The following is a 57,671-nucleotide window of genomic DNA, read 5'->3' on the forward strand; positions in this document are numbered from 1 at the left end:
TGTCCTGAAGTGAGCATGCTATCGTATAGGAGCTGCACGCCCGTGACGCTGAAATATTGTGCCAGGGCGGCGTCAAGTGGCTGCGCGGGTATGTCGAAAGGAACAGGCGTTTCAGAGGCCTCGGACTGAGCATGAGCATTCGTCCCGAACGAAGTCATGAGTACGACAAGGCAAAATGAGAGCGCGGCAGTCAGGCTCTGAAAGAAATGAGGTAGCGACATTCGGACGGAGAATAGGACATGCCCGGCCTGTTGGGGAGCCAATTGTCCGGTGTGATTGTATCGAACGACACCGCCTGATTGCATCCAACCTTCCTCCTCGCCGTGCAGATTCTGGCCTGACATTCAAGCTCGGCCACTAGAAATCGATATGCTTCCTAGTCCTCTGCGAGAGATTCCGATGGTGGAACTCATTAAACATCATTGATGACGCCAAGGTCATGTCATCGCTGTGACTTTGCGAAATGATAATTTCACTAATGGCTGTCGCATTACCTGCACAGAACAGTGAATCTCTTATGCTCAATACGCGATTCACTGCCGAGTAAGTACGATATTGTTTCATTTTTATGACGAACCGACATGAAGGTGAAGAAAAAAACTTTGTCGAATTCTTTGCCAGATTCACGTGCTCAACGTGTCCATTTTTCAGGAGCTCCATGGGGGTAGTTGAGATGTTAGCCGGCGGTGCGCTTCAGCGCCAGTTTGATAATGCGTGCGCTGCCCTCGATGCGTCGTGGGTTGAGCACTTTGTCATGGAGGGCGGTTCGGTCATGGCGATGGGCCCGGTCGGGGATTGCGCATCTTCGGCGGACCTCGAAGACTGGTTACAGCAGTTCGCGTCCGAAATGGGATTTGGCGGCGCTCGTTACCTCCATATCGGTCATCGTCCGCAAGGCGGAGGGATCATCGAGCGTCCACCACTTCGCTTTCTCTCCACACTGGACAAGGGGCAGGAGCCTTGGCGTGCCGGAGATCCCGCGCTGTCGCAGGTTGCCCAGGCTTCTCTTCCCTTCGCCTGGGTCGCAAAGGACGATCTCTCCCTGCCCGATGTCCAGCGCGCCTGGCTCAGCATCGAGCGACTGCGGGGCGTGGATGCGGGTGTCGTGATCCCCGTCCAGGACTATGTATCTGGCCCAGCGTATATCAGTCTCTTCAGCCAAACGATTTCCAGGGCGATCGCGGTGATCGAACAGCGGCGACACCAGATGGTCACGCTGGCGATTGAGTTTCACATTCGTGCCAAGCAGTTGATGACGTCACGGACGAGGCCGTCAGGGTTGCTTTCGGATCGCGAGATCAGCTGCCTGCGCCATGCTGCCACCGGCGCGACGCTTGTCGAGGGCGCAAGCAGCCTCGGAATATCGAAACGAACAATTGAGCTTCACTTGGCCCGCGTGACGCAAAAGCTCGGCGCGGCCAACCGGATCAACGCGGTCGCGATCGCCATCGGTGCCGGCTTGATCGATGTTTGAGAGGTGCATGATAGTTTCTTCCCCGATGCAAGGGGGGCCGCGCGCGAATATCTCGCCGTGCCTCGTTTTGGCCTCTGCTTTGGCCGCAGTGCTGCAGCCCGCCTGCGCCTTCGCGCAAAGCGATCAGAGTGCCGCCCAGCCCGCCACCGCGGATGCGGAGCCCGTGAGGGCTTCGGGAAGCTTTTTGATCGCCGCGATCGACGTCGTGGGGGCGACGAAGCTTTCCAACGCCGACATCGAGCGGATCATCTACCCGTTCCTGGGGCCGAACCGCTCCGAGGCAGATGTCATGGCCGCACAAAAGGCGCTTCAAGCAGCCTACGCCGCGAAAGGCTTTGAAGCGGTCGAGGTCGAAATTCCGATTCAGCCCAGCGAGCGCTTCGCTCAAGGGATCGTCCAACTCGCTGTTCACGAGGTTCCGCTCGGAGAAGTGCGGGTTGTCGATGCAAAGCATCATTCGGAAAAGAGTGTCCGCGAGGATGTCCCGTCGCTGGTCGCGGGGCAACCGATCGATATCGCTGCCCTGCAGCGCGATGTCTCTGAGGCGAACCGCTTTCCCGATCGGACGATTACGCCGCGTTTCCGGGCCGGCGCGCAACCTGGTACTGTTGATGTCGAACTGAAGGTTGATGACAAAGCCCCATTCCATGGCAGCGTCGAACTCAACAACGACAACAGTCCCAATACCGAGCCTTTGCGTGCCAGCGCTACTGCGCGCTACTCCAATCTTTGGGGGCAAGGACATACGCTATCCGTCACAGGCTCGATCGCGCCCCAGGATCCGGACCAGAGTGCGGTCATCTCGGCATCCTACAACGCGCCCCTGATCGGCACGCCCTGGGGCCTTCTGCTCTACGGCTACCGGTCGAACAGCAACGTCGCAGCACTTGGCGGGACCAATGTGCTTGGTAACGGCTATCAGATCGGCTTTCGGGCGACCTATCGTCTGCCTAGCGCAAACACCTTTCAGCAGATCAGTTTCGGACCGGACTTCAAATCGTTCAAGGAACGGTTGAGCCTGGAAGGCACCGATCTTCAGCCAACCCAGATACGCTATGTACCGCTCGTCGCTGAATATACGCTGAGTGGCGGAAACGTGAGCGAAACCTATGGGCTGACGCTCGGCGTTACTGGTGGCCTCCGGGTGATCAAGCGCAATGTTTGCTTTGAATCGCCCTATTCGGAAGGCTTCATTCCAGAAGGTGTGCCGACCTGCTCTCTGGGCAACGGACAGACCGGCATTCCGCAAGATCAGTTCACCGGCCGCGCCGTCGATGCCAGTGAAAACTTCGTTCATCTTAATCTGGACCTGAACTACACTCGTATGTTGCGCCGCGACTGGCAGGTTGGGCTGCGGTTCGCCGGCCAGCTTGCCGACTCCAGTCTCGTCACGAATGAGCAATTTTCGCTTGGCGGTATGTCCAACATTCGGGGCTACTATGTCTCCGAGGCGGTCGGTGACGACGGTTTCGTTTCGTCGATCGAAGTGCGCACTCCGAATTTTGGGACATCGCTTGCCAGCTTTGTCGACGAAGTGCGCGTCTTTGCCTTTGGCGATGCGGGCTATGCCCGTGTGCGCGCACCGTCCTCGGGGCAAACCGACGAGTTCCGGCTGTTCAGTGTCGGCGGCGGCTTGCGGTTTGATCTGCTCAAGCTGTTCACCGGTGAAGCACTGATCGGCATTCCGCTGCGTGCCGGTCCGACGACCGACAAGGGTGATCCGCGATACAGCTTCACCATCAGAGGGGAATTCTGATGGTGATGCACGGTTACATGGCGACGCCGCATTCGGCCGTTTCGGTGTTCAGTGTTGGTCGGAGCCCGCCTCACCGGGTCGTCTTCCGGCGATCGCCCTTCTCCGACCAGTCGGGGCGATCGTGGCCATCGATCGGGCCAGGACTTCCCCACGGGCAGCTTGGACGCTCCCCCAACTCCCAGCGCCAGGGATCCCCGGAAGGCAGGTTGGAGCAATCCGGCCAAGGCGAACGAAATCGACATGAGGGGAGGGCGGCGAACCGTCGCCCTCCATCGGCAATGGGCGCCATGAGCGCCTGCGGATTCAACGCCCAAGCGAGGGCAGTCAAGTGACAGGAAGCAGGGGCGGCAACATGGGTCGACTGAAACTAAAATGGCTTATCCCGGTGGTTGCGATGACCGCCTTCTCGACGCCAGCAATGGCGTGGTGGGAGGCGGATTACAGCTACCGCACGAAGATCAATCTCAACGTCGACGCCGCCGGGATAACGGGTGAGGTGGCGCGTGCGCCGGTGCTTGTGCGGCTGCACTCGGGCAATTTCAGCTTCAAGGACGTCAAGCCTGACGGTTCTGACCTGCGGTTCGTGGCGGGCGACGATCGCACACCCTTGAAGTTCCACATCGAGAAGTGGTCGCCAGCGGACGAGCAGGCGCTGGTCTGGGTCGACGTGCAGGGTCTTCAGCCGGGTGCGGCATCGGCGATCTACGCTTATTATGGCAATGAAAAAGCGGCGGCCGCGCAGGATGTGGCGGGCACCTATGGGGCGGATTACCGCCTTGTCTATCACTTCAACGACGAAGGCGCCGCCAAAGACGCCACGTCGAACGGCAATAACGCCACAGGAACAGCGAGCCGCAACGGCGCTGGTCTGATCGGGTCGAGCCTGCTGCTCGACGGCACGACGCCGGTGGGCCTGCCTGCTGGCGCGTTTGCCAATGGCCCGCTGTCGATCAGCTTCTGGGTGAAGCCGGGTGGCAACGGCACGGTGTTCAGCCTGCCGGGCAGCGTCAGCCTGATCGCCGAAGGTGGTCAACTATATATCGATCAGGGCGGTAATCGTTCGTCGGGTGGAGATCTCGCCGCTGACAGCTGGGCGAACGTTGCGCTGGTCAATGACGGAACGAAGAGCGTGCTCTACATCAACGGTCAGCCTGCCGGTGAAGTGACCGGTGCGCTGGCCGCCGCCACGGGCGCTGCCGTTCTCGGCCAGGGCTTTGCCGGTGAAATCGACGAACTGCGCGTCGCAGGTGCTGCGCTGCCGCAGTCGGCGTTCCAGCTAGCGGCCGCCAGCGAGGGGCAGTCGTCCAAGCTGGTCACGACAGACACGCCCCAGCAGGTCGAGACCGGCGGCGGACATGGCCATTTCGGCATATTGTTCGGCGCGCTGACATTCGACGCCTGGGTGGTGATCATCATCTGCGCGTTCATGCTGCTGGTGGCCATCGCGATCATGATCAGCAAGGGTCTGCTGATCGGCAAGGTCCGCTCGGCGAATGAAGCGTTCCTCGAAGCCTACCAACGTTATGTGAACGAGAATGGGCGCGGGCCTCGCAATCCTCACGACGGATTGCCAGCGTTCGATCCCGGATCGGCGGCGGCGGACTCCACCTTGGGGCGTCTGTATCAGATCGGTCGTCGGGAGCTGACCGAGCGCCTGAAGGAAGGCAAGGCGACCGGCTCGCGGTTCGCGATCCGCAGCCAGTCGATCGCGGCGATCCGCTCCGCGCTGGATGCTGGCCGCGTGCGCGAGGGGCAGAAGCTCAACGCGCGCCTCGTGCTCCTGACCATCGCCATCTCGGGCGGCCCGTTCATCGGCCTGCTCGGCACGGTGCTCGGCGTGATGATCACCTTCGCCTCGGTGGCCGCCGCTGGTGAAGTGAACATCAACGCGATCGCGCCGGGTATCGCGGCGGCGCTCCTCGCCACGGTTGCGGGCCTGGCGGTCGCGATCCCGGCGCTGTTCGGCTACAACTATCTGCTCAGCCGCATCGAGGAGATCACCGCCGACCACGACATCTTCGTGGACGAGCTGGAGAAGCGTATCGCCGAGACATGGCAGGATGTGCCTTCGGCTCCCACCCCAGTTCCCGCGCACGCGGCCTGACCCTAGGGCAAAGGAGACTGAGCCATGGGAATGCAGGTCGGGGGTCCGAAGAAGCCCTACAATGAGATCAACATCACGCCGTTCGTGGACGTGGTGCTGGTGCTTCTCATCATCTTCATCCTGATGACGACGGCGGCGGTGCAGGGGATCAAGGTGGACTTGCCGTCCGCCTCCTCGGCCAAGACGCTGGAGGCGCAGAAGAGCCGGGTGATCGCGGTCAGCAACGATGGGACTGTGTCGATCGACGCCATCCCGGTGTCAATGAGCGAACTCGAAGCGCAGCTGCGTTCCTCGATCGCGACGACACCGGACCTCGCGGTGATCCTGCGCGGTGATCGCGCTGTCCAGTACGACAAGGTCATGCAGGTGCTCGACCTGTGTTCCAAGGTCGGTGTGCCGAGCCTTGGCATGGCCTCCACGCGTCCGCCTGGCGGCGGGGCTTGAGAGGGAGCGATGTTGACCATCGACCCTTCAGCCAGCCTCAGGGCAGTGGAAAAGGTCGGGTGTGTTTCCCGACGTCTCCCTTATGGCCTGCTGGCGTCAACTCGGGCGGCGTATTGCGCACCCGATGAACGTCAGTGCGTGCTCATGCGAGGAGCACACTGATGGCAGCCGCATCGTTGATGCTACCGGAAGGTCCTGACGGGCAGCGTCGCAAGAAATCGCCGATTACCTTCGGACGAATACTTGCGGTGGTGGCCGTTGGGCTCGTCCTTGCGATAGGCTATAATTTCCTGGGCACGCAAACGGTCAGTGATCGACCCAATGAAATGAAGACGACGCAGGTCATCCTGCCGCCGCCTCCACCACCGCCCCCGCCCCCTGAAACGAAGCCTGTGGAGCAGCCACCTGAGCCGACGATCGCACCGCCGATCGAGCAGCCGGTCGATACGCCGCCGCCGCCGGATCAGGCCAACAGCGACCCCACTCCCGGGGACAACGCGCTGACGGCGCGTGAAGGCGCCGGGCCGAGTAACTATGGCCTTGGGGTGGGCGATGGCGGCGGCGTTCGCATCGGCGGGCGACCTGGCGGCGGTGGAGGCTCAGGCGGCGGCATGTCCGTCGGCATGTACACCAGCTACCTCAAGTCCACCTTGCAGGAGCGTGTTCAGGACGATCCGCGGCTCAGTCGGCTCGTTTTCTCGGCCGATTACACCCTGACGGTTACACGCGATGGTCGCATCACCGGCGTAACCTTCAGAGATGCGAGGGGTGGAAGCGATGCGGACATGCGGAAGCTGACGGCGCTTCTGCAGGAGGTTCGCGGGCTGGATCCACCGCCAACGACCATGGTCTTTCCACAACTTGTCACAGTTCGAGGGCGCAAAAGCTCTCTCTGATTATCGAAGCCCGCGCGGGCAAAGGGGATTTGGAATGTCACAGCGATTGAAGTTTCTGCGAACAGGGCGATTGATGCTTACCACATCGCTGTGCGCAGCGGTGTTGTCTGCGGCGCCGGCGTTCGCGCAGGAAGCTCAAGGCCAGGCCGCGCAGCCTGACAGCGCCGTGGCGACCATGGTAAAACTCCTCGTAGACGAAGGTATCGTCACGCCGGAAAAAGGCGCAGCGTTGATGCGGCGTGCGGAAGCCGAGGCGGCCCAGCGTGCGGTGAACGCGCCGCCGCCACAGTCTGCCGAGCTGGCGCCGCCCCCTGCCGGAGCGGTCCGTGTACCCTATGTCCCTGAAACGGTGCGTGCGCAAATCAAGGACGAGTTGCGCCAGGAGGTCCTGGCTCAGGCGCGAACCGAACGCTGGGCTGCGCCCGACAAGGCTGCGCCGGACTGGGTCGACAACATCCGTATCCATGGCGACTTTCGTTTTCGCTCGGCATCGGACTTCTATTCCAAGGACAATGCCATCGGCCACTATGCCGACGTAGCAGCCTGGAATGAAACCGGTCCCTATGACCTTTCCGGCATATCCCGGCAGGCCTTCCCGTCGCTCAATACGACGCGCGACAAGATCAACAACATGCAGATCCGCGCGCGTATCGGCATCGAGGCGACAGTGGCAAACCGCTTCCAGCTCGGTTTCCAGCTCGCCACCGGTGATGACGCTGGGCCGATCTCGACAAATTCAGGGCTGACTGGCGGATTCCGCAAACGCGATCTGTGGATCCAGAACGCTTATGTGAAGGGCGAAGTCTATCCCGGTCTGACAGCGATGCTGGGCCGGTTCGACAATCCTTTCCGTACCACCGATCTCATGTTCGATCCCGATCTGGCGCTGGACGGCGTTTATGGCGAGGCGAACATCACGAAACTACTAGGAAATGAGGATTTCCGCTTCGCGGTCCGTGGCGGCGCGTTCCCGCTCCAGTTCGAGCCGGGCAATTTCCCGTCCACATCGACGGCCAAGCGCAACTGGCGTGATCGCTACATGTTCTCGCTGCAGGCTGAAGCCGGCAAGGAATTCGCTGGCGGAATTGATGTGAACCTCTCCGCTGCTTTCCACAATTTCACCTACATGCGCGGTCATGTCTCGACACCCTGTGACATCTTCTCGACCGTCAATGTCGAATGTTCGACCGATATCTTGCGGCCGCTCTGGGCCAGCAAGGGCAACACGCTCATGTATCTGCGTGACATCGACTACACCTATGCCGATCCCGGCGACGAGCGTGAGCCCCAATATCTGGGCTTGAAGTATGCGTATCGCGTGCTTGATATCAACGGCTCGGTCACGGTCCCGATCAGCGAGCGCGTAAAGGCGCGGCTGACCGGCAGCTATCTTTATAACTTCGGATTTGATCCGGAGAACAACTGCCTTCGCGGCAACGTCGGCGCACCGATCACCAACGTCGAGATCACCGACCCGACCAACGTCAACCAGGGCGTCTGCGACGCAACCAATCCGGCGAAATTCGTAGGCGGCAATCAGGGCTACGGCGTTTACTTCTCCATCGGCGACCCGGCGCTTTACAGCGTCAATCCCCGCCGGGCAAAGCGTGGCTCGTGGGCGATCAATGCCGCGTACAAATATCTTGAAAGTGACGCCGTCCCCGACGCGTTCACGGACTCCGATTTCCGGCTCGGGGGCACCAACGTCAAGGGTTACGTGATTGGCGGGGCTTATGCACCGTTTGACGGCGTGACGCTCGGCGCGCGCTGGTTCTCGGCGAACGAAATCGTCGATGCGCCATTGAGGATCGACGTGCTGCACGTCGATCTGGGCTTCGCCTTCTGAGGTCGCGATGATGATGCCTTTTCCCTCCCTTCCTGAACAGGCCGGACGGTTAGCGAGGCGTCCAGCTTCAATCCTCATGAATGTGTGGCGGCAGGCTCCTTTTCCAGGCTGCCCTGCACACGTTCCCAATCAATTTATCTTTGCCAGAGCCGAGATTTTGTCGGCTGGAGCCTTGTCATGATCGCATCTTCGTCCCTGCGTCCGGCCTTTGGTCGCCGTTTTCTCTTCCTGGGTGCGAGCCTGGCGGCAATTGCGACCGCACTGCCCGTGGAGGTTCAGGCGCAGACGCTGGGTGCTGCCGTTGGCAGGCAGACGCAGGTTGGCACGCCGCGACCGCAGACCACGGTTCCGGTGCGTTCGGGAACAATGCAGGGCGCGCTTCAGCGACAGCAGACGACGCAAGGTCGGGTCGACGAAATCCGCGCCTATATCACCTCAATCCGGGAAGCGGCGAACCGCGGACCGGTGGTCGACGGGCTCGACCGCAATGGCCTCGATCCGACCGATACCATCCGTGAGGCGATAGCTGCAACGCGCGCCGGCAACACGCAGCGCGCGAGCGAACTGCTGGTCAGCGCCGGTGCGCAGTACGACATCACGGGCCTCAAGACCTGGCAGGGCGCAGGGTTGCCCTCGCAGACCACGGGCGCCGATGGCCGCGTCACCGTCACGATCGACCAGACCCAGGAGCGCGCTCTGCTGTCGTGGAACCGGTTTGATATCGGCGCCAACACGACGCTTCAGTTCAACCAGAAGAGCAACGGCACCGCGCAGCCCGGCTGGGTCGCGGTGAACCGCGTCACCAACGCCACCGATCCGTCGCTGATCCTTGGCAACATGAAGGCTGACGGCACCGTGGTCGTGCTCAACCGCGCCGGGATCATCTTCGGCAAGGACAGCCAGGTCAACACCCACTCGCTTCTCGCTTCCACCCTCGAACTGGGGAACGCAGCGCGCTTTGTCGAGGGGAGCAACACAAACCTTCGCGCTGCAACTATTGCAGAACGTAACCTAACGTTTCTGGAAGATGGCCTTTTCACAGCGCCGGACGGAACCGCATTCGCCAGAACCGGTAACGATGTCTCACTCCTTGTGTCATCGGATTTGGATTCGGCTTCCGGCGGCTCTGCAGGCCCTGCAAGCTTTGTAGACCTTCCTGAGGGAGATATTGTCGTTGATGCCGGTGCCCGCATCGGGTCCGGCCAGGGTGGATACCTTTTGCTCGCTGCCCCGTCGATCCAAACAGCAGGCACGCTCAGTTCTCTCGATGGCCAGGTCAGTCTTCAGGCGGGGCGAGCAGTCAGCTTTATGGAAAGCTCCGGGGCGGCGACTAGCCCAGACCCCAATGTGCGGGGCTATTTGTTCAACAGTTTCGTGTACGATGGCTCGTCAAATATTCTTACGGATCGCCCTTCAACTCCGAGTGACGGGCACATTCAGGTATCGGGATTGATCGAATCCCGCCGCGGCTATCTTTCTCTCAGCACCAGCGCGTTCGGGTCCATTGATCTCTCGGGCCTGCTGTCCACGACCACAAGCGTTTCGCGCAACGGGAAAATCACGCTCTTTGGCGGCGACATCACGCTGCATGGAAATGCCAATCCCGCACTCGCCAGCGGGATTGCAATGTTCGCTGACACCAATGGTGAAACGATACCGATCGGGACGCCGAATGAACCTGCGGGCTTTAAGAGGTCGCAACTCGAGATTGGCGCTCAAATCAGCGCTCCTGGGGTACCGTTTGGAGGGTTGGTGCCGGCCAACGTCTCGATTGGCCAGAATGCTGTCATCTACGCTCCAGGAGCAGATGTTTCGGTTGGTCGCACCACGACGAATCTCGTGCCTGCTCTCGGTCGCGGCAGCGTGCTGATCGCACCAAATGCCATCATCGATGTAAGCGGCTTGAAGGACGTCAAGCTGGACGCTTCGAGGAATTCGATTGAGATCACTCCGGTAAAACGCAATGAGCTGCGCGACACACCTAACTACCGCGAAGTCGAAGTCGACGGCAACTTCTCGCTCAATGGCAAAACGATCTTCATCGACCCTCGCCTCTCGGGCGTACGCGAGGATGGCGTCGCCTGGGTCGGGTCGCCGCTGATCGAAGCCGCCAGTATCGCAGGCCAGCTCCCGGCTACAGCCCAGGAACTGATGACGAAGGGTGGCTCGATTTCATTGCAGGGCGAGCGTGTCGACGTTGCCAATGGCGCCACGGTCGACATCTCGGGGGGGTGGGTAAGCTATTCCGCCGGCGCACTGAAGACCAGCAAGCTCGTGACCTCGGACGGACGCATCGTCGACATCTCGCGGGCGAACGCGAACGACGTCTATGTCGATGTGATCACCAGCACCACCGAGGTACGTCAGCCCCGCTCGGGGATGCTGCGCAACTGGATGATGGGTGTCGGCCAGGGGCAGAAGTTCGACGCCGCCTATGACGAGGGCCGCGACGCCGGCGCGCTGACGATCAGCGCCGCTGCAGTTACGATCGATGGTGCGGTCCATGCCAACGCTTTCGCCGGTGCACGCCAGATAGCCAAGGGTGACTGGCCCAGCGTTGCGCCTTCGGGCTTGGGTCGCGGGTTGCAGGCGTCGACATATGAGCTCCCGGCAGGCGGGGCGCTCAGTGTCCAGACACTCGGCGATGTTCTAGTCTATCATGGCATACGTGGGACGGGAGCAGCCAACCCTGCGGAGCTTCTGCTTTCGGACAGCATGCTCAACCTTGCTGGTCTCGCGCAACTCGACATCGTCGCGGCGGGGACGGTGACCTTTGCGGATCTTGGCGCGCCGACACTGCAATCGTCTGATGCGTTGTCGATTACGGGCCAATCCCATCTCATGCTTGCTCCAGGTGGGGTTCTGTCCGTACTGGCGGGCCGCACGATCCGGTTCGACGGGACGGTGGAAGTCCCCTCTGGCTTGATTTCAGCACGTACCGTCAACGGGTTCGAACCGAGCGAGGAAGATTTTCCGATCGTTTTTGGCGGGGCGGGTTCTATTCATCGCTCGGATGATGATGTCACCACGCTTTACGCCACCGACCCCGGGACGCTGACTCCTTTCGATATCATCGTCACCGGCAAGCTCTCAACCGCCGGACAATGGGTGAATGACTATGCCTCTCAAACGGGGCTGTTTGGAGGAGCCTGGCGCGATGGCGGCAGCATCTCGCTGCAATCTGCCCGTAATGTCATCGCTGCGGTCGGCGACAGTCTGGAGACGGCAACTCAGGCTGTAGACCTTTCGGGCAGCATTCGCGTGAATGGAACACTCGACGTTAGCTCGGGCGGCTATGTCACGCCGACCGGCAGCCTGATCCTCGACGGCAAGGGCGGCGATATCTCGCTGCTCAACGAAACGGTGTACGCATCGTCGAAGCTGACCAATACGGACCCGAGTGCAGCTATTGGCTTGCCTGCCGACGATCCTCTTTATGGGGCCAACCAATCGGTCGAATTTACGCCGCGCCCATCAGCCGGCTCCGGACTTTCAGCGACATTGCCCCATCTGGTCGCAGATCCCCGTTCAACAGTCGATATCTCGCAAGCGTCGATTCTGGGGTTCGGCTTTGCCGGTGGCGGGACGTTCAAGCTGGTCGCGCCCGATGTGAGCTTCGGCTCGGACAATCGCGCCGGAAGCACGCACATCGGCCTCGACTTCTTCCAGCGCACTGGGTTCGGAACGCTCGACGTATCGAGCTACCGCTCGCGCATCGTCGACGATCTGTTCGCCAATGATAGGGTAGCGAGGTCCGCTTTCCTCGAGACCACCCGCTTTGTGGTCCAGAAAGGTGAGACGTTCGACCTCACCCAATGGATGTTGCCGACCTTTTTGACGGCTGATCAGAGCAGGGCGCTGCGTGGGCTCGAAACCGGGTCTGATCTGCTGACCCAATCGTTCCTGGCGCCGACCACTAACATCGCCCTGTGGGACCGCAAGGCCGCGCATCTGGTGCTCGGGGGGCTGACCGAACTCGACGTGATGGCCGGTGGTTCGATCATCGGTGCGCCTGAAGCGTCGATCACTATCGGCAAGCTCTACAATGCCGGCAATATCACTCTGCACGGCGGGTCGATCCGCCAACGCAACGATCTTTCTGACAGTCTGATCGTCGGCGGCTTTGGTGTTCGCGATACCGATCTTGGCGGGAACGGTCTTGCCGATGCTTTCGGCGGCAATGTGGACAGCCAGGGACGCTTTCTGGAAAGCGCGGTTAGCGCAGCTGATCCGGGACTGACCAATGGGCAACTGGTGTCTGAGGTCGGTGAAGACCGGATCGTTCATTTTCTGGGCGTGTTGGACGCCGAACAGGGTATCGTGCTTGATCGTGGCAGCGTCACCGATCTTTCCGGCGTGGCGCTTTTCGACCCCCGCGCGGTCACGGTTGGAGGAAGGATACTTCGCAGCGGCCGTGTGGTTGATGGCGGCACGATCGCGCTTGAGGCCGTTCGTCTGATCAACCGCGTTCCGGGCAGCGGAAGCGCATCTTCCGGGCGCACTCTCGTGCGCGACGACCAGGCCCGTCTCGACATCAGCGGGGCCGCTGCGACATTCGAGATCAGCAATGGCAGAGGCGGCTTCAGTCCTTGGCTCGAATGGAGCAGGGGCGGGTCCATTTCTGCGCTTGGCGGTGGATCACTCGGCTCTACCGCAATCGACGCCCGCGGCGGCGATATCCGTGCCGAGGGTGGGACGCTGGAATGGCTACGACCGACCGTGGGAACAGGTTCGGCCGACCAAGCCGATTATCTTCCTGTCGGTTTGATCCAGGGTAGCGGTTTCGACACGTTGATAGCGCGTGGCTCGCTCACGCTTGATGGCGATTTCGATCTTTCACTGCGCAAAGCTCTGATGGTGACGTCGCAGGATCGCACCCAGTCCGCGAACATCGGAAGCGAGGCAGTCAGTCTGGGGGTAACGGCGGGTTCGAATGTGCGACTGGCTTCGGCGTACATCAGGCTTGCAAGTACCTATTCCGTCTCGACGGCAGGCATGGGCGGCGACGCCGCCAGTTCGCTCGTTCTTCAAGGCGGTCTGCAGGGGATCGATGTCGTTGGCGGGATTGCAGTCGGCCAGATCGGATCTTTCGAACTACGCACGCCGGGCGACGTCCGCTTTACCGGCGTGTATCACCCGTCCACCGGGCTGATTACAAACTATTCGGGCCAGTTCAGCGTTGTGGGCGACCTTACGATCGATGCGCGACGCACCTATGCGACAACCGGCACAGGCAATCTTCAGGCTCTGCTCGAGAATGCAAGCGGCACCATAAAGTCGCCCTACGATATCGCCGTCATCGGTGACCACAGCATTCGGTTCGGGAATCGTTATCTCGACCCGGCAGCGCCGTTGCCACTCACAGCCGGGACGCACCTTCGGGTGCTGGCGCCTCGAATTGTTCAAGATGGATTTCTGGCGGCGCCACTTGGTCAATTGACGCTCGGCAGCACCTCGACGGTTTTGCTCGAGGGGGGGGATCTGCGACAGGTCGCACCAACCGAGACGCTCACTTTCGGCCGTGGAAGCGTAACGTCGGTATCTGGCGCCGGTTTGACCGTACCCTACGGCACTACGACCGATGGTGTGGAGTATTATTTCCCGACCGTCGCGACTCCGTTGACCAAGCTCCCGGTTGGCGAGTTGGTGCTGTCAGCGGGTTCAATCGTGCAGGCGGAGGGTGCGCTAATCGACGGCCGGGGCGGCGGCGACGTCTACGCCTATGAGTTCCAGTCCGGCATCGGTGGTTCGCGCGACGTGCTCGACCGCTTCAACCGCGATGCGTTCAGCTCGAACCACTATGATCCGGTGACCGGCACCGGCTACCAGTTCCCGGATCAGCGGCAGGTCTATGCGTTGGTGCCGGTGGCCGAGGCGGGCAAGATCGCCCCTTACGATCCGATCTACTCGGCCGATTATGGCGACCTCTACGGCGCGCAGGCGGGCCGCTCGGTCCATCTCGATGGCGGTAGCGGCATCGCCGCGGGCGAGTATCTGCTGGTGCCGGCCAAATACGCGATGGCGATCCCCGGCGCGCTGCGCCTGGTCGAGAACACGGGATCGGCCGCGCCGCTGCCTGGATCCAGCACCAGGCTGCTCGACGGGTCGGTCGTGCTCGGCGGGACGTTCGCCTATGCCGGAACCGATATCGCGGAATCGACCCGTCACTCGTTCACCGTGCAGACGAAAGACGTCTTCACCAAATACTCGACGATCAAGACCACACCGGGCTCGGACTATCTGACGGGTCTTAACCCGGATGCGCGTCCGCGCCTGCCGCTCGACGCGGCTCGTGTGGTGCTGGCGCCGCTCAATGAGCTGAAGGTAGCAGGCGTGTTCGACCTGACTGCGGGCGAAGGCGGCCGGGCCGGGCAGATCGACATCCTCGGGAGCAACATCCTGATCGCCGCGGCCGACACCGAAGCGGCCGAGGGGACGCTGCTGATCTCGGATACGACGCTGGCGAAGCTCAACGCGCCCAGCCTGCTGATCGGGGGTCGCCGGACCGACAATGCGGATGGTACGACGACGATCAACGCCAGTGCGATCAGCATCACCGTGGCGGGTGGCGCCAGCCTGCAGGCGAGCGAACTGCTGCTGGCGGTCGGCGGTGACGGCTCGGCCCTGACGATCGAAGACGGCGCGACCCTCGCGGCGATCGGCGATCCCGGCATCCTCACCGATGCCGACTACAAGGCTTCCGGCGCCGGCTCGATCCTGCGCCTTGCCAACGGCCCGGAGCGTCTCGTGGCCCGCACCGGCGCGGGAAGCTCGACCCTGGAGATCGGAGCGGCCTCGCTCACCGGCGAAGCGCTGGCGCTCGACACCAGCGGCAGCTTCGTCGTCGCCGACGGGGCGAACCTGAACGCGAAGTACGCGGCGATCTCCGGCGCGGATATCCGCTTCGCCGCCAGCGGCGAAGCCACGGTCGGCGAGAGCGGTGTCGTAGGCGCGGCGCTGGCCACCAAGCTCGGCGCGGCCGAGCGGCTGACCGTGCGCTCGCCGGGATCGATCCGCTTTGCGGAAGGATCGTACCAGTTCAACGACCTCGTGCTCGACACCGCCAGCCTCGCGGCCGACGCGCAGGCGGCCGCCGGATCTGCGATCTCCATCCGGGCCGGGAATGTGCGCCTCGCCAACGGCGGCAATACCGCCGACGGCTGCGCCAGCAGCGCGCTGTGCGGCAGCGCAGGCAGTCTGACCCTCGATGCGACCACGATCAGCCTCGGCAACAATAGTGTTCGCGCGGCGGGCTTCACCGATGGAGTGACGCTGGCCGCCAGCGACGGTCTCTATGTCGAAGGCAAGGGCAGCCTCGATACCGGCGGCGCCGGGCTCACGCTCAACACGCCGTTCATCGCCGAGCGCTCGGCCAAGGCGGACCCTCGCAACCAGACGGTGCGGCCTGATTACACGTTCCTCACCACGGGAGCCGTATCGATCTCCTCGACCGGCGCGAACCCCGAAGCCAAGATCGAGGGCAATGCGGCCCCTGGCGCACGCATCGCGTTCGGCACGATCGACGATCGCGTGCAGTCGGTCTCGATCAGCGGCACCACCATCCGCGCCACGGCAGGTATCATCGATGTGCAGTCGGCAGGCGATGTGAGCCTGGCGGGTGCAACGCTCAGCGTCCCCGGCTTTGAGAAGGTGTTCGGCGACGAGGTCGATCCGGTCACCGTCGCTGCCGGCGGCGGCACGCTCAACCTGTTCAGTGCCAATGGCAACATCACCACCGATGTGGCCTCCGCGCTGATCACCGACACCGGCAAGGGCAATGCCGGCGGTCTCAACTTGCTGGCCGGCAACGGCGCGGTGACCCTGCTTGCCGCACTCAACCCCGGCCTCGCGGTCGATCCCGACGCTGAGGGAACAGATCTGGATGCGGCGCCCATCCTGCGCAGCGGATCCTTCACGCTCGACAGTGGCACCGGCGCCTTCGACTTCGGCGGCTTCGTCGAGACCTACGGCACGCAGTTCGGCGGCGACGTCTGGGTCCGCACCGGGGCCGGCAATCTGACTCTGGCCGAGGGGCAGAGCCTCAAGGCCCAGAACGTTACCCTCACCGTCGACGGCGGCAGCATCGGCATTGCCGGCACACTCGACACCTCGGGCGTCGACGTCACCGGCATGTCGGCCGATGCCGCACGCAATGCGCGGGTCAATGGCGGCGATATCGCGCTCTGGGGGCAGAACGGGGTCACCCTCGCGTCGACCGCGAAGCTCGATACCCACACCACCGGCTATGCCGATACCGACAGCCGACCCGCCCAGGCCGGCGATGTCACGATCGGCATTGGCAGCGACTCGGCCAGCCTCACCATCGCCAGCGGCGCCGCCATTGATGTCAGCGCGCGCCGGACACAGGCAGCACTGGCAGCAGGAGAAAGCGGTGGCCGACTGATCCCGAAAACCGTGACCGACACGGTGACCGGAAATGCGGTGATCGTCTATGAATATGCTTCCCCCGATCAGGGTGGTGACGTCGTCTTCCGTGCTCCCGTCATCGGCGCGAACCGCAACAAGGTCGCGCTGTCGCAGCACGGGACCATTGTCGGCGCGGACAGCGTCCAGTTCGAGGCGTTCCAGCGCTACGATCTCGACGCCATGGCCGACAGCGGCCTCTACTCGGGCATCAGCCGCGACACCGAGGGCGCGATCCGCCTCGACTTCGGGGCCAGCGGCGCCAACCCGTTCACCACCGACATGGCGCTTGCCGACGGCACATCCTCGCTGGTCCGGTTCATCCAGGACTTCGACGTCTCGACGGTCGATGGCTCGAGCCTCGATGGCATGCGCCTGCGTCCTGGTGTGGAGCTGGCCTCGACAGGCGCGATCGAGACGGTCAGCCAGTGGAACCTCGCCGCCGCCACCTTCTCGCCGGAGCAGCTTCAAGCCGCGGTCGATGCCGGGGTGTTGGAGCTGATCCCCGAGATCTCCGGCGGTACGCCGCGCTACAAGGTGGTTCCCGGCAAGGAAGGCCAGTTGCTCGACCAGCACGCGACTTTCCTCTACCGTACCGATGGCGGCTCCGCGCGCGGTGAAGCGCCCGTGGTCACCCTGCGCGCCGGCAATGATCTCACCATCAACCGCTCGATCTCCGACGGGTTCTTCACGTTCCGCGATCAGTCAGATCCCAACTATATCGATCAGCAGCTCGGCGGCGGTGATCGGACCTACCAGCCGGCGATCCAGTTCGGCTGCGGCAATAGTAGCTCGACCGGCGTATGCGGTGAGATCGCAGACTATGTGGTCGGCGGGACCCGGCCGACCACAAACAATCGTATCAATATCTCACTCAATCTCGCAGCGCAAAAAGGCAACACATCAGGCGGTGGCGGGGGAGCGCCGATGACGCTCGCCGGCAATGCAGCCGACTCTGGCGGCGAAGACCGGAATTCGCTGGCTTTCGCTGAACTGTTCCCGCTGCTCGACGGCGATGTCGCGATGCACTCTTCGGACCTGCGCCTTGTTGCGGGGACCGGAAGCACCCTGTCCGCAAATCCTCTCGTAACTGATCGTGCAAGTGCCGCCGACCTGAGGATACGAGGTGAATACAGCTATGATGTCTCCGCAACAGCTGGAGCCATAGGCTATGGCGGAGCCTTGCAGTTCCGCCTTCAACGTCCAACCGGATTCGACGCGATTTCGGTGGATATCGGCGATCTGCTCTCGGGTTCTGATATCGACGGCGGTCTCGGAGCGCTCGATCCGAACGCTTATACGTTCCTGAACTGGGGAACCGGAAGCAGCGGACTCGCTGCCGATACACGGGCAGCTGCTCGCGAATATTTCGCAGGAAAAGGCTACAGCTTCATTGGCAGCGCGACAAATCCAAGCGGGATCGATGCTCCGTTGAGCGCAATTGTCGGCTTCCTTCAGCATTTTGAGAGCCGCTATGTCGCAGGCGTAGCCAGTGGCGCCTATGCGTCGGATCGGTCCGCGCCTCCCCTCCTCACATACGATCAGCCGAAGGCCTTTGTTCGCACGGTCGTACGCAGCGGGGACGGTCGAATTTCCGCAGGGGCCGCGCGCGACATCGATCTTCGCACAACAACCGAAACCGTCTACCGCGACGACGGAGGGATCGAATTCAGTGCTCCGAACTATGGTAACCTGCAGGAAGTGCTGCAAGTCGGCGGAAGCGCACTCTATACGGCTGGCGTTCGGGTTGCTCCCACCACTATTTCAGCCCGGATCGTCGGCGGCGACACCGTTTCGATCCTTCCGGACAGCGTCTATTTCACAAGCGCTGTAGAGGATCCCGATTTTACGGTGTCGCCCAAGTCTTTGAGCAGCATCGGGCCGGTCCTTGCCCACGGTGGCGGACACGTCGAGGCCAGTGCCGGCCGGGATATTCTCGCGCGCCGTGACGTGTGGAGCGAATACTTCCTCCGCAGGGGCGGTCAGCTCACGGGACGACAAAGCTCGCGCAATGAGAATTTAATGGGGAGCCCAACTCAGCCTTGGCGTGTGGGAACGATCGGTTGGGACACTGAAATAGGCATTGCACCGCAGTATTTCACGAGCGGGATCGGCGCGCTTGGCGGCGGCGATGTGTCGATTTCTGCTGGGCGGGATATTCGGGAACTCATTCTCGCGCTCGATACGAGCATATCGACTGCCGAGACTTCGGCCGGCGCTGCAATGCTGACTTTTGGAAGCGGTGATCTCACCGTTGTGGCAGGGCGCAATATCGGTGCTGGCCGGTATGATATCGCAACGGGTCGAGCAATAGTCCATGCCGGACAAGACATCACAGCGTTCGGAATTGAGCCGCAAGCCGGGAGCGTGACATCGCCCCAGCATCTCCGCATTCGGCTTACGGACGCTGTCGTCGATGTGTCAGCAGGAGGATCGGCTACCATTGCGAGTGTATCCGCTCTTGGTGCCGGTAGAGACATGGCGTCGTGGGGAGTGAACGGCTTCTTCTCTGCAAGCGGCGCGTTCGGTCTCAGTGCCAACGAAGATGTCGCTACGGAGCCAACTGGTAATTTAGTCTACCCCGATCAGGGAACTTCGCGTAGCCGCCATAATCTCGACTTCGGACAAAGCGCACCGGACGTCGAGTTCCGCTATACACAGATACTGCCGCCATCTGTCTCGATGATCTCACTATCCGGAAGCGTGAAGCTGGCGGAAGGGGTCCCTCATCTCTTGTTCCCATCGTCGTTGGGGCAATTGCGTGTCTACAGCGCCGGGAGCATCCGCAATCTGGCAATCGGTATGAGCGATGCCGATCCGTCGTTGATGGGCGGCGCTTGGTCGGATCAGCGGATTCAGCGCGTGAAGTTCGAACTACCCTGGGTCAATGCGCTGACCAGCAACGCCGCATTGCGTCTTCAGCACAATCGGCGGATCACTCACCTCGGCGACCCAGAGCCCGTCCGCATCCACAGCGGCGGCGATATTGATACTTCAGCGCTTTTCCTGCCCAAGCAGGCCCGCGTCACTGCTGGCGGCGATATCATCGATATGTATTTCATCGGTCAGAATATCGACGCCAAGGATATCACACGGATCAGAGCCGGTGGCGATATCAAGGGCACGATCCTGGGGAACAGCGGCACGCTACCCTATGTGAGATCGAACAATTTCGTTCTGGGTGGACCTGGCTCGCTTATGGTCGAAGCGGGGGGGGACATCGGGCCTTTCGTCACTTCGGCAAACATCGATCAGATAGAATTCAATTCCAATGGCAGTTCCGCCGGCACGATCGTCGTCTCTTATGCTGGTGGCATCCGTACGGTAGGCAACGACCTTAACCCATGGCTGGGCCGTGACGGCGCAGACCTCAGCGTGCGTTTCGGGATGGCGGGAGGGGCGGACTATGCCGCGCTCCGCGAAACCTATCTCAATCCGGCAAACTTCGCGAAGCTCGACGGGGACCTATTCGAGCAGATGACCGACACTCTCGGAAACCAACGTCCCGACCGCACCAAGCCGGTTTACGCGCCGCTGCTCGCCGCGTGGCTGCGTGACAACGAACCTGAAGCCTTTGCCGCCATATTCGCCGGTGAAAGCGTCGCGGACAGCGCGAGTGGACAGACGGCCCTTGCAAACGCAGCTTATGGCAAGACTGGCGAATTGTATGCGGCCTTCGCGAAGATCGAACTGCTCCGCCAGCAGGATTTCCTGATCGACCGACTCTATTTCAATGAACTCGCCGCTCCAGCGGACCCCAACGGGGCATCCTATCTTCAGTACGTGCGCGGCTATCGGGCCGTTAACACGCTCTTCTCACCAGAGCGCGGCTACACGGATAATCTTGCTCCTTACACGCTCGACCCATCGACTGTGAACGAAGATCATCCGCTCGGCGAGCCGGTTCGAAACATCGTAAATGGTCAGCCGCAAGCGGCTGAGCGGATCGTAACGGGTAATGCCGATCTTCGCCTCGCGACGATCCAGACAGCTCGGAGAGGAGACATCTCCATCCTGGCCCCGGGCGGCGATATGATCGCAGGTTCGGTGGTGCGCACCTTCGAGCAGGTGGCACGACGCTTCACGGCGTTCACGGGTTACAACCCCGCCGGGCTCCAGTCATTGCCAACCGGCAATTTTGCACGGCCGGAGTCGGCCCGGATCGCTTCCATTCCGGCTGGCTTCGAAGGTGTCCTGACGCTCGAGGGCGGTAAAATTTTTAGCTTTACTGATGGCGACTTCATCCTGAACCAGAGCCGCGTTTTCAGCCTTGCGAATGGCGACATCACCATGTGGTCATCCAATGGCGATCTAGCCGCGGGTCAGGGACCGAAGAGTGCTTCGAGTTTCCCGCCCGTGACGGTCCGCTTCGATGAGAACGGGTTCACAGAGGTCGACAGCGCAGGGAGCGTATCCGGTGCAGGAATCGGCTCGTTCAAGCGCACTCCAAATGATCCACCGTCAAATGTTGTTCTGATTGCGCCAGTTGGTGAAGTGGATGCGGGCGATGCCGGCGTGCGCGCATCAGGCAATATCATCGTTGCGGCGGCACGCGTCGCCAATGCCGATAATTTCAAAGCATCCGGCGATATTACCGGCGTGCCCACGACTACGGCTACGATGGCGGTGGCAACGCCGCAGGACGCGGCCTCGTCGGTCGCAGCACAAGCCGCTCAGGCCGCCCAAACCAACAGGCAGGGCGATCAGCGCTCGCTGATTACGGTCGATGTGCTCGGACCGGTGAGTGATGGGCGCTGCGATCCCAATACCCCCGGCGACCCGGATTGCCGGTAGCATTCATTTTTAAAATTTTGGTCGCAAAACTTGCGGCTATAATAGTGGAAAGGCAGGAACAATGGCTACTAACATAGAGGACTTGTCAGGAATGATTGGGTTGGCCTTCCGGGCGAACTGGGAGGCGGCCTATATCAATCCAGATCAACTTGCCGTGAATGGTGACGGTTCCTACACAATCGGAAATTTTGTCGTAGACGATTATTCTGCCAATCCAGGAGGATGGGCAGAGTTCACGCTAGACATCCAGAACGCAAGCGATGGCGGTCTGGAGATTTACATTCCTGAGTTTGACATGACCGTGATGGCGGATGTCCTGGCCTACTCCCAGGAAACGCTTTTGATATATTTGCCGGACCTTGATGAGCATCGGTTACTGCTGACCGACAACTGGCGGAATGATCCAGACTACAATTTGACCAGTACCAACGTGGTCGGCGGGGGCGGAATCACGCAATACATGGGGGGGATCACGATTTCGGAAACCCACCCCGACGCGCCGTTTGAGCTTCCGGTCGTGTGTTTCGCAGAAGGCACGATGATCGCGACCGTTAATGGACAGTGCTGCATCGAAACGCTTGAGGCGGGTGATCTCGTGGTTACCGCATCTGGTGCCCGGCGGCCGGTGAAGTGGATCGGAACGATGCTGGTGCGCCCGTCGCGCCGTGCCAATCCATCGGACGCTCAGCCTGTGCGGATTCGCGCTGGCGCCTTTGGTGAAGGATTGCCGAAGCGTGATCTGCGACTTTCGCCGGGCCATGCGGTGTATGTCGATGGAGTGTTGGTGCCCGCTGGCCTTCTCGTGAACGGCGCAACCATCGTTCAGGAAGAAGTGGAGCAGATCCGATACTTCCACATCGAACTCGATAGCCATGATGTGCTGCTGGCCGAAGGGCTCCCTTGCGAGGCCTATCTGGATGACGGCAACCGTGGAAGCTTCGTCAATGCTGGCCGAAACGTGGAGTTATTCGGTCGCCTCGATCCGAAATCCTGGGACGACGCCTGTGCACCGATCGTGGCGGCGGGGCCGCAACTCGCTGCCGTGCAGCTGAAACTGGCGGAACGCATTGGGGAAATGGGTTGGGTAAAATCCGAGGATGCCGAACTGCGCCTTCTGGCTGACGGTGTCGAATTCGCGCCGACGGCCATCCAGGGTAATCGGTTCCGCTTCAGCGCGCCGGCCGCTGCTTCGCTCAAGTTGACATCGAATAGCGCGGTGCTTGGGCATGTCATGCCCGGTGTGGCCGACACACGCCGCCTGGGTGTCGCCGTCACTGAAGTGAACATCAACGGACAAGCTCTTTCGCTCGACGATGTAGCGTTCGGAGTAGGGTTCTATACCGTTGAATACCATGATGCCGTGTCGTGGCGCTGGACCAACGGAGAAGGTGAACTTCTCGTGTCGCTCGCTGCGCCCGCCGAGGTCGAGATAGTGGTGACTATGGTCGCGCCGAACTGGAAGCCTCCGGTGCCAGTGCCAGCATTGGTTGCGGCCTAGCATCGGCTTTCAGATCACTGCTCAACAGCAATAATCCCCCGCTTTGCTCTTCCGCGATGCGCGGGGATTATTATTTCAATCTACTATTGTACAATGGTTAGGACAGGTCGCTTCCGCCTACGTCAGAGGCGCAGGGTCGTGTCCTGCGGCGTGGTGAGCTGAAAAGTATCCATCCGGAGAGTGCCGCCTTGCTCAGGCGCAGGCAGCGATAGAGGACGTCCTTACAGCCGCACCTAAGGACGTCCGTACCGACTATGGCGCAGATGACGATATTGACGGGCCGGAGCGTCGGCGCCGGTGGAGCGATGAGCAACGCGAGCGCATCCTGGCGGAGGCGTTTCGGTCTGGTGCGAGGGTCTGTGACGTGGCGCGGCGCCACGACGTTGCGCGCGGCCTGATCTATCAGTGGCGTCGCGCTGCGCTCCGCCAAGCGGAGCCGGTGTTCGTGCCGGCGGTGGTCGTAAACGAGCCGACCGCGCAAGCATCCGACCCTGCCGTAGCGGCCGAGTTCGATCTGCCCGACGGCGGTCGCCTGAGGATCTTCGCCTCAGCGTCACCGGCGCTAGCGGCAGCGGCGTTGAAGGCGCTGCGGTGATCCCGCCGAATGCCAGGGTGTGGATCGCGATGGGCCACACCGACATGAGAAAAGGCATGCAGGGGCTGGCGCTCATGGTGCAGCAGCAGCTCCACCGTGATCCACACGGCGGCGACCTGTTCGTCTTCCGCGGTCGGATCGGCTCGCTAGTGAAGATCATCTGGCACGACGGCCTGGGCATGTCGCTCTATGCCAAACGGCTGGAGAACGGCCGGTTCGTCTGGCCTTTGGCGAAGGACGGCGTCGTTTCACTGACAGCCTCGCAGCTGGCCTGTCTGCTCGAGGGTATCGACTGGCGCAATCCGCAGTACAGCTGGCGTCCTGCCAGCGCCGGATAGGCCATTATCGCCTTGCGTGAAGCGGCCGAGGGTGATTCACTCTCCTTCGTGGCAGCGGTCGTTTCGCCTTTTCCGGACGACGTCGAAGCGCTGAAGGCGCTGCTCACTGCTGCGCTTCAACGGGCCGACGAGGCCGAGGCCCGTGCTGGTGAGGCTGAGGCCCACGCTGCCAATGCGCTGGCGCGCGAGAGCGCCATAGAGGCGGTGATCGCGCACCTGAAGCTACAGATCGCCAAGCTCCGGCGGGAGCAGTACGGCCCGAGCGCCGAGCGCAGCCGTCGCCTGCTCGAGCAGATGGAGCTCCAGCTCGTAGATCTCGAGGCCGACGCCCGCGAGGACGATCTCGCCGCCGGGATCGCCGCCGCCAACACGACCAGCGTCGCCCCGTTCGAGCGCAGACGGCCGGTCAGGAAGCCGTTCCCCGAGCATCTGCCCCGCGAGCGCGTCGTCATCCCGGCGCCATGCGCGTGCCCCGCCTGCGGCGGCTCGCGCCTGTCGAAGCTTGGCGAAGACGTGACCGAGACCCTCGAGGTGGTCCCGCGGTCGTGGAAGGTCATTCAGACGGTGCGCGAGAAGGTCTCGTGCCGCGACTGCCAGACCATCAGCCAGCCGCCCGCGCCGTTCCATGTCGTGCCGCGTGGGTGGGCGGGGCCGAGCTTCCTTGCGATGCTGCTGTTCGAGAAATACGGGCAGCACCAGCCGCTCAACCGCCAGGCCGAGCGGTTCGCCCGTGAAGGCGTGCCGCTCAGCGTCTCGACCCTCGCCGACCAGGTCGGCGCCGCAGCGTTCGCGCTGATGCCGCTCTACAAGCGCATCGAAACGCACGTTCTTGCTGCCGAGCGCCTTCACGGCGACGACACCACCGTGCCGGTCATGGCCAAAGGGAAGACCGACATCGCTCGGCTGTGGGTCTATGTCCGCGATGACGCCCCATTTGCGGGCGCCGACCCGCCGGCGGTGCTCTTCCACTATTCGCGCGACCGGCGCGGCGAGCACCCTCAGGCGCACCTCGCCAACTGGGCAGGCATCTTCCAGGCCGACGCCTATGGCGGCTACGGCGAGCTGTACCGCGACGGTCGCAACGCGGGTCTCGTGCTCGAGGCCGGCTGCTTCGCGCACGCCCGGCGTAAGTTCTTCGAGCTCGCCGACGTCGCGGGCGCCGCGCGCAAGAAGAGTCGCGGCGAGCGGACCGGCATGATCTACCCCATCGCGCTCGAGGCGGTGAAGCGCCTGGACGCGCTGTTCGACATCGAGCGCGCTATCAACGGCAGGTCCGCTGCCGACCGGCTCGCCGTGCGTCAGGAACTGAGCGCGCCGCTGATGACCGAATTGCACGCCTGGCTCACCGACCAGCGCGCCAAGCTGTCGCGCAACCACGACCTCACGAAGGCCTGCCTCTACATGCTCCGCCGCTGGGAAGCGTTCACCCGCTTCCTTGACGACGGCCGGGTCTGCATCTCGAACAACGCTGCCGAGCGGGCGCTTCGATGCGTGCCGCTCGGCCGCAAGGCCTGGCTGTTCTGCGGCTCGGACCGGGGCGGCCAACGCGCCGCCATCCTCTACACCCTCATCCAGACCGCGCGCCTCAACGACGTCGACCCGCAAGCCTGGCTCGCAGACGTACTCGCCCGCATTGCCGACCACCCCGCAACTCGGCTCGACGAGTTGCTGCCGTGGCATTGGCTCCCCAGTACATCCGCTATCGCTGCCTGACAGGCTACGCCGCGGCCCTCACCGGATGGCTACGCTGAAAACGACGAGCCGCGCATTTCGGCGTCAATCCGGGCCGCTCATGCTCTTGGGGATCGCCGAGAGCATGGTGAAGGGATTGTCACTGACCGGTGTCATGGTTTCACAGGTCATGTAGAGGATGGCGCCAATGAGGCGATCGATGGAGTTTGTGCTGTGTAGTTTGGCGTGATGCTCGCGGGGGAATGTCATGTAGGCCCGCATATCGGGTTCCGTTTTTTCCATCAGATTTGCCAGTTTGGGCAGTTTGGGTCGCACCTGATTGGCCCCGGCACGTCATTGCTGACTGGCAGCCTCGGGTGTTGCCTGGGCGAAGGCGGTGGCGATGAAGGCGGAGACAGCGCTGCTACGTGGCACAGAGCAGTTTGGAGGCAGCTGCCTTGATGCCTTCGTGCGCGTCGGAGATGACCAGCTTGACGCCGCGCAGCCCTCGGCGCGTCAGCTTGCGCAGGAACGCGGTCCAGAATGGCTTTGCTTCCGAGGGGGCGATGCCCATATTCCCAACACTTGTGCCGACCGTCGCTGTTGGCGCCCACGGCAACGATCACCGCCACCCTCGTCGAGCTCTTCACACAGCCGACTGACCTAGCTCTTGGAGATGCCATACATACCAAGCGCTTTGACCAGATCGTCCATCGAGCGGGTAGAAATGCCCTTGATGTAGGCCTCTTGGATTACCGCCTTCAGCGCCCGCTCGGCCATCCGACGGGGTTCAAGGGAACCAGGAAAGTAGTTGCCGTTGCGCAGCTTTGGGATCCGCAGTTCTACAGTGCCGGCCCGCGTCTGCCAGTCGCGCGCGCGGTGTCCGTTGCGCTGAAAAGACGGTGGGGAGACTTCTCGCCGTAGCCAGCCGCCGGCCGGTTGCCGACTTCCATCTCAAACAGCCGCTCGGCGGCAAACGAGAGCGAAAAGAAGGCGACCCCGGATTTCTCCGGGGCCGCCAGTACTATGTAGGTATGTGACAGGTTTTAGGCGCCGATCGCCGACCCACCACTACCGCAAACCGTGGTGTTCGAAACGGTAGTGCCACGCGAAGTGCTGTTCTGCATCCAGAGATTCAGTGCGCCGAGACCGCCTGAAGTATTCTGGAAGAAGGTCTCGCGGATAGCACGCTGCCAGTTGTCAGGCACCACACCGATATTCGAATTCGAAACGATGCTGGTCGACGCACCACCGAACATGTCCGTCGGAAGAGCGGCACCGGTACTCCTTGTGCCGTAAAGATCGAAATTGTCCATGACGAACTCGACCATCGAACGACGGTTGCCGGCCTGGTAGCACTGGTGACCCAGGAACTGAGTGGTGCCGGTGATCGCATAACCGTTGTTCGGATCGGCCAAAGTCGCGACCGGGTTGTAGAGCACATCGTACCAAGCGATCGGATTGTTCCGTCGCGCCTGGATGTCCGCGCCGCCTGCCGGATTGCGGACCAGACGGGTATCGGTGGTGTTGTAGCTGCCGTCAGCATTCGACTGCGGCGGAAGGATCGTGGTGCCGAAGGCCGCTTGGGCATTGCCGGCGCTCGGCATGTGGTAAGAGTTCGGCGCAACCGACGGTTTCTGCTGCAGAGCAGCAGCGAAGAGAGCCGGATTGGCGGAAGCCGAGCCAGCCACGAAGTCCGATGCGATGTAGCCAATCTTGCCGTTCACCTTGAAGCCCGTGCCAATATCGGCAGCAGCAAGGATGGCGTCACGGATGGCACTACTTCCATCCCCGAGCAGGTAGCGGCCGGTACCATTAGCACCCGCAGCCGGATTCGACGGCAAACCGCCGGACACGGACAAGATCGTGCCGGTCGCGCGATCGAAATACTGATTTCCGATCATGGGCGCCGTGCCCGAGAGAGCTGCGGAAGACCCGAGCGAATACGGTGTGTCGGCCCGTACGCCGCTGAAGTCAGGCGCCCCGGCGACGCGAGCATAAGGCAGCGCCTCGGCATTTGTCGTATAGTTGTTCGTGCCGAACGCACCGCACTGCTGCGAAAGAGCGCGGGTGAAGATGTCCGTGGTGCCCGAACGATCGAGACGGCCAACCAGGCGAACCGGGACGCCCTGGCTTGCCCACCGGCCCGGATTGTCGATTTCATCCTGGGCGTCCCGCAGAGACGTTCCGCCGTTTGCGGCGGTGAAGAGCGGGTCGTTCCAGTTCACGACGGCGCCGTTGAACACCTTGCAGTAGAGTTCTCGCGAGAGGCGAAGACCACCGGCATTGACGCCATTGATCATCTGCGGGCTGGTAACGTTGAACCGATAGTTCGTCGCACCCTGCGTCGCGTAGATCGGATTGTAGACGATCGCGACGGGCAGAACATATTTCGGGAACTGGATTGGCGCACCGCCAACGGTGACCGCGCCAGTGCTCGTATTCTTGTAGGCCTGGATATCCGACGGGCTGGCGCCACCTTCGGAGAAAGCGAACTGCACGTGCGTCCATAGGGGATTGCCGCTGATGTTCACGAAGGGGTTGTGCACACCAGCCGTGCCCGTGCCCGTGCCGGCGTTGAAGAACTGGTTGGTATTCGAGCGCCACGCTTGACGACCGAAGCCCGAACCCGTTGCGACATATTTGCCTTCGAAGTTCGGCTGAACTTCCGTGGTGGCGCAGTTGAACGAGCCGATGGTCGGCTCAGCAATCGTCGTAAACGAGCCGTTCGGGTTCGGGGAAGAGACGCCGAGCTGATTGCTGCCGCCGATGCAGTTCAGTTCCTGCACGAGAACATTCTGGACGGCGCTGGCACCAGCACCATGAAGCGCGCCATCGCTGTTCGACGGAGCTGGGATGGTCTGTGCCGAAGCACCTGAGGCGAGCGCCATGCTGGCGACTGTCGCCAGGAAGAGCGCGGAATTGATACGCTTCATTGAATTTCTCCAAATTGAGGTTTGAAAACAAAAAACGTCCATTCTTCAGCGCGCAGATCATCGTTCACCAACCCGAAGATCGGCGCGCCTGATCCTTGCAAATTCCCGGTCACGCAAAGTCCCGACCGCCAAATCGCAAGAAGTGGCGCGGACCCTCGTTCTATACGCAGCGCCAGCAGGCTTCGTCGCAAGGACTTCAACCTACCCGCCATTACCCGAATATTCGGGCGACTCATCCGAAAGTAATATTCGGATTAACATAGTTGCCGGATCACGACTCGATCATTTTCCGACAATCACATGCTATCGAGTCTAAATGACATTTTTGTTATAGTGAGGTTTTGATTGTGCTTGGCTTGGATATTTATTCTGTCCATTATGGTTGGACATTATTGATATAGTAAAATCCGCAATCGTGATGGTGCAACTATACTGTAGCAATACGCGGATATAACTTGTATCCAATTAGTTCCTTTGGAACTTTCCCTTGCCCTTCACTAGGGGCCGCAACAGGAGGCGCGGGTAGCGATAGCATGATCCGAGCGGCAAATATTGCACGATCCTGGCATAAAGTTCGGGGTGCTGAGGAGGTGGGCGAGGGTGGCTCAGGCCCCTTGAATCCTTCGGGATTCGAGGAAATGTTGCGCGCGCGGGCCTTGCTCTCGGACGACGCTCTGCAACGCGCGCTTCTGGTTCAGGCCGAGACCGGAGAGCGACTGGATGCTGTCGTCACCCGCCTCGGGCTTCTGTCGGAAGATCGAGTCGCAACCGAGATGGGCGCTTATACCGGGCTGCCGGTGGTCGATGGCTCTGCCTTCCCGTCCCAGGCGATCGAGGGACCGGATCTGCCCTCTGATTTCCTACGCGAGAATCGCGCTGTGCCAATTGCGGCGGAAGCGACTTTCGTGCGCGTCGCGGTCAGCGATCCGTTCGATTCCTTCGTCGAACAAGCCTTCGGTTTCACCTTCGGGCGTCATGTCGAGCGCGTCATCGCCCGGTCAAGCGATCTCGATGCTGCGATAGAACGCCTCTATCATGGGGCAGGTCCCGTCGCCGAAGACGCTGATGGGGAGATCGACAGCGACGATCTTGAACGGCTCAAGGACCTCGTTAGCGACGCACCTGTGATCCGCGCCGTCAATAGACTGATTGCGCGTGCGTCCGACGAGCGCGCATCCGACATTCATATAGAGCCCAGCGATGACGGCCTGGCAGTCCGGTTCCGAGTCGATGGCATGTTGCGCGAGGCTGCAAAGCTGCCGCTCGCGATGCGTGCGCCCCTGGTGTCACGTATCAAGGTGATGGCGGGGCTGAACATCGCCGAGCGGCGCCTGCCCCAGGACGGCCGTCTGCGCATTTCTGTGCGCGGCCATGAAATCGACCTTCGCGTCGCAACCTCACCCTCCATCCATGGCGAGAGCGTGGTCATGCGTATCCTTGATCGGTCACGCCTGGCCCTCGATTTTACCACGCTGGGCTTCGATCCCGAACTGACAAGCCGGATGCGTGAAGCGATCGCCCGCCCGCACGGCATCGTGTTGGTGACCGGTCCAACCGGCAGCGGAAAGACCACGACCCTTTATGCCGCGCTTTCCGAGCTGAACGCGCCCCACCGCAAACTCCTCACTGTCGAAGATCCGATCGAATATCGTCTCCCGGGCGTGATCCAGACGCAGGTCAACCCCGCGATCAGTTTCACCTTCAGCACCGCGCTGCGCTCGTTCCTGCGCCAGGATCCGGACGTGATGATGGTGGGCGAGATTCGCGACGCCGAGACAGCTCAGATCGCTGTCCAGGCCGCGCTTACCGGCCATATGATTCTTTCCACCCTCCACACCAATACGGCCGCGGGCGCTATATCGCGTCTTCTCGATATGGGCGTGGAGCCCTTCCTTCTCGGATCGGTTTTATCTGGTATTCTGGCCCAACGCCTCGTGCGGCGCCTCTGTCCGGATTGCCGTCGACCCTACGTTCCGGACGACGACATCCCCGAAATCCTTGTCCCCATGCTTCATACGGTTGGGCCGAGGCAGTTCTATCACGCTGAAGGATGCAACCGGTGCGGGGGCAGCGGCTACTCCGGCCGTGTCGCCGTTCTCGAATTTCTGCGCGTCGACGATGCGGTGTCCAAGCTTATCCTGCATAGCGCTGATACCCCTGAAATCCAGGCGGCAGGCGAGGCCGGAGGAATGCGCAGCCTTTTTGCCGATGGCGTTGCCAAGGCGGCTATCGGCCTCACGACGATTGAAGAAGTGCTTCGCGTAAGCAGCGGGGAGGGGGGATGACCACTTTCCGCTACCGCGCCGTCAAGGATGACGGTTCGAGCCTCACAGGTGAACTTGAGGCCGGTGATCGCCGCGATGCCGTCGCGGCTCTACGCCGCAATGGCGCACGGCCACTCGACTTGGTCGCGATGCCGGCAGAGCGCGGAAGGAAGAGGTCGAAGGCGGGCGGGAAGGGGCGTGAGGCAGCGGCAATCACCGTCGGGGAGCTTGCGGTTTTGCTCGAAGCGGGGTTGCAGCTCGACCGTGCGCTCGCTCTCGCGGTGGAGAATGTCGAGGACAAGGCAGTCGCCGCCCACCTCGCCGATATCCTGCGTGAAGTGCGCGAAGGCGCGCCTCTGTCACGCGCTATGGCCCTGAAGCCCGACCTGTTCTCTCCCACAGCTGTCGCGATGGCGGAAGCCGGCGAAGCGAATGGCCGTCTCGGCGAAGCCTTGACCCGGCTTGCCGGCGCACTCGAGCAGGAGGCTGAATTGCGCCGCCTGGTTGTATCGTCGATGATCTATCCGATCGCGCTCATCGTCATTGCCGTCGGCGTCGTTCTGCTGATGCTCCTCTTCGTCGTGCCGCAATTCGAGCGCATGTTCACCAGCACGGCCCAGAAGCTACCGACCGCGACGCTGGTTGTCATGACAGCCAGCCAGATCGTCCGGCAATACGGCCTTGTCATGCTCTTGGCCCTAGGGGGGGCGATCATCGCTGGCGCCTTCGCGCTGCGTCAGCCAGCAGTCCGGCTCGCTCGCGACCGGATCGCGCTTCGTATGCCGCAACTGGGCGAACTCATCCGCCGTATCGAAACCGCCCGGTTCGCTCGCACGCTCGGTGCGCTCATCGAGGGAGAGGTGGGACTCCCTGCGGCGCTGGCGCTTTCCCAGCGAACCCTGTCCAATCAGGTGTTGGCCAGCGCGATCGGCAAGGTCGCCGATGGCGTCAAGGAGGGTGGGGGCCTCACCGCACCATTGGCGGCTTCCGGTGTGCTCCCCAGGCTGGCGATCGGCTTCCTGCGGACCGGCGAAGAAACGTCGCAACTCGGCATGATGCTGACGCGCCTTGCCGACGTACTCGATCGCGATGTTCGAACCCGCCTCGAACGCCTGATCGGCATCCTCACCCCCGCCATTACGGTCCTGCTGGGCGTAACCGTCGCGGCGATCATCGCATCCATCATGTCGGCGATCCTCGGCTTCAACGACCTGGCGCTGTCTTCATGAAGGGAGAAAGCAGAATGAGAAAGAGACCCGGAAAAGACACCGGACAGGAAGCCGGCTTTACGCTCCTGGAGCTCCTTGTCGTGCTGGCGATCCTTGGATTGCTAGCTGCGATCGTCGGCCCGCAGGTGATCAAATATCTCGACAGTTCCAAGTCGAAGACAGCCCAGGTCCAGGCGAAGAATGTCGTTGCCGCGCTCAACCTCTTCAAGCTCGATGCCTCGCGCTATCCCACGGAACACGAGGGCCTGGAAGCCCTGGTAAAGGCCCCGCAGAACCTGCCGAGCTGGAATGGGCCATATCTTCCCGAACAGTCTGCGATCATCGACCCCTGGGGGCGGCCCTATCTGATGCGGATCCCCGGCGAGCATGGTGAGGTTGACGTCTACAGCCATGGATCGGACGGGAAGGCTGGCGGGACGGGGGAGGCCAGGGATGTGGGGAGCTGGTGAGCATTCCTCGATCCATTCCCACGCGGAAGCCGGTTTCACGCTGATCGAGGCGCTGGTCATTTTGGCGGTACTCGGCCTCGCTGCTGGAATCTCGTTCCCTGCCGTTGGCGCAGCCCTACGCTACCAGGCATTCATGGATGGTGCGACGCGCTTCGAGGCGTCGTTACGCAGCGCCCGGATGCAAGCATTGCGCCGGGGCATCATTGTTCGATTTGAGGTGTCTTCCGACCAGCGCGGCTTTGGCATCGGCGAGGCAAGGGACCTCCTCCCGGACCGGCTACGCGCCATTCCGCGGGCCGGCGGGATCACCTTCTATCCGGATGGCACCGCCACGGCCGGCGAAGTGGCGGTCGAAGACGGTGTGAGGGCACGGCGCTGGCGTGTTCGCCCGACAACCGGCCTGATCGAGCGCATATCATGAGCGGCAGGGCTGCAGAGGCAGGCTTCAGCCTGATCGAGGTATTGGTGGCACTCGCCGTCATCGCCGGCATGTCCTCGATGTTGTTCGACTCGATCTCGACTCATGCCCAGGCTGCGAGCCGAACCGCACAAAAGCGCGAGGCGGTTCTGCTCGCGCGTTCGCTGCTTGCCCAGGCCAGTATCGCCCCCGGACCCGGCGAACTGGCAGCTACCGGTCATTGGCGCGATCTCTCATGGCGTTTCACGCGACATGGCGTCGGAGGCGGCGCCCGCGATACCGCAGTAGCCCTCCAAAGGGTTCGGATCGATGTCCTGGATCGCGGGACAGGGCGCAGACTCGTTCGCGTCGAGACGCTGCGGTTGGATCAGTGACCGATGGCGGCAAGGGACCATATCCACGCAAACTGCGCCGCAAAGGAAGATGGCTTCACACTTGTCGAACTGCTGGTCAGCCTCGCGCTGATGGGACTGGCGGCCGTTCTCCTCGCGCAGGGGTTGGCTAGCGCCGGGATCATTGCCCAGCGCAGCCGGGCGGTGAACAACAACTTCGAGGAAATCGTCGCGGTGCAAAATGTGCTGCGAACCTCGATCGAACGATTGCGCCCGATTACCCGCACAGATTCCGCGATTCCGATCGTGGAAATGCGCGGAACCACCGGTGTGTTGACCTTCGTGGGTCCATCTTTCGACCGCGAAGGCGCGGATGCGCTGCAGCGCTATCGCCTGACGCGCACTGCAAATGGCGATCTCGTTCTCTATACGGCCCACAGCCGAAAAATGGGAATTGATCGCAGTGGAACGGAGCTCGTTGGCTGGACTCCCAACAGGCTCCTCTCGGGCGTGCGTGATCTTTCGATCAGCTATTTTGGCCCGCCCGAGCCTGGCGCGCAGCGGGTCTGGCAGGACAGATGGTGGGACCGTTCGACGACCCCCGAGCTTATCCGCGTCCGGCTTGTTTTCGGAGAAAGGGACCAACGGGTCTGGCCGGACCTCGTCATACGGCCTCGATCAACCAGCTACGGCCCCTGCCGGATCGATGCCCTTACCGGAAAATGCGGAGAAGAGCGATGAGCGCGAAGCGCATTCTTGACGCCGATATGACGACGATCGGTAGCTGGCTCTCGCAGGGGCTGCGCTGGTGGGTCAGCGAACTGGAACAATTGCTACCCACGCGTTTGCGTCAACGCCGTGTCGACAGTCTGGCCCGGTTCGCTTTTGCGGAGGGAGGTCTGACACTGTTTCCGAACGGAAAGAAGGTCAATCGGGAGAGAGAGCCTCAGCCGGGCGAACGGATCGCCGTCGTCGTGCAACCCGACCGGTGCCTCACTCGGACGATCGAGCGTCCTGCCTTGAGCGACCGGGATTTACAGCGAATGGTAGCATTCGAGGGCGAGAGCCTGCTGCCTTTCCCGAACGGCGCCATCATGGTCGCCGCACGGCGGCTTGGCCCGGCCGCAGATCCCGCACGAGTGCGTGTAGAGGTTGCCGGGCTTCCGGCCGATACGGCCCGCGCGATCGCGGATGCCGTCGCCGAAACAAAGGCGGTCGCCATGCGCGTCCAGCTTGAGGACAACGGTACTGTGGCGCCGATCGATTTTGCACCCGCCATGCGTGACGCGAACCTGATTGCACGGCCCCGCAGTGCCACGCCGATAGTCTGGGCGGCAGTCGGCTGTTTTGTCTTGCTCAACATCGCCTTGTTCATCTGGAAGGACGTGCAGGCGGTGGAGCGGCTTGAGCAGGTTGTGCAGGAACAGCAGCCGGCCGTCACCGTCGCACAGACCATCATCAAAAGAACCGAACAGGACCGCACGTTGGTTGCGCGATCCCTCGGGAAGCGCCGGCACCATGATGCGCTTGGCGGGCTCGCGGCGACCAGCGAGGCTCTGCCGGAAGGAGCCTGGCTTCAACGCTTCGTCTGGGACGGCGCTACGATGAAGATCACCGGCTACAAGCCGCCCCGCACGGATGTCGCGAGCGGTTTGCGCCAGTCCGGCGCCTTTACGGATGTTCGCGCCCTCAACGACGAAATCCAGGCCGAGGTTCCGGCAGGCGAGCCGTTCGATATTGGCGCGCGGATCAATCGCCGATGATGCGCCCGGTCTCTCCTCGCGAGCGCCGTCTCGTCGCGTTGCTCATTCTGGTGGGGCTCATCGCGCTTGTCTGGTTTCTGATCGTGGCGCCCATCGCTGCCGGCTTTTCCGCCCGGGCCGAGAAGCGCAACGAGTTGAACCTTCTCTACCTGCACAATCAGCGCACGATCGCGGCCGTTCCGCGGTTGCGGCGCCAGGCCGAGGAGGCTCGGCGGCGGATCGATACCTATGTGATTGCCGCGCCCAATATCGAGCAGGGGCGGGAAGCCTTGAAGCAGCGCCTGCAGCGCGTCGTCGAGCGAAGCGGCGGCGAAGTTCGCGCACTTGGCGATGCCGAGGGCGACGCGGGATGGGCCCGGGCAAGCATCAGTGCGCGGATGACGCTGCCCCAGCTCGTCGCGACCCTCGACCAGCTGCAGAACACGCCACCGTGGCTCGTTGTCGAAACTCTTTCGGTCGAGGCGAACGACGCCCTCGTCACCGGCCAATCCTCCATCATGGATGTTCAAATTGAAGCTGCGATTCCCTTCCGCGCTGCCGCCGCTCGATAAGACGGCGAGCCTGCCTCTGGTGCTCTGCGCGCTGCTGGCGGGCGCTGTTGCTATCCAGTTGGCGGGTGGCGGTGACGTAGAGCTGCCGCCCCCCGGTCCAGTCGGCCGTGGGGCGCAATCAGCCTTACCCGCTGGCGAGCCTGAACGCGCAGAGGGCGGCGCGATCATTCTTGCCCGATCGATGTTCGCTCCCGCGGGCGGTCCCGCCGCAAGCGGGGCAGGGCAGGTTGGCGATCGCAAGATCGTTGGATCTGTCCGCGTCGGCCGCGCCATTTATGCCGTCGTGCAAGGGGCTGACGGACGCGCTGTCAGCGTGCCCCTCGGAGGACGCATCGGTGACTGGAGGCTGATGGCGGTTCGTACGAACGAGATTCTCCTCACGCAAGGCGAAGAGAAGATCATTGTCCCATTCGGTGCAGGGGCCCCCCTTCCTGCAAACGGGGCGACGACGGGGAGTCCAAGATGAAGATCAAGCCGAATTTGCTGTCAGGTATTGCCCTGATAGCCCTCACTCTGACCGGATGTGCAGCCCAGCAACAGCCACTGCCGATCCAGATGCCTCAGCCGCCCGCAATCGTCGCGGAAGCGGAGCGGGCGGAGCCACAAGTGCGTTCGACCCTCGTTGAAGGGGAAGGGACGATTCCACGCCCCGGTGCCGGAGCGACGCCGCGCCCGGTTCGTGGCGGCAATGTCAGCCTCAATCTCCCTCAGGCGGACGTCCGCGCCGTGGCATCGTCTGTCCAGCAAGTGACGGGTATTCCGGTCAGCGTCGATCCCGGTGTGAATGCACAGGTCTCGCTCGTGACGCCGGGATCGGTCGCGCGCTCAGAAATCATCGGTCTGTTCGAGACGGCACTTCGCTCCGCGCAACTCGCCCTTGTTCCCATCGGCAATGGGTTTGTTGTTCGGCCCGAGGCATCCGCCCGTGTGCCCGTAGCGCCCGATGCCCTCGGATTTGGGACCGAAGTCATCACGCTCCAGTTCATCAACGCGGAAGAAGTGCGCAAAGTGCTCGATAGCGCGATTCCAGGTGTGGTGTCGGATATCGACCCTGCCGGCAATCGGGTCACGATCGCGGGCACGACCGGCCAGCGCAGCAGCGCGCGTGACATGCTCAAGCAATTCGATGTGAACTGGCTCCGAAATATGAGCTTCGGACTCTATATTCCGGAACGCACCGACGCCCGACTGATCGTTCCCGAACTCGACAAGCTCATCAATGCCGAGAACGCGCCGACACGCGGGCTTGTTCGCCTCATCACCATGGAGCGGTTGAACGGCATCCTCGCGGTCAGTGCGCAAGGCCAATATCTCGAAGACGTCCGCCGCTGGGTCGAAATCCTGGATCGCGAAGGCGAGAATGCCGAGAAACGCATCTTCGTCTATCATGTCCAGAATGGCCGTGCTCGCGATCTCGCGCGCACCCTCAACCAGGCATATGGCAACAGCAGCGGAGAAAGCGACGATCTGTCCGAGCCATTTGGTGGAACCGATGACGGACGAGCGCGCTCCTCGGGCAGTTCGTCCTCGCAGACGCCTCGCGCCGCTGGCGCCGAGGGTTCGTCCGGCAATCGGAGCGGATCCCGCGACGGCGCATCGGACGCGGATCGCCAGGCATCGTCGTCGAACGGCAGCGGCGGGAAAATCACAGCCGACGAGATCAACAATGCGATCGTCGTGCATGGGACGCCGCGCGAATATGCGATAATCGAAGATGCCTTGCGCAAGCTCGACATCGCGCCGCTGCAGGTCATGATCGAAGCGGCGATCACCGAGGTCTCCTTGACCGACACCTTGCGCTACGGTGTGCAGTGGAACTGGCTGACCGGCGACAGCAACTTCCGCGTCACCGATGGCGCGGAGATGCCCACCGGTCCCACCCAGTCCGGCTTCAGCTACTATCTTGCCGGAACCAGCATAAACGCCGCGCTCAACGCACTCGAGCAACGCACCAATGTTCGGGTCGTGTCAGCGCCCAAGCTTGTCACGCTCAACAACCAGACGGCGGCGCTTCAGGTTGGCGATCAGGTTCCCGTCTCTTCGGGCAATGCTGTCAGCGTCACCAATCCGGACGCGCCCATCGTCAACGCAATCGAGTACCGCGATACCGGGGTCATCCTGCGCGTAACGCCTCGGGTCAACGGGAGCGGCACGGTGCTTCTCGACGTCTCGCAGGAGGTGAGCGACGTCAATGTCAGCAGTGCGGTGGCGAGTGCCGGTGCCGCAATCGCGACACCGACGATCTCCACTCGGCGGATATCGACCACCGTCGCGGTGCAAGACGGGCAGGTCATCGCACTCGGTGGCCTCTTTCGGGATTCGCAGACATCGGGCAAAAACGGCATTCCGATCCTTTCGCGGATTCCTGTCATAGGTGGTCTGTTCGGCAGCCATGACAACCGCCAGAACCGGACAGAGCTTATCGTGCTGCTGAAGCCCCAGGTCATTCGGACGCCGGACGACGGGCGTGCGGTCACCGAGGAACTGCGCATGAAGCTTCGGACACTGGAACCCTTCCGGACTCATGGCACCATCCCGTGAACAAGGGAGAGGAAGGCTATGCGCTGGTCGCAGCAGTAGCCAGCATCGCTGTTTTTGCAGCCATGGCGTTGACTGTTCTGACGGCGACACGGATGGGGATCGATGAAGTTGCTGCGGAACATGATCAGCTTCAGGCTGGTGCTGCGGCGGACGCCGGCGTGGCGCGCGCGCTCAGCAGTCTCATGGCCACTGATATCACGCAGCGCTGGCCCATTGACGGTCGCGAGCAACGGTTCACCTTCAACGACGCCCGCATTCGCGTAAGGATCGAAGACGAGCGCGGCAAGGTGCCTATCGGCCAGCTTGACGAGGCGATGGCGACGCGCCTCCTCGAAGAGGTCGGTCTTGAAGGAGACAGGCTGCTGATTGCGCGAGATTCGCTGCTCGACTGGACCGACGGCGACGATGAGGTTCGCCCGTTCGGCGCGGAGAGCGCCTATTATGAACGGGCGGGAATTCGTCCCGCGAACGGGTTCCTTGCATCGATCGAAGAGCTCGGCAGCATCCGCGGTTTCGATACCCGGCTCGTGGAACTCATCCGCCCGATAGCGACCGCCTACACCGCGAGGGCGGCGTTCGATACAAAATTTGCCGATCCGCGCGCGATCGCCGTCATGGAGGCAGGAGGGCAGGTGGGGAGCCCCGTCGCCATCGATCGTGCCCGCGAGCGCGCCGGGCAGCGCACCGCTCTGGCGTTTACCGACGCCACCGATGTTATCGGCAGGCCGCTCACGATCATTGTCGAAGCGAGATTGCCAGATGGTGCGCGGGCTGTGCGCAGGGTCGTCGTGGAGATAACAGATCGACCTGAACGGCCATATTTGATCAGGGCATCGAACTGAACGAAAGGCACGTAGAGACACCCTCGACACGGTCTGCGCTGGTTTACGCATTCTCGATAAGGCTAAGTTTAGCTTAGCAAATGTCGGAATAGGTTAAACCGACCGCAACAGAAACTCCCAGTTCCAAGACTTTCGTAGCCGTTTCTACGTCTGCACGGGAGCTCCGCGTCTTGGGAATTCGCTTGCGTTCCCGCTGCGCTAACCCGCAAGCTGGGGCGCTATGAGGTTCCAGTCTTTCGCCTTGGACGTTTTGCTGTTGCCCACTCCTTTGATAGTCACGATTACAGCGCAGATTGGTGGCCTCGCCCTGGTGATCGACGCAAGGGAAACCGCCGCCGCCCGCTGGTATGGGCGTTTCGGCGCAATGCCATTGCTGGACGGAACGTCGCTGAAATTCATTCTGCCGTCGCAGACGATCACTAATGCTTTGGAAGCAATGAAGGCCGAAGCCATATCGCTGCAATGACAGGAGTTATGCCGATGAACTGCGGCTCATGGGGCTCGGTATAACACTCAAGACTCCCAACAGCTCGGGAACCTCCAACACTGACAGCAGGTTCCGATAAGACACCGGTGTGGGTCTTGAATTTGTCGGTATATTGCCGTACATGGGTGGCGAAGGAGTATTGTTATGGTCGCCGGGGTTCAGGAGCGCCGTTCGGAAAGACTTGAGGTGCGAGTGCCGCCCTCGCTGCACAGCCGGGTAAGCCATGCGGCAGCGTTGCGCGGGCAAACCCTGGCAGCGTTCGTCACCGCTGCGGTGCAGGATGCCGCGCAGCGTGCGATCGACGACGCCGAGGTGACACGACTCAATCGAGATGATTTCGCGGCGCTGATACGCGCGCTCGATACCGAGGCGGAACCCAACCAGGCACTGAAGGCTGCCGCAACGCGGCATCGCGCAATTACAGGTCATGTGTGAAGGGTGAGATTGAGGTCCGGTTCGAACGGTTGTCTGCGGCGCATGACCGAAGCGGGTTCGTCTGTGAACAACCATCGCTCACCGACTATCTGTTGAAATTCGCTGGCCAGAACGAGCGCGGTGACATTGCTGCCTGCTTCGTGGCGGTAGCGCCGGATTCCGCCAAAGTTGTAGGCTATTATACCATCTCGGCACATGCGGTGCTGGAAAACGAACTATTGCCTGAACAGAAGAAAGGCTTGCCGGGTTATGATCGGATTCCGGCCTTTCTCATAGGCCGGCTCGCGCGTGACGTCACGATGAAGGGCAAGGGGTTGGGCGAACTGTTGCTGATCGACGCGCTGACGCGTCTCTGTTCGATTGAGGCAGCTGCGCGCATGATTGTCGTCGACCCGATCGACGAGAATGCCGGGGCCTTCTACGACCGTTATGGGTTCACGCCGCTTGGGCAAGGAACGACTCGACTCTCCTTGCCGATGAAAGTCGCGCGCAAGGCGGTAGCCGCATTGCGATCAGGACCCGCCAGCTAGCGAGGTTCAGGTTCGGAAATCGCAAATCAGTCCGACATCTGCAGCAGTCGAACTTGCCAACGATGTACATGCCGAGATCGCGGCGCTCGTGGAATTTTGGTCTCGGTTTGAAACGCGCCGATTATCGAAACTATTCACACCGAGCTTGTCCTGCTTCCTGCCTGATCGCTGATTTACGGCTCCTGGGCTGCCATTGCATCCAGACCGAGTCCCCACGGAGCGAAATTGGCGGGCGCCGCCTTCAATGTCTGTGTGTTTGTGGACGAACTGCGATAGGCGCTCGCCGAAACGGGCGTACCCGCAAAATTGACCGGACCGTAGGGGGCGGGTTTTCCAGGCGTATGGTAAAAGATGTGCGCCCCGATCTGAGTTATGCGGGTGAGGCTCGGCGCCCAATAGGGACTGACATAGTTCGCATGATAATGTGTCGCGCCTGGAGCGCGCGCGGGAATGCGGTTTGCAAGCGCGTCCTCTGCGACCATTCTGGCTTCAATCATCACGCGCTCCGGCAGCCTGCGCCTGAGCGAGCCGTCGCATGTAAAGCTGAACTGGCAGCCCGTGCGCCGGGTTGATCCCTCGAAAACCACGTCGCAGACGGTGCCCTGGAACGATCCGCTTCTCAGCCGGTTGAGCACAACCTCCGCGACCGCCTGCTTCCCTTCCAGGCTCTCGTAGCCGGCTTCATAGGCAATAGCGAGCGTCAGGCATTCCAATGCCCGCGGATAGTCCTCCATTGCTGGCGGAACGGGAAGCTGGGCATGGGCTGGAATAGTGCTGGCAAGCGCGACCCCGGCAGCGAAAGCGCCGATGGTTCTGCTCGACTTTGCGATTGCGCTCGAAATTCGATGCCGACCACCAGCCGCTCGGAAACTGGGAAGGGCGATCCGGATGGTTTCGCGGGGTACGGCATATCCATCCTGCATAGTCAATCAACCCTAGTGCAACACGCCTCCTCAAAGAAGTCCGCGTCTATTCGAGATTTTGTGATTCGATTTTCTGTAGATGTATTTATAATACACATTACAATTTGTGGCAATATATATAGAAATAGTTATGAAAAAATGCGGTTTAATTTGAATGTGTCATCTAATTGAAAGAGTGAATTGCGATATGTCTCGATCACTATTTCATGGAATCGTGATGTAATCGACGACAGAATGATGAAATTTGTAGAATCCTGGCATAAAATTATCTCCATTCTGGCTGCTTGCGGTGGCCCATTCCGTCATGACTGATCCTGGGAGCAGAAAAATGATCTTCAAGTTGGGCGCGATCGCGGCGGTGTCGGCTCTCGGGCTGTCCCTATACGCATTTCAGTCGGCACCTGATGCCCGACCCGTTGAAGCGCAGGGCGCTGCATCGGCGGGAACCGCCTCCCAAGGTGCCAAAATAATCCCGGCGCGTTTGCTCGACTGCACGCTCGGACGGATTTCGAATTTCGACACACAGCGAGAGCAGGATCCATCGGAATATACCTATTCCAGCCGCCACAAGTTCAGCCTGTTCCTGCCCGAAACGCCGGTTCGCACCACACCGCCGCCTGAGGCGACCGAGCGGCCAGAACCGGTTAATCCTCAGACCAGGATCGTCGCCGATCCTGACGGAATCGCGCGTGATGCAGAGGCTCACGCCTTTGATCGTGTCGTCGATTTCTGGCCGCAGCGTGTCGAAATGACCAAGCCCATCAGCAATATCGCGGTGAAGCTGGTCATCATCGATGGCGTCGATCCAAGCCAGTCCTCGGCGACCATGTTTCTGACGAGCGCCAACGACGCGGTCACCTTCGATCTCAAGAATCTCTATTATGGTCGTTGCAGCGTCAAACTCGGGAAACAGGCGCTGGTCCCTCAGGCATCATAGATTTGAAGCCCGATCAGCTTTGCTAACCATGCATCTGATACACCTTGCTCTAAGCAGGGCGTGTCCGATGCATCGGCGCTCAGTTACATCTGGGCATGCCGGGAGTATCACGGGGGCGAGATCATGTCCGCTTTTCAACAATCACTGAGGATTGCGGATTTTTCCATCCCTCATCGTGCACCATTGTCGAAACCGTTGCGCGATTCCCCTAGAAGCGGTGATTCCAGCTGGTTGGTGGGAGTGCATCTCAACCTATTAAAATATCAGGATAATTATAAAATCCGATTCTAAGATTGCCAGTTCGCCGCGCTGAAGTGTCTCTAAATTAGAAGCATGTGCGGAATGAAGCCTCCAAAGGTCTGCGCCCGCCGGATTTGACGAAGAAGTCGGGTTTGACCGACCGCGCAGGCCTGTACTGGAGAGCGGCCGCCCATTGCATCTAAAGGAGACGACGATGGACGAGATAGGCATCGACCTTGATGCGCTTTCGGCTTCCAATGTCGCGGCGGCGATCCCCAGCAGCGCCGCGCGTCTCGCGCCTTGGCAGGTCAAACTTGCCAAGAAGGGCATGGCGCGGCAGCTCGCTACCGGATTGCGCATCGCCGACATTGCGGCGAACCTCGATATTTCCGTGACGCATTTTTCCAAGGGCTTCCGGAACTCCGTCGGCATCGCGCCCTATCGTTGGTTCATGAACGCCAGGCTTGCTCATGCCCTCCATCTACTTGCCGAAACCCGCACCTCTATGGCGGAGATTGCGACCGCGTGCGGCTATTCCTGCCAAAGCCATTTCACCACGTCCTTTTCGAACGCTATGGGGACAACACCGACACAGTGGCGCCGCCGGCGTCGCGAAAACGCCACTGGGCCGCTCATCGGCGTGCCGATCCTTACCATCCCGGAGATGTAAGCAACCTGAGGCCCACTTCAGTCGAATGGCCCGCCATGGGCGCTATTCCAGATCATACCTGCAAGGTGACAGCGCAAGGTGGTTGGCAATGATCCGGGCGGTGACCTGGGGTGTCCGCTGCTGCCGCGGCACCCGCAACAGCGGAATGGATAGTGCCAGGCGTCATCAATCAGTCAGTTTACCGACCCTGCGCGCGGCAAATATTCACGCCGTCGGATCGTTATGTGCATCGGATCCTTCAGACGATCGCAAAGCCGAAATTCGCTTTGCCAAGTTTGGCCCTTCAACGTGTCTATTGAATAGAGGCCGGCGCACGGGTTGCGCGGAATCGCCGTGACGGTTGCTGCTGGCAAGGAGGGGATATCGCGCTCCGGGCGCTGATCGAGTTGCCGAATTCCCGTCCATCCTTTTTCACAGGAGATGCTGATGGTCCATGGCGCTTTGCCGACAGGCGATAGAGATTTGACCGACAATGCTGATTGCCAACCAGCGGCTCCGGCATCGAGCCATGCGGTTCAAAGCCGTCGAAGCCACAAGGGGATGAAGCTAGTGGGCAAGGTCTGACAGAAGAGTCCTGAAGTGGATTCCCGAAGTTTGCCGGTTGTGCGATGAGGGTGGATGCGCAGCGGTATCTCAATCAGCCTTTCCCCATGCGACCGAGACCGGCTCGATCGGATCATCAAGGACCGCAACTCGGCGCAGAAGCATTCATGGCGCGCCGAGATCGTGGTCCTGACGAGCGAGGGTGTCGGCACCAACGAGATCATGCGGCGAACTGGGACTTCGAAGACCTGCGTATGGCGATGGCAAGAGCGCTTCATGCAAGAAGGAGTCGAAGGACTGCTTCGCGACAAGACCCGTCCGTCGCGGATCCCGCCCTTGGCTCCCGAGGTGACCGACCGGGTCGTTGCTCGGACGCTCGAAGATCCGCCCGGCGAGACCACCCATTGGACGGCGCTGATGATGGCGAGCGAGGTTGGGATCAGCGTCAGTTCGGTGCAGCGGATCTGGCGATCTCATGGCCTGCAACCCCACCGCGTTCGCCAATTCAAGCTATCGAATGATCCGAAGTTTGTCGAAAAGCTTCGCGATGTCGTCGGGCTATATGTCTCGCCGCCCGCGCACGCGATCGTGCTGTCATTCGACGAAAAAAGCCAAATCCAAGCGCTCGATCGCTCGCAGCCTGGCCTCCCGCTCAAGAAGGGACGGGCCGGAACCATGACCCACGATTACAAGCGCAATGGCACAACCACGCTCTTTGCTGCGCTCAACGTGCTCGATGGCACCGTAATCGGCCGCAACATGCAGCGGCACCGTCATCAGGAATTCATCCGTTTTCTGAACCTGATCGAAGCACAGGTGCCCGCAGGAAAGGCGATCCACGTCATCCTCGATAACTACGCCGCCCACAAGCATCCCAAAGTGCGCGAGTGGCTCGGCCGGCACCCGCGCTTTACCTTCCACTTTACGCCAACCTCATGCTCATGGCTGAATGCCGTTGAGGGCTTCTTCGCCAAGCTGACCAACCGCCGTCTCAAACGCGGCGTCTTCCACTCGCTCATCGACCTCCAGGCGGCCATCAACCGCTTCCTTGCCGAGCACAATGAAAGCCCAAAGCCATTCGTCTGGACCGCAGACCCAGATAAGATCATCGCCGCCGTCAGGCGCGGGCATCAAGTGTTAGATTCCTGCCACTAGCTCCCTGGCAGCTGAAACGGGCGCAGGAACTGATGTTTGAACAGGTGGCCAGTGTTCTTGAGGTTGCGCAAATCGCTCAGGGGTTGGGAATGTCGACAGCGTATTTTACGAAGGCATTCAAGAATACTGTCGGTATTCCTCCCTATGGCTGGCATCTGCGCCAGCGTATCACCCGCTCTGCCTCCCTTCTGCATGATCAAAAGCTGACGTTGGCACAGATCGCCACCGAATGCGGCTTCTCCGATCAAAGTCATTACACGAAGGCATTCCGGCGCCTGATTGGCATTACGCCGGGGAGGTGGCGCAGAAAACTCAGAGCCGGAGCGCTTCGTATCGAGGAAATGATCAAACTGAACTAGCTGGAAGGTTCAATGGGGCTTTTGCCTGCCATGCTCGCCGGAACGCCCTCTCGCCGTAATATCCGGTTGTTGGCCGAGCGTCCGGTCAATGGCCAGTTGCAGATGGGCGGTCGCCTCGTCATCATGGACACTGTCGAGCAGGCCGAGAGCCTCGATCATCAAGGCGATGGCCTGCTGGCGGGTTTGGGCGGACATCTCCGATTGCGGGTCGCGCTGAAGGCGCTGCTTTTTCCGATCGAGATTCTTTATATCCGTGTCGAGTTCGCGCAGGCGGCGCTCCACGATCAGATCGATCGCCATCGGCGAAAGACCGGCCCCGACGATGGTGTCTTTTGTTCCCGGCGCTCCTGTCGCTTCCGCGCGATCAACGCAGATATGCCCATCATTGACCAGCAAGGTCAGCGCGCGTTCGAGATGGGGCATTGCGATCGACGTTCCCGCGCGCACCTCCCGCAGGAGCAGGATCGCGTCGTTTACGGACTCAGCGGCAACCGCACAGAGGAATTCGTCGTTTTCCTCATTGTCTTCGGCCGGGGGCCCAGATTCAGGCGACTTCTCCATGATCAATCCTGCATGACTTCAAGTAAACACGTTCGTCCGTCTCGATTGGGCAGCCGGAAGCACGTTCCGAAATTGGAAGTGCTATAGCCCCGCGAAACCGGGCATTGGAAACCTGAGACTCAGTTCAGGCGCGAACGCCTTTAGGCCGGGGCCTTGGACATACGCGTCCGCTGCCCGGTAGCCAAAGCTGGCCGGCTCTGAGTCATGAGGAGGTTTCCACGCCTCCGCTCGCGTCTCCACGAGCAGCAAGGTCGGTAGGCAAAACCACGAGTGATTGCAAGAAGACGGCGTCTCACAACTGTCTCGCGGGGGTACACCGGAAACCCGACCGTGTCGCTGTGGCATCTCGAAGCTCGAGCGCGCTGCTTACATCCCGCACCTCCACCGGTTTACGATGCAAAATCCCCCTAGGAGAATCCCTAGCGGAAAATCTCTAGTGGGCTGGTGTGTCGCATGGATGACTTGGAGCGATCGCGACCGGCCAAGTGGCCGGGCCATCTCCAATGTAGTCGGATTTCGCCGTCTCGCGCGCTGCCGAACGGCTCTCCGAGGCTTTGAAGCACCGCCTCATAGAGAAAGGCAGGTCAGTTTTCCCGCCGAATTATTATCGGATTGCGGGAACCCGCAAATGGAAAGCTGACAAGAACCTGCTTCAACAGATCCCAGTTAGGCGTGCGTCTGTCGCCGCCGGATCTGGACAGGCGAGCAGGGGGCGTCGTGCGAGATGTAACGCGACATATGGAACTTTCTTGGCAAAGACGTGCCGCGTCAGCGCGTTCTTCGCTGATTCCAGGCGTGGACCGCCAGTGCTTCGTCAATAGTCTCGTAGAAGGACAGCTTGCTGTCAGCGAGGACAGCACCGCGCTGGCAATATTCGCGCAGCGTTTCGGGCGCGTGGGAGGCCATGATAAGCGTCCCCTCGCGTCCGCGGCTCGCCAATGCCTCCTGCGATCGCTGGCGGAAACGTTCATCTCCGGCAGCGGTTACCTCGTCGACGAGGTAGCAGTCGAAGCGGATGGCAAGGCTGATTGCAAAGGCAAGTCGAGCCTGCATGCCGCTGGAGTAGCTCTTTACTGGCTGATGCAGATAGGCGCCGAGCTGCGCGAATTCCTCCACATCAGCGAGCAGGGGGGCTGTAGGACGGCGATAGATGCGCGCGATGAACCGCGCATTGTCAGCACCGGTAAGGCTCGACTGGAAGGCGCTGGTGTATCCGATCGGCCAGGAAACGCTCATCTGCCTGCGAATCTTGCCTGCGGTCGGATATTCGACGCCCGCAATCAATCTCAGGAGCGTCGACTTGCCGGCGCCATTGGCTCCGCAAATGCCGATCGATTCGCCGCGTCGGATCGAAAAATTGGCGTCGCGCAGGACCGTTTTTCGCAATTTCCGTGCGTGATAGGTCATGCCGACGTTCGAGAAGCGGATCATTGCACCGGCCCCTTGCAGAATAAACTGGGCTCTCTTGCCCGATCCGGGTTGATGCTACAACAAAAAAATTACCGATTTGGATTGTATGGTAAGTATAAATTCACCGGAGAGGTGAATTGACACAAGATCTCAGCAATATCGAACGACTCTCTCGTCTATATGACCCGACCTATGTTCATCGCGTCGAGACACTCAACGGGGGCGCGCCGGTCCAGGTCTGTATCGAGGGCAGAATGCTCAAGGATGGCCAGGGAACAGGTGTCAGCAATTATGCGCGGACTCTTAGCCAGTGCTTGAGCGAAGCGGGCGCAGAACCCTTGATTCTGGGTGATGGCGACAGCGATCGGCCACGCTCGCGCGCACTTCGCTGGCTCGCGGCAACACGGCGAGCGCCACGACTTGCACAAGCGCCCGTCAACGCACCCAATATACCCGCGGTCCCAGACCTCTTTCGGGAAGCGCAGGTCTTCTTCAATCTGCATGGTCGCACGCTGCCGGTGGCCTTCAAGGAGCCCCCGGTCGTGATGCACTGGACCTATCCGGTGCCACTTCACGTCATGGGGGCGCGAAACCTTTACACAATCCACGATCTTATCCCGCTCACCCACCCTGATTTGACGCCTATCCCACAGGACCGACACGCACGTATCCTTAAGGCGATCCTTGAGCAGGCGGATCTGCTTGTCACGGTGACGGAAGCGATGCGGGCGGAGATAATCGACCATCTCGGTGTCTCTTCGGATCGTGTCGTCAGTACCTGGCAAGCGGTCGATACCCCGCTCCAAGCCGATCCACCTTTGCCCCCAGGTATCCGAAGTGGGCGCTATTTTCTTTTTTGTGGAAGGGTCGAGAGCCGGAAGAATTTGATAGCCCTTGCCGAGGCTCATGCGCTTAGCAACGGAACATTGCCTCTGGTCGTGGTCGGGCCTCGCGTTCCCGGCGAGGAGGCGCTTGAGGAGATGCTAGGGACGTATCCCAGGGTTCGCCGGCTCGATTATCTGCCACGCCCTGATTTGCTTGGTCTGATCCGCCGGGCCAGAGCATTGCTATTCCCCACACTCGCAGAAGGGTTCGGCCTCCCGATCGCAGAAGCGATGACACTGGGTTGTCCGGTTTTGACCAGCGCACGCGGTGCAACGGCCGAAGTCGCTGGCGGTGCCGCCCTGCTCGTAGAACCCGACCGAGTGCCTGCAATTGCAACGGCTGTCGCCAGGCTCGAGCAGGATGATGCACTATGCGCGCGCCTCCGGACGGAAGGCTTTGCGCGAGCACGCAACTTCACGCCGGAGCGCTATGCCCGAAGATTGCGTGCCCTTTATGCGCGAGCGCTCACACAAAGCGACGAAAGCACATTGGTGCAATGACCGTTCCGCCAAACCTTCGCGTCGGAATAGACGGCTTCAATCTGGCGCTTCCGCATGGCACTGGTGTCGCGACATATGCGCGGACGCTTGCCGAAGCGATGCGCGGGCTCGGACGGCGTATCGATCTGGTTTATGGCTTGACCGTCAATCCCAATAGCACGCCGAACCAGCGGGAAACCCTTTTCTACGCCGCACTCGCCGAAGGTCATTCGGGGGGCGAGGCACCCGAACGAGTCACGCCCTGGGGGCGCTTGCGTCGCAACTTTCTGAACCCGGCGCCACGTGATCTTATCGAGATACCGCTTTCTGGTCGCGTGGTGCGGCGCGGTGTCGCCACACGAGTGCCGGATTGTGACCGGTTGTTCACGTTCAGCCGCTTGTTCTATGTCGGTCGCCGCTATCTGCAGCGTTATGGACGGCTGATGCCGGTTCGTATGGCTGAGCCGCCGGCGATCATGCATTGGACTTATCCAGTTCCCGTTCGGCTCCTCGGCGCCCGTAACGTCTACACGATCCATGATCTCGTACCGCTGCGACTTCCGTATCTGAGCCTTGAGGACAAGAGCTACCACGAACGTCTTCTGCGAGCTTGTATTTCCTCCGGCGATCACGTTCTCACTGTGTCGGAAAGCTCTCGGTCGGATATATTGACCTATCTGGAAGTGCCGGCCGAAAAGGTCACGACAATCCACCAAGCCGTAACAGGTCTTCCGGGCCTTGCCGCTGTAGAGGAAGCCGATAGGCGGCGATTGCGCGCGCTGTTTGATCTCGAACCGCAGGGCTATTTTCTTTTCTATGGAGCTACTGAGCCGAAGAAAAATGTTGGACGGCTTATCGAAGGCTATTTTGGTGCCTCGATCGACACGCCATTGGTGATTGCCGGGCCGACGGCATGGCTAGCGGAAGGTGAGCTGCGCCTGCTTGGGCGCGGAAACGGCACAACCCTTACACGCTCTGAGCGTGTACGCCGGGTCGACTATCTAACTCGAGAGCATCTTGGCATCCTGTTGAGAGGCGCTCGAGGTCTCGTATTTCCGTCGATCTATGAGGGCTTCGGCCTTCCGCCTGTCGAGGCGATGCAAGCGGGCGTCCCCGTGATCGCCGGCGACGCCGGAGCACTTCCTGAAATTCTTGGTGACGCCGGGCTGCTCGTCGATCCCTATGATCCAACCGCCATTGGCGAGGCCATGACCCGCATCGACGTCGATCCCGATTTGCGCGCAGAGCTCATATCGAAGGGCCGGCGTCGAGCCGCAGCCTTCGCTCTCGAACCATATCAGAAGGCCCTCGCGCGGTTCCATGCCGAACTGATGCAGATGCCCACAAAGAATCGTTCTTCAGTCTCAACGGGAGCCAGTCAGTGAATTTACCCGTCAAGCGTATGACAGGCCAACTGGCGATCATTCTCCTTCCTGTGTTGCTGGCAGGCTGCGCTTCGCTTTCCTCAAGCGGACCAACGGCCCACGAGATTACGAGGGCACAGCGCGACCTTGGACAATTCGAAATTGTCGAACTCGATGAGGCCGTCGTCACCGAGTTGGAAGCGTCGCCGTCGAGCGGGAGAGGGCGATTGGCGGTCCTAGCTCAATCCGGCGACGTCGACAGGATCGGTCCCGGTGATATCCTTCAGATATCGATTTTTGAGGTCGGCGCCGCATTGTTCGGTGCCCGGAGTGCCACGCTCGACCCTGCGGCCCCGGCAACCGGTTCAGGGGAAACCCTGCCACCCGTAATCGTCGGTCGCGACGGGATGATCACGCTTCCATGGGTCGGTCGAATCCAGGCGATGGGATCGACCCCGGACGAACTCGGTATGGTTCTTACCGGGCGCTATCGCGCAAACTCGGAAAACCCCCAGGTGATGGTCGCCATCAGAGAGAATGTGAACAACACGGTTGTGGTCCAAGGCGATGTGAAGAAGCCCGGACGTCTTCCTCTCACACTTGCCCGCGAACGCGTTCTGGACGCGATCGCGATCGCCGGAGGTCTTGCCAATCCCACAGCGGACTCCCTGGTTAACGTCAGCCGTGGCGACCGTAGCGCGGAAGGGCCGCTGAGCGCGATTGAACCTGGGTCGGCCGACGACCTCGAACTTCTTCCGCAGGACCGGTTGTCCATCACATTTCGTCCTCGCACCTACACGCTGCTAGGCGCGGCAGGAAAGCCGGCCGAAGTGCCGTTCCAGAATCTTCGTGTCTCGCTTGCCGAGGCCTTAGGCCGTGGTGCGGGCCCCAATGACAATCAGGCCGACCCGCGCGCCGTGTTCGTGTTTCGCTATGAACCCGCCAATCTCGACGGCTCTCCCGCCGAAGGAGCCGTGCCAGTCGCCTACCGGGTAAACATGCGCGATCCCATGGCCTATTTTCTGGCCCAGCGCTTCGAGATGCGCCCGCGCGATGTCGTCTATGTCGGCAATGCTGCAGCCAACATCCCCACAAAGGCAATGCAGATTCTCAACTTGTTTTTCTCGCCTTTCTATACCGCAAAGGTCGTGACCCAATGAGCCAGGAGCATGGAACGGCCGAAGCTGTCCAAACGCCGCTTCAGAACCAGCGGCGGCCGACACTCCTTGACGTCGCAAGGGGTTATAGAATGTTCCTTGGGCGCGAACTCGAAGGCACGGCTATTGCGGGTTTCCATATCTCCAATTCGCCCGACCTTTGGGACCTGATCGAAACGATCTGGCAATGCCAGGAAGCCCAGAACCGCCGCTTGGCGGATGCGATGCAAACGGCCCGACGTTATCAAGAGGCCGATATCGTCAACCTTGACGTCTCTCCCGAACAACTCGACCGACTTTACCAGATCACGTTTGAAGCGTGGCGTTTACGCGGGCTTGGATCTTACAGGGACGAGTTCCGGCGCAACACGGCCAGATTTTCGGACAGAAGCGGACGGTGGAACCGCGCTCACATCTTGGAGGCGGGGCGGTCTGAATTGCAGCAGCTGGCTACGGCTCTCTTCCGCTTTGGCTGGGAAACCGCGCCAGGTTCCGTCATCATGACAATGGGCCCGGAAAGCTTTCGGTTGTTGTACGGGGCGTCGGATATCGGGGCGAGATTGATCGGCTTCGAAATGCTCGCGAACGACCTGGCAGGTGCAGGTCAAACTCAGCTTGCCGAGGGCCTTTCCTCACCCAGTTTCCACCCGGTTGCGGACTTTCGCGATCATACGGACACGGCCGATCTGTTCTACTCGGTCGGTGGGCTCCAATATGCACCGCCGCCGATCGCGATCGATATCCTGCGGAACGGTATCAATCGCCTCAAGTCTGGGGGCATGGCGGTCTTTCAGGTTCCGAGTTTCCTGCATGAGTACAGCTTCAGCGCGGCCGAGTATCTTGCAGGGAAGGGCCAAGCTCTCAGCGGCGAACTGCACGCCGTACCGCAACATGCAGTTCTGAACCTGCTGGACGACGAGGGAATGCGGCTGCTCGAGGTGATACCAGATGCCAGCATTGGCATTCATGGTCTCTCCTACCTCTACTACGCGCGGAAGATCATTGGTCATGACGTGCAGCAATCCACGGGATCGGTGCCCGTGAAACTTCCAATCAAGAAGGACAACGACGTGGAACAGACTTTGACGGACAATGGACTCGAACAAATGGTTCAGTCGCGGCCCTGGTTTCATCGCATCGATCTGGGAAACGGCGTGAGCACACCGGGATCCGATGATACGCCCCACAAGCTATCTGCGATCGCCCTGCCAAGTGACCTGTCGGGGAAAACCGTGCTCGATGTTGGCGCGTGGGACGGCTTCTTTTCCTTCGAATGCGAGAGACGTCGCGCCAGTCGCGTTGTTGCCAGCGATTCCTATTGCTGGGATGGAGACGGAATCCAGGATGGCGGCGGTTTCCGCATGGCTCATGCGGCGCTTAATTCGCAAGTCGAGCGTCTGAATGTCAGCGTGGAGCAACTGGATCCAGCCATCCATGGCACGTTCGATTATGTGTTGTTTCTTGGGGTACTATATCATGCGCGTGATCCCCTCGGTTATCTTGCAAAAATGCGGTCATTGTGCCGCGAGGTGACCGTCATCGAAACCTGGGTCGACGGGCTTGAGATCGAACGTCCAGCGATGATCTTCTACCCCGGCGCCACCCTCAACAACGATGCGTCCAACTACTTCGGGCCGAACGAAGCAGCGGTGATCGCTATGTGCAGGGAAGTGGGCTTTTCCGAAGTCGAGGTTGTCAACCGCCACTATTATCCCAATCGGATGGTTTTTCACGCACGCGTCTGAATCCCAACATCGCTTCGCATTGATGCCGGCCGAAGGGCGTATTGACAATCATGCTCCGGAATCCAACCCCAGCAGCCTGCCGCCCCCGGATGCGGCGGGGCCAACGGAATTCCGGAGCAGGTTGCCTATTCATTACCCGGATTGCGCGGAACTCGCACCAAACCACTACGCAGCCTTGTTGCCGCCCGTGCCGGTGCGAGAGGCTGTTCCAATATAGGTCCGAAGCATTGCGTTTGATGAAGGGATCATAAATCCCAAGTGTCTGACCATGTTCGTCGCTGCCAGTGGAGGCGCAACGCCTCGGATACGAAAGAGGATATGTGACACATGATAGCTAGTCTGGGCACGCACTGCTTTACGGCTCACCTGTTCAAGTCGTTGCCGTTCCAGAGAGTGAAATCGCCGTTTGACTGGTTGTTCTCTTGCCCGGCAATGGTGACTCATGTCTTGAGCGATAATTTCAATCTTTTGATGGATCCGAGCCAGCAAGTGACGGTACCCATAGAGCGCCGGCCAAATCCGAACTTCGGTCTATCAGATCACCCATTTTATAGACGTATGGGTGTGCCAAGTGCGGTGTTCAATCACCATGACGTCGTCGGTGATGCCAGTGATAGAAAATATCTTCGGGACGTTGTCGAACAATTCCGTAGTATGCCGCGAAATGTCAAAAAGTTGTTCGTACTTGTTACTGTCTGGCCCGCCGATATATCGGTTTATCGATCTATACAGAAGGCACTGGAGCAATATGGGGATCACAGCCTGCTGATTCTGGATGTTCTCGGACCCGGGGAATCTAACCTTCAGAAGGTTGTAGACGAGGAAGCCTTTGAGCTGTTTCGATACGTGCCACATACCGATCTGATTGGCATCCATTTCGGTGATGATCGAGACTTTCAAATGCTTCGTGAGATTGTCATGACTCGCATTCCCGAAGGGACGCCACTTCACGATCCCTCAGTTGAGGATGATACACCCTATTTGCCGGTCACAGCGTCGCCAGCGCCGAACCAGTAGTCATTTGGGGTGAGTGTCCGCCCAAGGCCATTGGCCATTGGGACGGGTCGTTGAAACGCCGAGGCCACGCGCCAAACGCTGATAACGAAAAGCTCGGCTGTCAGGTTCTCAGTCGGATAGCGAGAACTCATAGACGGTCGCATAGTGCGAATTGGCGCACGGGTGTTTCCTGAAGCGAAAACCAGCAGCTTCAAACAAGCGCACCAGAAAGTCCTCCTGGAAGCCGAGTTCCATCCAGCCACGGGCATGGGTCACCGCGACATTTTCCCCATCGAGGCGGATACCCCACGGATACGGCATGATATCAGGCGCGTTGGTGACGATTGGTTCGCCGGCGAGCAGAACCTTACCGCCAGGCTTTAGAAGTTCCACAAGACGATGAACCAACAATTGGAAATCGAGACAATGGTGGAAACTCTCGTAGAAGAAAACGAGATCATAGGCATGCGGTTGACCAGCGGGATTGTAGCCGAATGCCCCAATATGCGGAGTGAGATCGACCTTATAATGTTCTGATGAGGCCGCCACTGCATTGCAGTAGTTTGCGCTGATATCGACAGTCTCGACGCAAAAGCCGATTCGAGCGAACGTGAGTGCAATCTGCCCAAAGCCAGCACCATATTCCAGAATACGAGGGCGCTGACGTGCCGTGAGGCCGCTAATCTTGAGAATATGCCCCATTGCCATGAGATGGTCACCGGCAACTGCGGCATCATTTGCCGAATAGAGACCCGGACGCCGTAACGGATCGAGCGACGCGATCTCTGGGGTCTCTTCATCGCGGTCGGGTTGATATTCCGACCGCCCAGTGATCGCTCGCCAAAGGGCAAGCTGCTGATCCCTATATGGTGTATCGAGCGGATCCAGATCGTCCCTGTACCAGGTCGGAAGTCGAAAGCGTGCTTCCTTGATCTGCTGACTCGATGCGGGGACATTAAGCAGGTGCCACGCTTCGCTGGCTTGCTCGATCTCAAAGAGATGCGGTTGTGAACTCATTATGCACCCTGATGTTTAAGCGCGTCCGCCGGAACGCCCAGGATAGCGTTCGGAAACTGCTGGTCATCGAACCAGAAGCGACCTTCGCAAACGAGCGCCACGCGGGCTTCAAAACCGCGGGCAATCGCTTCTCGGGGCAGTTCCAACCGGAAGGGCAGGGTCGCGCCAGCCTCAAGGGCACCGCTACCGAAATAGAAGCGAGCACTGCCCGGCTGTGTGGGATCGTCACCGGGCGAGATGATCCTTGCGCCGATCCGAATCAAGTCTCGCTCGAACTGTCCGATTGAGAATGCTTTCGGCGAGCTATTGCGAAGCGTCCCATGCAACGCAAAACCGCCATCATTGGAAGGTGAGAGCCCCGGCTCGAGAACAATTTGATGTGCGAATGCTGACTGCCATGACCGCTGCAGATGATGAGGCTTGGGAAGCGAACGACCATGGTCAATCGCCGTGATCATCCTTGAGAGATAATTGGTCTGCGCCAGTGCTTGCTCCAGTGCAGAGTATGGGACTTCCTCAATCCTCTCCAGCCTGATCCCGACTGCGGGCCGCAAGCTCCGTGCAACTGCGATGTCGGTATCCACCGTGTCGGAACAGCTCGTGATGTGGACAGCAGGCGCGGAGGGTGAGGGTAAGTGGGGAGAGGGCGGTGGGGAAGCGGTGGTGTCGTATGTTAATGCAACCGCTTCGGCATCCAGTTTTCCAGCACCAGGTGCCGCCGAGGGCGCCCATGTTATCACACGTTCAGCGCGCAACACGCTGCCGAAAAGCAGCGCTGCCCTCGCACCTGCACCGATACCGAAGCAGATTATGCGGTGCCGATTGCGGACTCGCTCGATAAGGCGGGCACGCACCGTTGGCAGTTCAGAGGAGAGCCATTCCTCCGCAATCAGGAGGCGGTCGCCCAGCAATCCATCCAGATTCGAGAAGAGGGCGAGCGATGGGCGGCCCAACGGGTCGCTATCTGGAAAGCCGACCCACAATGGTCCCTCTCGGTTTTGCATTGGGACCCGAACCGCTGGCGCTGCTTCACCCATGGCGTTCATGCTTTTTTGCCGATCAGGATGACGCCGTAATGGCCACCATGATTGGTGTGCTGAACCGTCAAACGGTGGATACCAGCCTTGTTCAGAATGACCATGAGCTGACCGAGATCGTAGTCGTACATCGTCATGCCGCCGGCCGGCGCGTTGAATATGAGGGGGCGGTAGTGCTCCCCATCCCATCGGATTACCTCAGCGCCATCGTCCTGCGGCCGGCAGATGCCCATTTCGCGGCCAATCGTGACGTGCAAGGTGATGGCGCCACCGCTGCATAGCTTTGCGACGAGATCCGCGATGATCTTCGTGCCCCGGCTTGGATGAATGTGCTGAAACACGATTAGTGAGTTGATCCAGTCGACTTCGACGTCCGGCACCTGGTCCGTGTAGATGGTATTCTGGGGAGCGTTCTTCCGTGCGATCTCCAGCATTCCCGGCGCAACATCGATGCCGTAGACCTTCTCCGCGACCGTCGCCATCATGCGGGTGAGGCGGCCAACTCCGCAGCCGAAATCGATCGCGCTCCTGGGTTTGAAGGCGCCATATTGCGATTCGAGGATTTCGAGCTGCCATTCAATATCTCGGCGGCCACTTTCCCAGAAGCGTTCCAAGGCTTCGTCATTGATGTTGCCGCGCAAATAGGCCGGATCGGTGAGCACGCCGAAATAGGGCTCAGTTGCCGCAATTTCTGCCCAATCTGAGTCGGTATCCTTCATGTCTTTCTCTCCGGCAGGGATATTGTGCTGCATCGAGTTCCAGCCAGTAGAGGAGCTTGAGCGGCACGGTGCGACGGATGGCCAGCACCATCCAAAAATGCTTCATTCGGTCCAAGCATAGAAATCGACCTTCTCGACCTGAAGCTTGTCCGGCAGGCTTGCGAGCATAGCGATGTCCTGGCCGCACCCTATCGGCGGTTGATGGTCAGGGATCGCAACGAAGTTTGAATATCCGAGCTGGCGTAGTCCCCGCAGATAGTCGGGTGCGGCAATGCTCGAATATTTCGTGAGCAGTTTCGGTGCATAGACGGCCAGAAGATGTGGTCGCCACCGGGACAGCGTCTTCGACGCACCTTGAAGAGCGCGGTTGTCGAACCCGTCCAAGTCGATCTTGAAAACATCAACACGCTTGTCGATGGGAATGAGCGAATCGATCGTGCGCGCATATACAACCGTGGCGTCATCGCTGGATGTCAGATCGCTTTGCGCAACATCACGAGCCGTTGCGACGCCATCCTCGTCGATGAGCGTGATGAACCCATCTCCGTCGGCCGCGCCAAACGGTACCGCATCGACGTTGTTGGGAGCGTGCATCAAAATGTTCGCGAGAAGCGAACGCAAAGAGCCGGGATGTGGCTCAAGGGCCACGACGCGTCCGGAAGGGCCAACCTTCTGTGCAGCACGAACGGCAAACTGGCCTGCGCCGGCACCAACGTCCAAAACGTACATTGCTGGCTCCAGGATGCTGGAGATGACGCCAGCCAGATGTGGCTTGTGATAGCCTGTCGCCCGCATGGTGAAATCCGCAATGGTCCGCGGTGCGGGAAGGTGCAGTTCGATCCCATTGATGGCCATCT

Annotated in this window: 42 protein-coding genes and 1 pseudogene (2 of these 43 cut by a window edge); 33 read left to right on the forward strand and 10 right to left on the reverse strand. The window is 60.8% G+C overall.

Features of this window, described 5'->3' with window-relative positions:
* Window positions 1-344: the start of a secretin and TonB N-terminal domain-containing protein gene (locus AC58EF_RS05375; RefSeq protein WP_497275157.1), read on the reverse strand. The gene continues 487 nt to the left of window position 1, outside the view; 344 of the gene's 831 nt are visible here — the first part of the coding sequence; the start codon lies at window positions 342-344; the stop codon falls past the left edge of the window.
* 314 nt (window positions 345-658) lie between these two features.
* Between AC58EF_RS05375 and AC58EF_RS05380 the strand changes: the two genes are divergently transcribed.
* From AC58EF_RS05380 to tnpC, 11 genes are all read left to right on the forward strand, one after another.
* Window positions 659-1,474: a helix-turn-helix transcriptional regulator gene (locus AC58EF_RS05380; RefSeq protein ID WP_257554662.1), complete on the forward strand. Its 816-nt coding sequence runs from the start codon at window positions 659-661 to the stop codon at window positions 1,472-1,474.
* Between the two features lie 88 nt (window positions 1,475-1,562).
* On the forward strand, window positions 1,563-3,230 hold the full coding sequence (locus tag AC58EF_RS05385; protein WP_497275159.1) for a ShlB/FhaC/HecB family hemolysin secretion/activation protein: 1,668 nt from the start codon (window positions 1,563-1,565) through the stop codon (window positions 3,228-3,230).
* 352 nt (window positions 3,231-3,582) lie between these two features.
* On the forward strand, window positions 3,583-5,334 hold the full coding sequence (locus tag AC58EF_RS05390; protein WP_497275160.1) for a DUF2341 domain-containing protein: 1,752 nt from the start codon (window positions 3,583-3,585) through the stop codon (window positions 5,332-5,334).
* A 24-nt stretch (window positions 5,335-5,358) separates the two neighbouring features.
* Complete coding sequence (locus tag AC58EF_RS05395; RefSeq protein ID WP_257554657.1) at window positions 5,359-5,778, forward strand: ExbD/TolR family protein; 420 nt, start codon at window positions 5,359-5,361, stop codon at window positions 5,776-5,778.
* A gap of 161 nt (window positions 5,779-5,939) precedes the next feature.
* Complete coding sequence (locus AC58EF_RS05400) at window positions 5,940-6,674, forward strand: TonB-dependent receptor (protein ID WP_497275162.1); 735 nt, start codon at window positions 5,940-5,942, stop codon at window positions 6,672-6,674.
* Window positions 6,675-6,747: 73 nt separating this feature from the next.
* Window positions 6,748-8,520 carry a putative porin gene (locus AC58EF_RS05405; RefSeq protein ID WP_497275164.1) on the forward strand — a complete coding sequence of 591 codons (1,773 nt, stop codon included), beginning with the start codon at window positions 6,748-6,750 and terminating at the stop codon, window positions 8,518-8,520.
* An 84-nt stretch (window positions 8,521-8,604) separates the two neighbouring features.
* The gene (locus tag AC58EF_RS05410; RefSeq protein WP_497275165.1) at window positions 8,605-21,738 is read left to right on the forward strand and encodes a filamentous hemagglutinin family protein; all 13,134 of its coding nucleotides are present in this window, start codon (window positions 8,605-8,607) and stop codon (window positions 21,736-21,738) included.
* 91 nt (window positions 21,739-21,829) lie between these two features.
* Window positions 21,830-23,236 (forward strand): Hint domain-containing protein, encoded by a 1,407-nt coding sequence (locus AC58EF_RS05415; RefSeq protein WP_497275167.1) that lies wholly within the window; start codon window positions 21,830-21,832, stop codon window positions 23,234-23,236.
* A 271-nt stretch (window positions 23,237-23,507) separates the two neighbouring features.
* Window positions 23,508-23,831: an IS66-like element accessory protein TnpA gene (tnpA, locus tag AC58EF_RS05420; RefSeq protein WP_497275424.1), complete on the forward strand. Its 324-nt coding sequence runs from the start codon at window positions 23,508-23,510 to the stop codon at window positions 23,829-23,831.
* Window positions 23,832-23,848: 17 nt separating this feature from the next.
* Window positions 23,849-24,169, forward strand: coding sequence for an IS66 family insertion sequence element accessory protein TnpB (gene tnpB, locus AC58EF_RS05425; protein WP_497275426.1), 321 nt, complete (start codon window positions 23,849-23,851; stop codon window positions 24,167-24,169).
* Window positions 24,170-24,217: 48 nt separating this feature from the next.
* Window positions 24,218-25,882, forward strand: coding sequence for an IS66 family transposase (gene tnpC, locus AC58EF_RS05430; protein ID WP_497275427.1), 1,665 nt, complete (start codon window positions 24,218-24,220; stop codon window positions 25,880-25,882).
* Window positions 25,883-25,945: 63 nt separating this feature from the next.
* Here tnpC and AC58EF_RS05435 read toward each other — a convergent pair.
* Both AC58EF_RS05435 and AC58EF_RS05440 read right to left on the reverse strand, forming a co-directional pair.
* Window positions 25,946-26,823 (reverse strand): annotated as a pseudogene (locus AC58EF_RS05435) (transposase); the annotation flags it as partial.
* Window positions 26,824-26,886: 63 nt separating this feature from the next.
* Window positions 26,887-28,776: a substrate-binding domain-containing protein gene (locus AC58EF_RS05440; RefSeq protein ID WP_497275168.1), complete on the reverse strand. Its 1,890-nt coding sequence runs from the start codon at window positions 28,774-28,776 to the stop codon at window positions 26,887-26,889.
* Window positions 28,777-29,414: 638 nt separating this feature from the next.
* On the opposite strand from AC58EF_RS05440, the gene AC58EF_RS05445 reads away from it, so the two are divergent.
* The 13 genes from AC58EF_RS05445 (at window position 29,415) to AC58EF_RS05505 (ending at window position 40,617) form a co-directional block, all read left to right on the forward strand.
* A complete protein-coding gene (locus AC58EF_RS05445; protein ID WP_497275170.1) occupies window positions 29,415-31,061 on the forward strand; it encodes a GspE/PulE family protein in 1,647 nt (548 codons plus the stop codon).
* The gene (locus tag AC58EF_RS05450) at window positions 31,058-32,269 is read left to right on the forward strand and encodes a type II secretion system F family protein (RefSeq protein ID WP_257554646.1); all 1,212 of its coding nucleotides are present in this window, start codon (window positions 31,058-31,060) and stop codon (window positions 32,267-32,269) included. The genes AC58EF_RS05445 and AC58EF_RS05450 overlap by 4 nt, the downstream gene beginning before the upstream one ends.
* Window positions 32,270-32,283: 14 nt before the next feature.
* Window positions 32,284-32,718, forward strand: a complete 435-nt coding sequence (gspG, locus tag AC58EF_RS05455; protein ID WP_257554645.1) for a type II secretion system major pseudopilin GspG — start codon at window positions 32,284-32,286, stop codon at window positions 32,716-32,718.
* Window positions 32,702-33,139 carry a GspH/FimT family pseudopilin gene (locus AC58EF_RS05460; RefSeq protein WP_257554643.1) on the forward strand — a complete coding sequence of 146 codons (438 nt, stop codon included), beginning with the start codon at window positions 32,702-32,704 and terminating at the stop codon, window positions 33,137-33,139. The genes gspG and AC58EF_RS05460 overlap by 17 nt, the downstream gene beginning before the upstream one ends.
* Entirely contained in the window at window positions 33,136-33,510 is a 375-nt protein-coding gene (locus AC58EF_RS05465; protein ID WP_257554641.1) for a type II secretion system protein, read from the forward strand. Before AC58EF_RS05460 ends, AC58EF_RS05465 begins: the two co-directional genes overlap by 4 nt.
* 3 nt (window positions 33,511-33,513) lie before the next feature.
* Window positions 33,514-34,209 carry a prepilin-type N-terminal cleavage/methylation domain-containing protein gene (locus AC58EF_RS05470; RefSeq protein ID WP_257554639.1) on the forward strand — a complete coding sequence of 232 codons (696 nt, stop codon included), beginning with the start codon at window positions 33,514-33,516 and terminating at the stop codon, window positions 34,207-34,209.
* Window positions 34,206-35,231, forward strand: coding sequence for a PilN domain-containing protein (locus tag AC58EF_RS05475; protein WP_257554638.1), 1,026 nt, complete (start codon window positions 34,206-34,208; stop codon window positions 35,229-35,231). Before AC58EF_RS05470 ends, AC58EF_RS05475 begins: the two co-directional genes overlap by 4 nt.
* Window positions 35,228-35,782: a type II secretion system protein GspM gene (gene gspM, locus AC58EF_RS05480; protein ID WP_257554636.1), complete on the forward strand. Its 555-nt coding sequence runs from the start codon at window positions 35,228-35,230 to the stop codon at window positions 35,780-35,782. Before AC58EF_RS05475 ends, gspM begins: the two co-directional genes overlap by 4 nt.
* A gap of 462 nt (window positions 35,783-36,244) precedes the next feature.
* Window positions 36,245-38,323 (forward strand): type II secretion system secretin GspD, encoded by a 2,079-nt coding sequence (gene gspD, locus AC58EF_RS05485; protein WP_257554634.1) that lies wholly within the window; start codon window positions 36,245-36,247, stop codon window positions 38,321-38,323.
* On the forward strand, window positions 38,320-39,165 hold the full coding sequence (locus AC58EF_RS05490; RefSeq protein ID WP_257554632.1) for a type II secretion system minor pseudopilin: 846 nt from the start codon (window positions 38,320-38,322) through the stop codon (window positions 39,163-39,165). Before gspD ends, AC58EF_RS05490 begins: the two co-directional genes overlap by 4 nt.
* Window positions 39,166-39,406: 241 nt before the next feature.
* Entirely contained in the window at window positions 39,407-39,631 is a 225-nt protein-coding gene (locus AC58EF_RS05495) for a hypothetical protein (RefSeq protein WP_497275174.1), read from the forward strand.
* 165 nt (window positions 39,632-39,796) lie between these two features.
* Window positions 39,797-40,087, forward strand: a complete 291-nt coding sequence (locus AC58EF_RS05500) for a type II toxin-antitoxin system TacA family antitoxin (RefSeq protein WP_257554628.1) — start codon at window positions 39,797-39,799, stop codon at window positions 40,085-40,087.
* On the forward strand, window positions 40,084-40,617 hold the full coding sequence (locus tag AC58EF_RS05505; RefSeq protein ID WP_257554626.1) for a GNAT family N-acetyltransferase: 534 nt from the start codon (window positions 40,084-40,086) through the stop codon (window positions 40,615-40,617). Before AC58EF_RS05500 ends, AC58EF_RS05505 begins: the two co-directional genes overlap by 4 nt.
* A gap of 173 nt (window positions 40,618-40,790) precedes the next feature.
* Here AC58EF_RS05505 and AC58EF_RS05510 read toward each other — a convergent pair whose 3' ends face one another.
* Window positions 40,791-41,351, reverse strand: a complete 561-nt coding sequence (locus AC58EF_RS05510; protein ID WP_489008921.1) for a cell wall hydrolase — start codon at window positions 41,349-41,351, stop codon at window positions 40,791-40,793.
* 517 nt (window positions 41,352-41,868) lie between these two features.
* On the opposite strand from AC58EF_RS05510, the gene AC58EF_RS05515 reads away from it, so the two are divergent.
* From AC58EF_RS05515 to AC58EF_RS05530, 4 genes are all read left to right on the forward strand, one after another.
* Window positions 41,869-42,477, forward strand: a complete 609-nt coding sequence (locus AC58EF_RS05515) for a hypothetical protein (protein WP_257554622.1) — start codon at window positions 41,869-41,871, stop codon at window positions 42,475-42,477.
* Window positions 42,478-42,931: 454 nt separating this feature from the next.
* Complete coding sequence (locus tag AC58EF_RS05520) at window positions 42,932-43,387, forward strand: helix-turn-helix domain-containing protein (RefSeq protein WP_489008922.1); 456 nt, start codon at window positions 42,932-42,934, stop codon at window positions 43,385-43,387.
* A 618-nt stretch (window positions 43,388-44,005) separates the two neighbouring features.
* Window positions 44,006-45,085, forward strand: coding sequence for an IS630 family transposase (locus AC58EF_RS05525; protein WP_497275178.1), 1,080 nt, complete (start codon window positions 44,006-44,008; stop codon window positions 45,083-45,085).
* A 32-nt stretch (window positions 45,086-45,117) separates the two neighbouring features.
* Entirely contained in the window at window positions 45,118-45,444 is a 327-nt protein-coding gene (locus AC58EF_RS05530; RefSeq protein WP_497275180.1) for a helix-turn-helix domain-containing protein, read from the forward strand.
* A 9-nt stretch (window positions 45,445-45,453) separates the two neighbouring features.
* Here AC58EF_RS05530 and AC58EF_RS05535 read toward each other — a convergent pair whose 3' ends face one another.
* Together AC58EF_RS05535 and AC58EF_RS05540 are read right to left on the reverse strand one after the other, a co-directional pair.
* Window positions 45,454-46,005 carry a hypothetical protein gene (locus AC58EF_RS05535; RefSeq protein WP_497275182.1) on the reverse strand — a complete coding sequence of 184 codons (552 nt, stop codon included), beginning with the start codon at window positions 46,003-46,005 and terminating at the stop codon, window positions 45,454-45,456.
* A gap of 768 nt (window positions 46,006-46,773) precedes the next feature.
* On the reverse strand, window positions 46,774-47,436 hold the full coding sequence (locus AC58EF_RS05540) for an ABC transporter ATP-binding protein (RefSeq protein WP_257554613.1): 663 nt from the start codon (window positions 47,434-47,436) through the stop codon (window positions 46,774-46,776).
* Between the two features lie 116 nt (window positions 47,437-47,552).
* Here AC58EF_RS05540 and AC58EF_RS05545 point away from each other — a divergent pair, with 116 nt between their 5' ends.
* The 5 genes from AC58EF_RS05545 to AC58EF_RS05565 all read left to right on the forward strand — a co-directional run bounded on the left by AC58EF_RS05545 (window position 47,553) and on the right by AC58EF_RS05565 (window position 54,062).
* Window positions 47,553-48,800, forward strand: a complete 1,248-nt coding sequence (locus AC58EF_RS05545; RefSeq protein ID WP_257554612.1) for a glycosyltransferase family 4 protein — start codon at window positions 47,553-47,555, stop codon at window positions 48,798-48,800.
* Entirely contained in the window at window positions 48,797-50,164 is a 1,368-nt protein-coding gene (locus AC58EF_RS05550; protein WP_257554611.1) for a glycosyltransferase family 4 protein, read from the forward strand. The genes AC58EF_RS05545 and AC58EF_RS05550 overlap by 4 nt, the downstream gene beginning before the upstream one ends.
* A 17-nt stretch (window positions 50,165-50,181) precedes the next feature.
* On the forward strand, window positions 50,182-51,303 hold the full coding sequence (locus tag AC58EF_RS05555; RefSeq protein ID WP_497275185.1) for a polysaccharide biosynthesis/export family protein: 1,122 nt from the start codon (window positions 50,182-50,184) through the stop codon (window positions 51,301-51,303).
* 89 nt (window positions 51,304-51,392) lie between these two features.
* A complete protein-coding gene (locus AC58EF_RS05560; RefSeq protein WP_257554609.1) occupies window positions 51,393-53,045 on the forward strand; it encodes a DUF1698 domain-containing protein in 1,653 nt (550 codons plus the stop codon).
* A 327-nt stretch (window positions 53,046-53,372) separates the two neighbouring features.
* Window positions 53,373-54,062: a DUF1796 family putative cysteine peptidase gene (locus AC58EF_RS05565; protein ID WP_497275187.1), complete on the forward strand. Its 690-nt coding sequence runs from the start codon at window positions 53,373-53,375 to the stop codon at window positions 54,060-54,062.
* 108 nt (window positions 54,063-54,170) lie between these two features.
* Here AC58EF_RS05565 and AC58EF_RS05570 read toward each other — a convergent pair whose 3' ends face one another.
* The 4 genes from AC58EF_RS05570 to AC58EF_RS05585 form a co-directional block, all read right to left on the reverse strand.
* Window positions 54,171-55,058 carry a class I SAM-dependent methyltransferase gene (locus AC58EF_RS05570; RefSeq protein ID WP_257554603.1) on the reverse strand — a complete coding sequence of 296 codons (888 nt, stop codon included), beginning with the start codon at window positions 55,056-55,058 and terminating at the stop codon, window positions 54,171-54,173.
* Window positions 55,058-56,104, reverse strand: a complete 1,047-nt coding sequence (locus AC58EF_RS05575) for a hypothetical protein (RefSeq protein WP_257554602.1) — start codon at window positions 56,102-56,104, stop codon at window positions 55,058-55,060. Before AC58EF_RS05575 ends, AC58EF_RS05570 begins: the two co-directional genes overlap by 1 nt.
* On the reverse strand, window positions 56,101-56,814 hold the full coding sequence (locus tag AC58EF_RS05580) for a class I SAM-dependent methyltransferase (protein ID WP_257554601.1): 714 nt from the start codon (window positions 56,812-56,814) through the stop codon (window positions 56,101-56,103). The genes AC58EF_RS05575 and AC58EF_RS05580 overlap by 4 nt, the downstream gene beginning before the upstream one ends.
* Window positions 56,815-56,916: 102 nt before the next feature.
* Window positions 56,917-57,671: the 3' portion of an FkbM family methyltransferase gene (locus AC58EF_RS05585; protein WP_257554600.1), read on the reverse strand. Its footprint extends 403 nt past the window's final position; the window shows 755 of its 1,158 coding nt (coding positions 404-1,158); its start codon lies off the right edge, out of view; its stop codon occupies window positions 56,917-56,919.

It is taken from the genome of Sphingobium sp. WR1 (assembly GCF_059693745.1).

Bases quoted from the DNA above. Each gene is read 5' to 3' on its own strand.
- AC58EF_RS05570 (WP_257554603.1), bottom strand. From the start codon at position 55,058: ATGAGTTCACAACCGCATCTCTTTGAGATCGAGCAAGCCAGCGAAGCG.
- AC58EF_RS05395 (WP_257554657.1), top strand. From the start codon at position 5,359: ATGGGAATGCAGGTCGGGGGTCCGAAGAAGCCCTACAATGAGATCAAC.
- AC58EF_RS05575 (WP_257554602.1), bottom strand. From the start codon at position 56,104: ATGAACGCCATGGGTGAAGCAGCGCCAGCGGTTCGGGTCCCAATGCAA.
- AC58EF_RS05580 (WP_257554601.1), bottom strand. From the start codon at position 56,814: ATGAAGGATACCGACTCAGATTGGGCAGAAATTGCGGCAACTGAGCCC.
- AC58EF_RS05400 (WP_497275162.1), top strand. From the start codon at position 5,940: ATGGCAGCCGCATCGTTGATGCTACCGGAAGGTCCTGACGGGCAGCGT.
- AC58EF_RS05540 (WP_257554613.1), bottom strand. From the start codon at position 47,436: ATGATCCGCTTCTCGAACGTCGGCATGACCTATCACGCACGGAAATTG.
- AC58EF_RS05535 (WP_497275182.1), bottom strand. From the start codon at position 46,005: ATGGAGAAGTCGCCTGAATCTGGGCCCCCGGCCGAAGACAATGAGGAA.
- AC58EF_RS05465 (WP_257554641.1), top strand. From the start codon at position 33,136: ATGAGCGGCAGGGCTGCAGAGGCAGGCTTCAGCCTGATCGAGGTATTG.
- AC58EF_RS05555 (WP_497275185.1), top strand. From the start codon at position 50,182: ATGACAGGCCAACTGGCGATCATTCTCCTTCCTGTGTTGCTGGCAGGC.
- gspD (WP_257554634.1), top strand. From the start codon at position 36,245: ATGAAGATCAAGCCGAATTTGCTGTCAGGTATTGCCCTGATAGCCCTC.
- gspG (WP_257554645.1), top strand. From the start codon at position 32,284: ATGAGAAAGAGACCCGGAAAAGACACCGGACAGGAAGCCGGCTTTACG.
- AC58EF_RS05565 (WP_497275187.1), top strand. From the start codon at position 53,373: ATGATAGCTAGTCTGGGCACGCACTGCTTTACGGCTCACCTGTTCAAG.
- AC58EF_RS05415 (WP_497275167.1), top strand. From the start codon at position 21,830: ATGATTGGGTTGGCCTTCCGGGCGAACTGGGAGGCGGCCTATATCAAT.
- AC58EF_RS05520 (WP_489008922.1), top strand. From the start codon at position 42,932: ATGGACGAGATAGGCATCGACCTTGATGCGCTTTCGGCTTCCAATGTC.
- AC58EF_RS05390 (WP_497275160.1), top strand. From the start codon at position 3,583: ATGGGTCGACTGAAACTAAAATGGCTTATCCCGGTGGTTGCGATGACC.
- AC58EF_RS05445 (WP_497275170.1), top strand. From the start codon at position 29,415: ATGTTGCGCGCGCGGGCCTTGCTCTCGGACGACGCTCTGCAACGCGCG.
- AC58EF_RS05550 (WP_257554611.1), top strand. From the start codon at position 48,797: ATGACCGTTCCGCCAAACCTTCGCGTCGGAATAGACGGCTTCAATCTG.
- AC58EF_RS05440 (WP_497275168.1), bottom strand. From the start codon at position 28,776: ATGAAGCGTATCAATTCCGCGCTCTTCCTGGCGACAGTCGCCAGCATG.
- AC58EF_RS05500 (WP_257554628.1), top strand. From the start codon at position 39,797: ATGGTCGCCGGGGTTCAGGAGCGCCGTTCGGAAAGACTTGAGGTGCGA.
- AC58EF_RS05530 (WP_497275180.1), top strand. From the start codon at position 45,118: ATGTTTGAACAGGTGGCCAGTGTTCTTGAGGTTGCGCAAATCGCTCAG.
- AC58EF_RS05515 (WP_257554622.1), top strand. From the start codon at position 41,869: ATGATCTTCAAGTTGGGCGCGATCGCGGCGGTGTCGGCTCTCGGGCTG.
- AC58EF_RS05470 (WP_257554639.1), top strand. From the start codon at position 33,514: ATGGCGGCAAGGGACCATATCCACGCAAACTGCGCCGCAAAGGAAGAT.
- AC58EF_RS05405 (WP_497275164.1), top strand. From the start codon at position 6,748: ATGCTTACCACATCGCTGTGCGCAGCGGTGTTGTCTGCGGCGCCGGCG.
- AC58EF_RS05450 (WP_257554646.1), top strand. From the start codon at position 31,058: ATGACCACTTTCCGCTACCGCGCCGTCAAGGATGACGGTTCGAGCCTC.
- AC58EF_RS05460 (WP_257554643.1), top strand. From the start codon at position 32,702: ATGTGGGGAGCTGGTGAGCATTCCTCGATCCATTCCCACGCGGAAGCC.
- AC58EF_RS05560 (WP_257554609.1), top strand. From the start codon at position 51,393: ATGTTCCTTGGGCGCGAACTCGAAGGCACGGCTATTGCGGGTTTCCAT.
- AC58EF_RS05510 (WP_489008921.1), bottom strand. From the start codon at position 41,351: ATGGAGGACTATCCGCGGGCATTGGAATGCCTGACGCTCGCTATTGCC.
- AC58EF_RS05475 (WP_257554638.1), top strand. From the start codon at position 34,206: ATGAGCGCGAAGCGCATTCTTGACGCCGATATGACGACGATCGGTAGC.
- AC58EF_RS05380 (WP_257554662.1), top strand. From the start codon at position 659: ATGGGGGTAGTTGAGATGTTAGCCGGCGGTGCGCTTCAGCGCCAGTTT.
- gspM (WP_257554636.1), top strand. From the start codon at position 35,228: ATGATGCGCCCGGTCTCTCCTCGCGAGCGCCGTCTCGTCGCGTTGCTC.
- AC58EF_RS05525 (WP_497275178.1), top strand. From the start codon at position 44,006: ATGCGCAGCGGTATCTCAATCAGCCTTTCCCCATGCGACCGAGACCGG.